This is a genomic window from Allorhizocola rhizosphaerae (assembly GCF_003426775.1).
Taxonomy (GTDB): domain Bacteria; phylum Actinomycetota; class Actinomycetes; order Mycobacteriales; family Micromonosporaceae; genus Allorhizocola; species Allorhizocola rhizosphaerae.
On sequence record NZ_QJUG01000059.1, the window covers coordinates 1 to 41,299 of the forward strand.

The 41,299-nt window shown below is 68.0% G+C and carries 33 protein-coding genes; 15 read left to right on the forward strand and 18 right to left on the reverse strand.

Features of this window, described 5'->3' with window-relative positions; genetic code table 11:
• Together DM816_RS14940 and DM816_RS14945 are read right to left on the reverse strand one after the other, a co-directional pair.
• Positions 1–450, reverse strand: a 450-nt coding sequence (locus DM816_RS14940) for a hypothetical protein (RefSeq protein WP_117210840.1), incomplete at its 3' end; no start/stop codon positions are given.
• Between the two features lie 5 nt (positions 451–455).
• Entirely contained in the window at positions 456–1,724 is a 1,269-nt protein-coding gene (locus tag DM816_RS14945) for a hypothetical protein (RefSeq protein WP_117210841.1), read from the reverse strand.
• A 67-nt stretch (positions 1,725–1,791) separates the two neighbouring features.
• Here DM816_RS14945 and DM816_RS14950 point away from each other — a divergent pair, with 67 nt between their 5' ends.
• Complete coding sequence (locus tag DM816_RS14950; protein WP_117210842.1) at positions 1,792–2,913, forward strand: epoxide hydrolase family protein; 1,122 nt, start codon at positions 1,792–1,794, stop codon at positions 2,911–2,913.
• Between the two features lie 114 nt (positions 2,914–3,027).
• On the opposite strand, the gene DM816_RS14955 is transcribed toward DM816_RS14950, so the two are convergent.
• From DM816_RS14955 to DM816_RS14975, 5 genes are read right to left on the reverse strand one after another with little or no spacing between them, the layout of a single operon-like run.
• The gene (locus DM816_RS14955) at positions 3,028–3,333 is read right to left on the reverse strand and encodes an ArsR/SmtB family transcription factor (protein WP_117210843.1); all 306 of its coding nucleotides are present in this window, start codon (positions 3,331–3,333) and stop codon (positions 3,028–3,030) included.
• Between the two features lie 9 nt (positions 3,334–3,342).
• Entirely contained in the window at positions 3,343–4,191 is an 849-nt protein-coding gene (locus DM816_RS14960) for a metal ABC transporter permease (protein WP_117210844.1), read from the reverse strand.
• Positions 4,192–4,193: 2 nt separating this feature from the next.
• The gene (locus tag DM816_RS14965) at positions 4,194–4,955 is read right to left on the reverse strand and encodes a metal ABC transporter ATP-binding protein (protein WP_117210845.1); all 762 of its coding nucleotides are present in this window, start codon (positions 4,953–4,955) and stop codon (positions 4,194–4,196) included.
• Positions 4,952–5,875, reverse strand: a complete 924-nt coding sequence (locus tag DM816_RS14970) for a metal ABC transporter substrate-binding protein (protein ID WP_117210870.1) — start codon at positions 5,873–5,875, stop codon at positions 4,952–4,954. The genes DM816_RS14965 and DM816_RS14970 overlap by 4 nt, the downstream gene beginning before the upstream one ends.
• A gap of 55 nt (positions 5,876–5,930) precedes the next feature.
• Positions 5,931–6,176, reverse strand: coding sequence for a hypothetical protein (locus DM816_RS14975; protein WP_246001949.1), 246 nt, complete (start codon positions 6,174–6,176; stop codon positions 5,931–5,933).
• Between the two features lie 36 nt (positions 6,177–6,212).
• Between DM816_RS14975 and DM816_RS14980 the strand changes: the two genes are divergently transcribed.
• The 5 genes from DM816_RS14980 to DM816_RS15000 all read left to right on the forward strand — a co-directional run bounded on the left by DM816_RS14980 (position 6,213) and on the right by DM816_RS15000 (position 9,699).
• The gene (locus tag DM816_RS14980; RefSeq protein ID WP_117210847.1) at positions 6,213–6,533 is read left to right on the forward strand and encodes an antibiotic biosynthesis monooxygenase family protein; all 321 of its coding nucleotides are present in this window, start codon (positions 6,213–6,215) and stop codon (positions 6,531–6,533) included.
• 43 nt (positions 6,534–6,576) lie between these two features.
• Positions 6,577–7,173, forward strand: a complete 597-nt coding sequence (locus tag DM816_RS14985) for a Uma2 family endonuclease (RefSeq protein WP_117210848.1) — start codon at positions 6,577–6,579, stop codon at positions 7,171–7,173.
• A 50-nt stretch (positions 7,174–7,223) separates the two neighbouring features.
• Positions 7,224–7,706 carry an Rv0361 family membrane protein gene (locus DM816_RS14990; RefSeq protein ID WP_117210849.1) on the forward strand — a complete coding sequence of 161 codons (483 nt, stop codon included), beginning with the start codon at positions 7,224–7,226 and terminating at the stop codon, positions 7,704–7,706.
• Positions 7,707–7,783: 77 nt separating this feature from the next.
• Complete coding sequence (locus DM816_RS14995) at positions 7,784–9,163, forward strand: glycine--tRNA ligase (RefSeq protein ID WP_117210850.1); 1,380 nt, start codon at positions 7,784–7,786, stop codon at positions 9,161–9,163.
• 50 nt (positions 9,164–9,213) lie between these two features.
• Complete coding sequence (locus tag DM816_RS15000) at positions 9,214–9,699, forward strand: hypothetical protein (RefSeq protein WP_117210851.1); 486 nt, start codon at positions 9,214–9,216, stop codon at positions 9,697–9,699.
• Here the strand turns inward: DM816_RS15000 and DM816_RS15005 are convergent.
• Positions 9,696–10,262 (reverse strand): Clp protease N-terminal domain-containing protein, encoded by a 567-nt coding sequence (locus DM816_RS15005; protein WP_117210852.1) that lies wholly within the window; start codon positions 10,260–10,262, stop codon positions 9,696–9,698. The two genes, DM816_RS15000 and DM816_RS15005, sit on opposite strands and share 4 nt — an antisense overlap.
• Positions 10,262–10,483 (reverse strand): helix-turn-helix domain-containing protein, encoded by a 222-nt coding sequence (locus tag DM816_RS15010; protein WP_117210853.1) that lies wholly within the window; start codon positions 10,481–10,483, stop codon positions 10,262–10,264. The genes DM816_RS15005 and DM816_RS15010 overlap by 1 nt, the downstream gene beginning before the upstream one ends.
• A 232-nt stretch (positions 10,484–10,715) precedes the next feature.
• On the opposite strand from DM816_RS15010, the gene DM816_RS15015 reads away from it, so the two are divergent.
• Together DM816_RS15015 and DM816_RS15020 are read left to right on the forward strand one after the other, a co-directional pair.
• A complete protein-coding gene (locus tag DM816_RS15015; protein ID WP_117210854.1) occupies positions 10,716–11,405 on the forward strand; it encodes a hypothetical protein in 690 nt (229 codons plus the stop codon).
• Positions 11,402–11,884: a GNAT family N-acetyltransferase gene (locus DM816_RS15020; RefSeq protein WP_117210855.1), complete on the forward strand. Its 483-nt coding sequence runs from the start codon at positions 11,402–11,404 to the stop codon at positions 11,882–11,884. Before DM816_RS15015 ends, DM816_RS15020 begins: the two co-directional genes overlap by 4 nt.
• Before the next feature lie 100 nt (positions 11,885–11,984).
• Here the strand turns inward: DM816_RS15020 and DM816_RS15025 are convergent, their stop codons facing one another.
• The 5 genes from DM816_RS15025 to DM816_RS15045 form a co-directional block, all read right to left on the reverse strand.
• The gene (locus DM816_RS15025) at positions 11,985–12,857 is read right to left on the reverse strand and encodes a siderophore-interacting protein (RefSeq protein ID WP_117210856.1); all 873 of its coding nucleotides are present in this window, start codon (positions 12,855–12,857) and stop codon (positions 11,985–11,987) included.
• Positions 12,854–14,893: an iron ABC transporter permease gene (locus tag DM816_RS15030; RefSeq protein ID WP_281274328.1), complete on the reverse strand. Its 2,040-nt coding sequence runs from the start codon at positions 14,891–14,893 to the stop codon at positions 12,854–12,856. Before DM816_RS15030 ends, DM816_RS15025 begins: the two co-directional genes overlap by 4 nt.
• Before the next feature lie 50 nt (positions 14,894–14,943).
• Positions 14,944–15,921, reverse strand: coding sequence for an ABC transporter substrate-binding protein (locus DM816_RS15035; protein WP_117210857.1), 978 nt, complete (start codon positions 15,919–15,921; stop codon positions 14,944–14,946).
• Positions 15,922–15,931: 10 nt separating this feature from the next.
• The gene (locus tag DM816_RS15040; protein ID WP_117210858.1) at positions 15,932–16,732 is read right to left on the reverse strand and encodes an ABC transporter ATP-binding protein; all 801 of its coding nucleotides are present in this window, start codon (positions 16,730–16,732) and stop codon (positions 15,932–15,934) included.
• A 72-nt stretch (positions 16,733–16,804) separates the two neighbouring features.
• Positions 16,805–17,740, reverse strand: a complete 936-nt coding sequence (locus tag DM816_RS15045) for a methionyl-tRNA formyltransferase (RefSeq protein WP_117210859.1) — start codon at positions 17,738–17,740, stop codon at positions 16,805–16,807.
• A gap of 109 nt (positions 17,741–17,849) precedes the next feature.
• Here DM816_RS15045 and DM816_RS15050 point away from each other — a divergent pair, with 109 nt between their 5' ends.
• The 5 genes from DM816_RS15050 to DM816_RS15070 all read left to right on the forward strand — a co-directional run bounded on the left by DM816_RS15050 (position 17,850) and on the right by DM816_RS15070 (position 34,572).
• On the forward strand, positions 17,850–19,118 hold the full coding sequence (locus DM816_RS15050; protein ID WP_117210860.1) for a lysine N(6)-hydroxylase/L-ornithine N(5)-oxygenase family protein: 1,269 nt from the start codon (positions 17,850–17,852) through the stop codon (positions 19,116–19,118).
• Complete coding sequence (locus tag DM816_RS15055; RefSeq protein WP_117210861.1) at positions 19,115–33,025, forward strand: non-ribosomal peptide synthetase; 13,911 nt, start codon at positions 19,115–19,117, stop codon at positions 33,023–33,025. Before DM816_RS15050 ends, DM816_RS15055 begins: the two co-directional genes overlap by 4 nt.
• A gap of 22 nt (positions 33,026–33,047) precedes the next feature.
• Positions 33,048–33,263, forward strand: coding sequence for an MbtH family protein (locus DM816_RS15060; protein WP_117210862.1), 216 nt, complete (start codon positions 33,048–33,050; stop codon positions 33,261–33,263).
• 90 nt (positions 33,264–33,353) lie between these two features.
• Positions 33,354–33,923, forward strand: coding sequence for a hypothetical protein (locus DM816_RS15065; RefSeq protein ID WP_117210863.1), 570 nt, complete (start codon positions 33,354–33,356; stop codon positions 33,921–33,923).
• A gap of 166 nt (positions 33,924–34,089) precedes the next feature.
• Positions 34,090–34,572, forward strand: a complete 483-nt coding sequence (locus DM816_RS15070) for a hypothetical protein (RefSeq protein ID WP_211588699.1) — start codon at positions 34,090–34,092, stop codon at positions 34,570–34,572.
• A 218-nt stretch (positions 34,573–34,790) separates the two neighbouring features.
• Here DM816_RS15070 and DM816_RS15075 read toward each other — a convergent pair whose 3' ends face one another.
• From DM816_RS15075 to DM816_RS15090, 4 genes are all read right to left on the reverse strand, one after another.
• Complete coding sequence (locus DM816_RS15075; RefSeq protein WP_117210865.1) at positions 34,791–35,630, reverse strand: transglutaminase family protein; 840 nt, start codon at positions 35,628–35,630, stop codon at positions 34,791–34,793.
• Between the two features lie 7 nt (positions 35,631–35,637).
• Complete coding sequence (locus DM816_RS15080) at positions 35,638–36,564, reverse strand: alpha-E domain-containing protein (RefSeq protein ID WP_211588700.1); 927 nt, start codon at positions 36,562–36,564, stop codon at positions 35,638–35,640.
• An 8-nt stretch (positions 36,565–36,572) separates the two neighbouring features.
• Positions 36,573–38,111 carry a circularly permuted type 2 ATP-grasp protein gene (locus DM816_RS15085; protein WP_117210867.1) on the reverse strand — a complete coding sequence of 513 codons (1,539 nt, stop codon included), beginning with the start codon at positions 38,109–38,111 and terminating at the stop codon, positions 36,573–36,575.
• A 95-nt stretch (positions 38,112–38,206) separates the two neighbouring features.
• The gene (locus tag DM816_RS15090) at positions 38,207–39,565 is read right to left on the reverse strand and encodes an alkaline phosphatase PhoX (RefSeq protein WP_117210868.1); all 1,359 of its coding nucleotides are present in this window, start codon (positions 39,563–39,565) and stop codon (positions 38,207–38,209) included.
• Positions 39,566–39,646: 81 nt separating this feature from the next.
• Between DM816_RS15090 and DM816_RS15095 the strand changes: the two genes are divergently transcribed.
• Positions 39,647–40,540 (forward strand): NADP-dependent oxidoreductase, encoded by an 894-nt coding sequence (locus tag DM816_RS15095; protein WP_117210869.1) that lies wholly within the window; start codon positions 39,647–39,649, stop codon positions 40,538–40,540.
• 72 nt (positions 40,541–40,612) lie between these two features.
• On the forward strand, positions 40,613–41,299 hold a 687-nt coding region (locus tag DM816_RS15100), incomplete at its 3' end, for an FAD-binding oxidoreductase (RefSeq protein ID WP_162907487.1).

The following is a 41,299-nucleotide window of genomic DNA, read 5'->3' on the forward strand; positions in this document are numbered from 1 at the left end:
CTCCTGCCCGCCGGGCCGCCTGCGCACCCGGGCCGCGGCCGACGCCGCGCGGATCCACAAGGCACGAAACGGTAACCACAGCGCGAGCGCGATCAGGATGGGCACCCCGCCGGTGAGCCACGCCAGCACGGTCGCCAGATCGCCGACCGCCTCCTGCTGAGTGCGGCCCGCGTCGGCGATCCCGCGCGCCGCCTCCGCCGCGCTGCCGAACGGCGCGGCCACGTTGCGCCCGATGAGCGGCACGGCGGCGGCCCGGTTTTGCGCGTCGGTGAGGTCGGCCGCGAGCCGGTCGCCCGAGCTTTCCAGCTTCTGGCCGGGCACGGCGAGCTTTTGCACGAAGTGATACAGCCAGACCGCCGACCAGATCCACAATAGACTCCAGCCGGCGAGCGCCAGGTCAGCAACGATCTGCCGGGTCAACCGCCACGGCCGCTCCGCATACACCTTCATGGGTATCACTGTGCCCGATTACGCACCCGCTCACACGGGATCGTGCTGTGCCACCACGTCGAGTCTCGTCCAGGTTGGACGTATTCCTGGAGCGCGGGATCGGCGCACGCGGCCTGGGCGTTGCGCACCACCTGGTCCCATGGCCAGGTCGTGGTCCGGCCGTTGTCCACGCGGAAATTGAAGATCACCGCTACGGAGAGAACAGCGATCACGCCTATCGCGGGCCATGCCGACTTATGAGGCCGCAGGACGGCCGCGAGCGCCACGTAGAACAGCAGAGCGGGAGCGATCAGGTAGCGCGGTTGCGGGAATCCCGAATTGGTGATGGCCGCGAACAGCACGAGGCTGAACCCGAGCGCGGCGGCGGCGAGTGGCCAGTGCGGCCGCGTCACCTTGGTCAGCGCGCAGGCGATCGCGGCCAGCACGATGGCCCACGCGAGCACGATCAGCGCGATGTTGGGCGCGGGCGTGGGCGTCACCGGGTTGCCGGACGGCTCGACGCCCGGACCGCCGAGCCAGCGCTCGCCCAGCAGGGCCCGCGGCACGAGCCACGTCACGTACTCGTTGAGCACCCACACCGGGTCGTATCGCTGGCAGCACACGTGCGACCGGCTCGCCTTGCCCAGGGCCAGCCCGAGGAAGTGCAGGCCCATGCCGGCGAAGTAGGCCAGGGGTACGAACCACTCGCGCATCTTCCACAGGCGCCAGATCGCGAGCGGAGCCAGCACCGCCGGGATGATGCTGCTGAACGCGATGAACGCCGTCGCGCCAACGGCGACCACCTGGCCGGTTTTGGAAGCAGGGCGCCACAGCATGAGCCAGAACAGCGCGTAGAGTCCCGGAAACTGCAGCGTGGCCACGTCGTTGTCGGCCTGCGTGCGGGCGAGCGGGAGCAGCACGACCGGCGCGGCCACGAACAGCCGCAGCCACCACTGCTCGATGAACTGCCCGCCGGCCGTGTATGCGATCGCCCCATACGACGCCGTGATCAGTGCGGCCGATGTCGACAGCAGCACGGCCGACCACGACACCGGGAAAAGCGAGACGATTTCGGCCAGGACGCGCGGGCCGATGTGGTAATAGCCGTTGAGCGACTTGAACAGATTGTGCCGCAGCGTGTCGGTGAGCGCGTCGTTCAGGAAGACCTGGGCGTCCTCGATCCACACCGAGTTCAATGAGCCGGGCCCGCGGCTGCGCAGCAGGCTCAGCGCCGCGCCGGCGCATATGGCCAGTCCACCCCAGAGGATGCGGTACCGCGTCGAGAACGCTTGCATCCTGCGCACATTAGGGCATGCGCGTTATCGGGGCGCGACGGGGTACAGCATGCTATTCATTTAGGATATGAGCGAAAAAATCCAACCATTCCGGATCAGCATCCCGCAGGCCGACCTCGACGACCTCAACGAGCGGCTGCGCCGCACCCGCTGGGCCAACGAACTGCCCTCCGACCAGCGTGGCAACGGTCAGCAGCACGGCCCAATCCCGCCCGGTTGGGAGTACGGCGTGCCCGTTGACTACGTGCGCGAGCTGCTCGACTACTGGGCGCACGGGTTCGACTGGCGCGTGCAGGAGGCCCGACTCAACGCCTATCCGCAGTTCATCACCGAGATCGACGGGCAGACCATCCACTTCGCACACCTCAAGTCCAAGAACCCCGACGCGCTGCCGCTGATCCTCACGCACGGCTGGCCCAACACGTTCGCCGAATATCTCGGGCTGGTCGACGAGCTCACCGACGACTTCCACCTCGTGATCCCGTCACTGCCCGGGTTCGGGTTCTCCGGGGCGACGCGGGAGAAGGGGTGGGACGCGCAGCGCACGGCGCGGGCATGGGCCGAACTCATGCGGCGCCTGGGATATGAGCGTTATGGCGTGACCGGCAACGACGCGGGCGCGATCGTGGCTCCGCTGCTGGGGCGCGTCGATCCGGCGGGCGTGGTCGCGGTACACGTCAATCAAATCTTCTCCTTCCCGACCGGCGACCCGGCCGAATTCGAGGGGCTGTCACCGGAAGATTTTCAGTACCTTCAATTCCTCCAGTCGTTTGTGGAGCACTCCGTGCACGACAAGCTGCAGCAGGCGCAGCCGCAGACGATCGCGCACGCGCTGGCCGACTCGCCGGCCGGGCAGTTGGCCTGGAGCGGGCAGCTGTTCGGCAACTCGCTGCACCGCGAGGACATCCTCACCAACGTGTCGATCTACTGGTTCACCAACACGGGAGCCTCGTCCGCGCGGTTCTACTACGAAAACCACCACGCGCAGCAGCCGAAGGAGCCCACGACGGTCCCGCTCGGCCTGGCCAGCTTCGCCTACGATTTTCGGCCGCTGCGCAGGTTCGCCGAGCGGGACCACCAAAACATCGTGTCTTGGAACGAGTACGACCGGGGCAGTCACTGGGCCACACACGACGCGCCAGACCTGCTGGCCGCCGACATCAAGCAGTTCTTCAGCAAGACTGTTTAGCTTGCTCCCGCCAAAGCAAGTCGCGTGGATCGCCCCGGAAGGCGCCGTCTTCCCTGGCGATCCTGGGGCCCCTACCCAAGATCGCGCAGTCCAGACGCCGCCGGGCGATCCACCCTAAGCACGCCTCTCCCCGGCGTGGGCGACCGCATCCCGGACGATGTGCGCGATGTGCTCATCGACCAGCGAATAGGCGATCTCTCGCCCACGCCGCTCGGCCCGCACCACCGCCGAGCCGCGCAGCACGCGCAGGTGCTGGGACACCAGCGGCTGCGGCACGGCTAAGGCCTCCACGAGCTCGTGCACATATCGCTCACCGTGTCGGGAAAGCTCCGTCACGATGGCAACCCGAACGGTTGCTGCCAATGCCCGCAGAAGATCGCTAGCACGTTGATACGCGTCGGAATCGGTCACGAGACTCACGGTAACTTGTCATCCCTCGAGTACCCACTCGGGCGGCTCCCCGGCTGAGCCGTTACTCACCCGCTTTCGCCTGCGCAGCAACGGGCCGGCAAGCACCATCAGCACAAAAAGAGCGATCGCGGTGAGTACGACGGTCGCGCCGGTGCCCGTGTCGAGGCGCAGCGACAGGAAGAATCCACCCGCCCCGGCGCCGACCCCGCCCAGCATGGACAGCAGCATGGTGCCCGCGAAGCCGCGCGAGAGCTGCTGGGCCGCCGCGACCGGCACGACCATGAGCGCGCTGACCAGCAGCAACCCGACCGCGCGCATCGCCACGGTCACGGTGACCGCCGCCATCACGGCGAGAAGCAGGTTGAGCAGGCGGACCGGAAGCCCCGAGACCTTGGCGTATTCCTCGTCCTGGCAGATCGCGAACAGCCACGGGCGCAGGCCGAGCGTCACGAGGAGCACTATCGCCCCGAGCACCGCCATGACGATCAGATCGTCCTCGGTCGTGGTCAGCGGGGAGCCGAACAGATATGCCATCAGGTTGGCGTTGGACTTGCCCGGGGCCAGCCCCACCAGGAATACGCCGCCCGAAATCCCGCCGTAGAACAGGATCGCCAGCGCCATGTCGCCCGAGGTGCGGCCGCGGGAGCGGACGAGCTCGACCGCGATCGATCCCAGCGTGGCCACGATGACCGCCATGAGGACCGGTTGGGTGCTGGTCAGCAGGCCCAGGCCGACGCCGGTCAGCGCGATGTGCCCGATCCCGTCGCCGATCAGCGACATGCGGCGCTGCACCAGATAGATCCCCAACGATGGAGCCACCAGCCCCGTGATCAGGACACCGAGCAGCGCCCGTTCAAAAAGATCCATTTCTATCTGGTACCCCAAAAGCCTTCGCCGTGGTCGGGAGCGTGTGGATGAACATGATCATGGTCGGGATCGGCGTGGTGCCCGGCCGGCTCGGGGACGGGCCCGTCATGGGCGATCACGCCATCGTGCACGACCACGGCGCGGGTCACGACCGGGCGCAGCGGGCCGAGCTCGTGCGCGACCAGGACCACCGTCCCGCCACCATCGACGAACACGCGCAGCGCGTGGGCGAACGCCTCCTGCGAGGCGGCGTCCACCCCCGCCGTCGGCTCGTCGAGCACGAGCAGATCGGGCTCGCCCGCGAGGGCCCGCGCGATGAGCGTGCGCTGCTGCTGCCCACCGGAAAGGGTCGCGACCGGGTCCTTGGCCCGCGAGCCCAGGCCCACCATGGCGATGGCGTCGTGCACGGCCTTGCGGTCGCGCGCGCCCGGCGGGCGCAGGAAGCCGCGCTTGCCCAGCCGGCCGGCCGCCACCACCTCGCGCACGGTCGCCGGAACCCCACTGCCCGCGCCCATCCGCTGAGGCACATAGCCGATCCGCCGCCACTGGCGGAAGCGCCGCAATGGTGTCTCGAACAGCTCCACCGAACCGTCGCTGAGCGGCACGAGCCCGAGTGCGGCACGGATCAGGGTCGACTTGCCGCTGCCGTTGGCGCCCAGGATGGCGAGCACGTCTCCGGTGTGGACGATCAGGCTCAGGTCGCGCAACACGGGGCGGCCGCTGAACGCGACCGCCCCATGCTCAATCCGAAGGACCGATGTCATGCACAACCTAACGCTTCGCGCAGGGTTTTCAGATTGGCCCGCATGACCGAAAAGTAGTCGTCGGTGCTGCCCGCCGCCAAACCCTCCAGCGGGTCGAGCACGGCGGTCTTCGCCCCGACCTCCTTGGCCAGGGCCTCGGCCACCTTCGGTGAGACCAGCGTCTCGAAGAAGATGGTCTTCGCGTCGTGCTCCTTGGCCTCCTCGGCGACCTCGGCCAGGCGCTGCGGCGTCGGTTCGGCCTCGGGGTCGAGCCCGGTGATGCCGATCTGCTCCAGGTCGTAGCGCTTGGCCAGGTAGCCGAAGGCGGCGTGGCTGGTCACGATCTCGCGGCGCTCGCACGTCTTGAGCCCGGCGGTGAACTCACCGTCCAGTTTGGTCAATTCGGCCTTGAGCGCTTGCGCGTTGGCCGTGTAGTCGGCCGCGTAGGTCGCGTCGGCCTTGCCCAGCTGGCTCGCGACCGCCTCGGCGATCGTGGCCAGGCGGGTCGGGTCGAGCCACACGTGCGGGTCGAGCTCCTCGTCCTGCTTCGCGTCGGGCGCGGGGGACGGCTCTGTCTCGTGCTCGTGCGCCTCGCCCTTCTCCAGCGGTGTCACGGTCGTCACGTCGAACGACTTCGCGGCCGCGTTTTGCTCGACGGCCTTGTCGAGCTCGGGCTGGAACCCCTTAAGGTAGATCACCAGGTCGGCCCCTGCCACCTGAGTGATCTGTGAGGGCTTGAGCTCCAGGTCGTGTGGCTCGGCGCCCGGCTGGGCAAGGTTGGTGACCTGCACATGGTCGCCGCCGACCCGCTGGGCGACGAACTGCAGCGGATAGAAGCCCGCCACCACGTCAACCTTGCCCGGCACAGCGGGCTCGGTCCCCCCGCCGCACGCGGCAAGGGTGGTCAGCGCGGCAGCGGCGATGAGAATGCGGCTCAACATGACCTCCACTCTCCCCAAAATGAGAATGATTGTCAAAACCGCATGGGTCCATGTCCTAGCCGAAGATCAAGATTAGCGCCGTGATCACCAGCAGGACCAGCACAAATACCCGCAAAATGCGGGTGGAGTTCGGCTGCACCGGCCACGTCGTGGCCATCAGCGCGCCCAGGCCCGCCGCCAGGACGAGCAGCAGAAGCCCGCCCACAACACCCTTGATGAACAGCGCGCCCAGCAGCAGCGCCAGGGTGATCAGGAACACGGCTGTACGGTTAAGCCGCGCCAGCTTTTCCAGAAAAGCCATGGCGTGCATTTAATAGCACGAAAGTGGGTTTGGACAGTGCTCGTACTCAATCGTTTCGTTGTGGCGTCAGACGATGACTTCGTGTCGCGCGCCCATGCCGCCTTGAAGGCCCTTTCGGAGGCCGATGGTTACCTTCGCGGCGAGCTCATCCGCGCCCTTGACGACCCGACCCACTGGTGCCTGCTCACCGAGTGGAAAAACGTCGGCTCCTACCGCCGCGCCCTCGGCCGCTTCGACGTCAAAGTCACCGCCACCCCGCTCTTGGCCGAGTCCCTGATGGAACCCAGCGCCTACGAGACTCTGGCCGCAGCCCCACCCGGCGGCCCCATCGAGAGCTTCACGGGCGACCTCGCCTAGCGCGGAGGATGATGAAGCGGTCCCCAGGTGACGAGGAGGGCTCATGACTATCACGATTCACCAGCCGCTGGGTTCCCGCGACTGGCGTCCGGAGGACATCGAGGCGCCGGAGCCAGTGGATTACGAGATCGTCGATGGGAACCTCGTCCTTATGGCGTTGCCGCAGAAATCCCTTTGGCATCAGACGCTCATGCATGAGTTGACGCAAGCGCTAAAGCAAGCCGCTCCATCGGGTTATAGGGCCACGCACGAGTTGACCGTAGGATATTTCAGGCCGGGGGCGGCAAAGGAGACACTGCGCGAGCCCGACGTGCTGGTGCTGCGGCCGGGTGCCAAGGCGCGGCCCGGGAATGTCTTCGATCCTCGCGATGTGGTGCTGGCGGTCGAGGTCGAGTCTCCCAGCACGAGGGCGGTCGATCGCAAGGACAAGGTCGACGAATACGCGCGGGCGGGCATTCCGTGCTACTGGCGGGTTGAGCAGATCGAAGCCGAGGCGATTGTGCACATATATGAGATCGATCAAGCGACCGGTGAATATGCGTTGATCCGATCGATCGGGCCGAAGGACAGCTTCCAGATGCAGCGGCCCTATCCGATCCTCATAGACCCCGTGGAGCTCGTCTCCGATCTGGCCGAGTGAGCAGCGGGGGGCGGCGGGCGGGTGATGCGGGGCGGGCCTAGGATCACAGCGTGACAGGTAGCGCTCCGATCCCGCAGGGCCCGGGCGTCACGGCGCCGTTTCCCGCGCCGCCGGCCGAGGGTGGCGGGGCGAGGCTGGGGTGGGCGCTGGCCGTGGCGGGGCTGTTCGTGGTGCTGTGCTGTGGCGGCGGGACCGCCGCGATGGTCGGGTTCGTGGTGACGCAGGTCGCGGCGACCGATGAGCAGTCGAAGGCGGTCGTGGGCGATTATCTCGACGCGCTGCGCGATGCCGACTACGACAAGGCATACGACCTGCTGTGCGACGAGCAGCAGCAGGGCATATCCGCAGACCGCTTCGAGGCCCGCGAGCGCTCCCGCAAGCGCCTGGAAAGTTACGAGATCGGCGAGATGGACATCACCACCGGCGGCGTGCCGGTCACCGAACGGTATCGCGACGGATCGATCGATGGGGTGACCTACTTCCTGGAGGCGGACCCCAAGAGCGGCCAGTTGGAGATATGCGGTCGAGAGTGACGAATCGCAACCTGTAACGTTGTGACATTCCGCCGACATCCGGCCGGCGGCGACCTCCATGGAAGGAGCATCAGCTCATGCCCGCGGACCGCATCGACTCCGTTGTCAGCCTGGCCAAGCGCCGGGGTTTCGTCTTCCCGTCCAGTGAGATCTACGGCGGGACGAGGTCCGCGTGGGACTACGGACCACTGGGCGTCGAGCTCAAGGAAAACGTGCGCAAGCAGTGGTGGCGCTCGATGGTGCAGTCGCGCGACGACATTGTGGGCATCGACTCGGCCGTGATCCTGGCCCGCCAGGTGTGGGAGGCCTCCGGCCACATCGCCGAGTTCGTCGACCCGCTGACCGAGTGCACCAACTGCCACAAGCGTTTCCGCGCCGACCATCTCGAAGAGGCGTTCCTGGCCAAAAAGCCCGACGGCGTGTTCAAGCTGTCCGAGCTGAACTGCCCCAACTGCGGCAACAAGGGCACGTTCACCGAGCCGCGCATGTTCAACGGGCTGATGAAGACCTATCTCGGCGCGGTCGAGAGCGAGGAGGGCCTGCACTACCTGCGGCCCGAGACCGCGCAGGGCATCTTCGTGAACTACAAGAACGTGGAGACCACGGCGCGGATGAAGCCACCGTTCGGCATCGCGCAGGTGGGCAAGAGCTTCCGCAACGAAATCACCCCGGGCAACTTCATCTTCCGCACGCGCGAGTTCGAGCAGATGGAGATGGAGTTTTTCGTGGAGCCGGGCACCGACGAGCAGTGGCACGAATACTGGCTCAGCGAGCGCTGGAAGTGGTACCTCAATCTGGGTATCAAAGAAGAAAATCTGCGCTTCTATGAGCATCCCAAAGAGAAGCTGTCCCACTATTCCAAACGCACCGTGGACATCGAGTATCGGTTCCAGTTCGGCGGGACGGAATTCTCCGAACTCGAAGGCATCGCCAACCGCACCGATTTCGACCTGTCCACGCACACCAAGCACTCCGGTGTTGATCTGTCCTATTTCGACCAGTCGAAGAACGAGCGCTGGACGCCCTACGTCATCGAGCCCGCGGCCGGCCTGACCCGAGCGGTGCTCGCGTTCCTGCTTGAGGCCTACGACGAGGACGAGGCGCCCAACACCAAGGGCGGCGTCGACAAGCGCACGGTGATGCGGTTCGACAAGCGCCTCGCGCCGGTGAAGGTCGCGGTGCTGCCACTGTCCAGAAACGAGCAGCTCTCGCCGAAGGCGCGCGAGCTGGCCGCGACCCTGCGCACCCGGTGGAACGTGGACTTCGACGACGCCCAGGCGATCGGGCGGCGCTACCGCCGGCAGGACGAGATCGGCACGCCCTACTGCGTGACGGTCGACTTCGACACGCTTGAGGACAACGCGGTGACGGTCCGGGACCGGGACACCATGGCGCAGGAGCGGGTGTCACTCGACCAGGTGGAGCACTACCTGTGGGAGCGGCTGCCAGGCTGCTAGTGACAGGTTAGAGGATCGACATGTGCCACTAGGGTCTGTACTTTGTGGACATGGCGAAGAACCGAACAGTAGCCGGTGCCGGAACCCTCGCCACCGCTGCGCTCGTCCTGCTCTTTGGCAACCAGCCAATGACCGAGTGGGTGGGCAACCATGCCACCAATCCCGACAGCGCATGGGATTGGTTTCTTCGGACACTGACGTGGCCGCGCTGGGCCGTCGGGCCGACCGACGGCGGCGGCGACGCCATGCGTCGGTTGCTCGCAGACGACCTGCGGGCGATCCTGCTGGTCGCATTCGTGGCGATCATCCTCGCGGTGGTCGCCAAGACGGTTTCGGGGGGCGTCGGCGGCTTCTTCCTGGGTTGGTCGGCAGTCGTGTTCGGGTCGGCCCTCGCGGCCTTCCTCACGGCGTTCATCGTGTCCAACCCGTCCATCCTCAACGCATTCCAGGTGGCGGCGGCGGGATCGGCCTACGGGCTGTTCGTCGGCTGGATCGTTGGTGCTGTCACGGCCGGTGCCAAGGGCACCGGATCCTAGTTCTCCTTGTGCGCCTTGGGAATCGCGGCGATCGTCTTGGCCCGCAGGTCGGCGAAGTCGAGGCCCGCATCGGCAAGCAGCTTCGCCGCGAGTCCCTTGCCCTCGCGCAGCAGGCCGAGCAGGATGTGCTCGGTGCCGATGTGTTTGTGCTTGAGCGCGAGGGCCTCGCGCAGCGACAGCTCGAGCACCACCTTTGCCCTCGGGGTGAACCGGCCACCGAGGTAGCGCTTGCGTAGCAGGCCGTGCCGCTCCTCGTGCGGGACATCCTCATCCAGCGCTCCCGGGCCGAACGTCTCCTCTATCTTGGCGCGCACCACGTTCAGGTCGATGCCGATGGACTCCAGCGCGTGAGCGTCCAATGTGGGCGGACAGGCGACCGCGGCCCGGATCTTTTGCGCGTCAAGCCCTTGCGCCCGCAGCACGTCGTGTGCGATGCCGCCGCCCAGGGCCAGGATCGCCAGCAGGAGGTGCTCGGTGCCCACGTGCTTGTGGCCCATCTCGTTGGCCAGATCCTGTGCTCCCTTGACGACGAGCCGTGACCTGTCGGTGAACCGTTCGAACATTATCTGTCCCCTCGCCCCCGGGCGTGCTTCTTGTGCACGGCCTGCTTGCTGACCTGAAGCGCGTCGGCGATCTCCTGCCACGACCAGCCGAGCTCGCGCGCGTGCCGCACCTGAAGCGCCTCAAGCTTTTCGAGCAGGTTGCGCAGGGCCACCACTGCCCGCAGCCCGATCTTGGGATCGGCGCTTCCGGCCGCGGTGGCGAGATCCTTCGCTTCGCTCATGCTTGTCAACATACGTTGACGAGACGAGTTTGTCAACTTGCGTTGACGACTTGAACTCGGTTGGACCTCCGCCGCTGCGAGGCATTCAGCACACCGAGACCCGATACTTGGCCGGGGCCTCGGTCACGCGCTGGTAGAAGGGCGCGCCGCCGGAGATATGGCAACGGTCATATCGAGCGATGCCATGCTCTGATCAGAGACAACACAACCCATCCTCGACTATCGTCGATGCGTGTTCCCTGCCCAGGCGCTGGTGTGGATCTGGACCGGCCTCGGGGTCTTCGGCGCGCTCGTGCTGGTCCTGTTCGGGATGCTGGCACGGGCGCAGCGGCGCTCCGAGGACCGGCTGCACGGCGTGCTCGGCCCGCAGAGCCAGGCCGAGCTCGCTCGGGAGGCGCAGGAGCTGGAGATCGTCGCGGCCGACACGCTGCGCGCGGCCCAGCAGGCGGCCACCGCCCTGGAGCGGGCCGAGGCCGCGCTGGCCGAGGCGGAGCAGGAGCGGGAGCTGGCGTGGCGGCTGCACTCCGAGGCCGCCATCGCGCTGGAGAAGGCCAACACCGAGCTCGACTCGATGCCGGTCGACGTGGTGCTGCGGGGACCGGAGCAGCGATTCGTCTCGCAGGCGGCGCGCGACGCCTACCGGCGCGGCGAGCTGACCCTCGAACAGCTGCACGCCGTGTGGCAGCGCCTGGACGGGTGGGACAGCACCATCGACGAGAAGACACATGAGGTGTCTCGGCTGAGGGCGGAGACTGGTGAGGCTTTTCGCCGGTACCATATGGCATCTGCGGCGGAAAGAGCGGCGCGCAAGGCGGTCGAGGTCGCCCAGATCGCGGCGCGGGCGCTGCGGCAGGAGGCGACCGACGCGGCGTGCGATGCCGTGCTGGCGCAGATGAGGGTGCAGCGGAGGGGGAAGCGATGAGCGTGCTGCGCGGGGAGCTGGTCACGTTGCGTCCCGTCACCGCAGAAGACGTGCCCGCGCTGTCGGCGATCCGCAACTCGCCGGAGGTCGTCGCGCGCTGGTCCGAGGGCCACCTTTACGACGAAGACGCCGAGGTCTACCTCATCGAGCACGCGGGCCGGGTGGCCGGCCTGATCCAGTGCAGCGAGGAGGACGACCCGATGTACCGGCACGCGGGCATCGACCTCTATGTCGATCCAGCGTTGCACGGCAAGGGAATCGGGACGGACGCCGTGCGCACGCTCGCCCGGCACCTGATCCACGATCGCGGCCACCACCGGCTGGTGATAGACCCGGCGGCCGACAACGCGGCGGCCATCCGGGCCTACGGCAAGGTGGGTTTCAAGCCGGTCGGCGTGATGCGCCAATACGAGCGCGGCGCCGACGGGCGATGGCACGACGGACTGCTGATGGACCTGCTGGCCGACGAGCTCTCGTGAGCGCATCGCCGGCGTGCTTCGCCTCGATGTGGGCGACCCGCCTGGCCGTGTCGCTCGCAGACCGCGACCGTCGCGGGCCGGTCCGCGGCACGTGGCATCGTCAGTCCATCGGTTCCGCGTGACCCAGCCGCCAGTAGCCCATCAGCGCGACGCCGCGACGGTCGAGTCCGCGCTCGCCGATCAGGTGGCGTCGCAACGTTTTCACGATGCCCGCCTCGCCTGCCAGCCACACGTAGGCGGGCCCGGCGATCTCGTCGGGCACCTCCCAGGGCAGGGGATCGGCTTCCTCAAGCGACGCCGGATCGTGTTGTGGCAGCAGGGCCTCGGCGGCATCAACGACGGCGGGGACGAGCCGTGTGCCCGGCCGCTCGTGGCCTCGCGCGTGCCATCGCAGCCGCACGCTCGGCGGCGTGTGCAGCGGCAGGAAGTCGTCCTCGTGTGGCACTTCGATAACGACGACACCGTCCATTCCGGAAGGCATGCGCTCCAAAATGGACGAGATGGCGGGCACGGCGGTCTCGTCGCCCGCGAGCAGCACGGTCTTCACCGACTCCGGTGGGCGGAACTCAAGCCCGCCGTGCGGGCCGTCGAAGCGTGAGTCCGGGCCGATGAGCCCCAGTTTATCGCTGATCTGTGCGGATTCGGCCCATCGCGCGGCCGGGCCGTTGCCGCCGGCGTGCAGCACGAAGTCGACGTCCACCTCGGACGGTCGCACCGAACGCACCGTGTAGGTCCGAATTGGATTGCGCCGCTCGTCGGGCAGCGCCCGCCATTGCGCGTGCCAGTCCTCACCGGTCGGCAGGTGCGCCACGCCCACCCCGGGCAACGGCAGCACCACCTTGATCCGCTGGTCGAACCCGTTGTCGGCGAACGTCTCCAGGTCGTCACCGCCGAACGTGACCCGCAGGAAGGTCGGGCTCAGCCGCCGCAGCCGCGTCACCTCCACCGCGAAAAGCCGCCAAGGCGCTATCAACTTCTGCCTCCTGTCGTCGTGCGGGACCGCCAAAGCAGCCAGATGAAATATGGTGTACCCAGCAGAGCCGTCACGAGTCCGGCCGGGATCTGCGCCGGGGCGATGACCGTGCGCCCGACCGTGTCGGCCAGGCTCACGAGCACCGCGCCGAGCAGCCCCGCCACCGGGAGCACGCGTGCGTGCCGCGAGCCGACCATGGCCCGCGCCGCGTGCGGCGCGACCAGCCCGACAAACCCGACCACACCCACGGCCGAAACCGCCGTCGACGTGAGCAGGGCCGCCCCGCCCAGCGCGAGCAGCCGCGCCTTCTCCAAAGGCACGCCCAGCACGCGCGGTGTGTCGTCGTCGAGCGCGAGCACGTCGAGCTCGTTCCGTCCTAAGGCGACGATCGGGATGACCACGGCCAGCGCCACCGCCACGGGCAGCACCTGCATGGGAGTGCGGCCATAGGTGGAGCCCGACAGCCAGGTGAGCGCCTTGCCCGTGTTCCACGGGTCGAACGCCACGATGATGAACGTGATGACGGCGAAGCATCCGGCCCACACGCCGACGCCCACCAGCACGAGCCTGTCCGAGTTGAGCCCGCCGCGCCATGACAGTCCATAAACGACGGCGAACGCGAGCAATGCACCGGCACCGGCCGCGCCCGATATCGCGGCGATGCCGGCCAGGGGCACGAACGTCAGCAGGGCCACCGCGCCGACGCCCGCACCGGCCGTGATGCCCAGCAAACCGGGCTCGGCCAACGGGTTGCGGCACACGGCCTGTACGACGGTGCCCGCGATCGCGAGCGCTGCGCCGGCTGTGATGGCCGCCAGCACGCGCGGGTACCGCTGGTCGAGCACGAACGTCAGCGCCCGCCCGGTCCGGCCCTGCAGCCAGTTCATGACATCGCCGGTCAGCAGCCACGTGTCCCCGGCGAGCATTCCGAGCACGAGAGCTCCACATAGGACGGACACGAGAACGATGGTGACGGCGAGGAAGGTTCCTCTGCTCCTCACGGGGGCGTGCTGGCGCCCCGGGCGGGAGTCGCGCTGCCGCCGCGCGAGCGCGATCAGCACGATGGACCCGAACAGGGTGGTCACCACGCCCGTCGGGATGTCCACGCCGCCCTGCCCGCCGAGCACCGCGCGCAGGATGATGTCGGAGCCGAGCACGATGCCCACGCCGACGATCGCCGACATGGGCAGCAGCGCGCGATGCTTGTGCACGCCCATCAGCCGGACTATCACGGGCGCGCACAGCCCCACGAACCCGACCGGTCCGACCAGCGTGACGGCGGCGGCCGAGAGCAGCACGGCCAGCAGCGTGATCTGCAGGCGCGTCCATCGCACGTTGACACCTAGTGTGGACGCTGTGTCGTCGCCGAGGGCCAGCAGGTCCAGTCGGCGTCCTAACGCGACAGTGAGCACGACTCCGGCGCCGACGACCGGTGCCATCTGGCGCACCGCCACCAAGTCGGTCTGGACCAACGATCCGTTACCCCAGGCGAACAGCCCGATGGTCGCCTGCTCGTACAACAGCAGGAGAAGGGTTGTCACCGCGGCGAGGGCGAGAGCGCTGGCCGATCCCGCGAGGATCAGCCGGGTCGGACCCTCGCGCCCGCCCGACGACAGTGCCATCACCAGCCCGGCCGCGCCGAGCCCGCCAACAAACGCGAGCCCACCGGCCGGAAGGACGGGCAGCGACAGGCCGAACGCCGCCGCCGTGACGACCGCCAAATGCGCGCCCGCGTTGACCGCCAGCGTGTCGGGCGAGGCCAACGGGTTGCGGGCCAGCGACTGGAACGCACCGCCGGCGACGCCCAGTGCCACGCCGACCACGAGCCCGGCGAGCATGCGCGGCAGCCGCGACGCGACCAGCACGCGCGCCGCCTCCTCGCTGCCCCCGCCGAACATCAGTCCAATCAGGTCGGTCGCGCCCACCGCGGACGTGCCCTGAGTAAGGTGCACGGCGGCGAGCACGACCACAGCCAGTCCCGCCAACAGGAAGGCTCTAATTCCAGCAGCGGGGGAGGTTGAACGCTTCGCGATCAACCTCCCCCGCGCAAGATCACGGCTTCGCCTGAACAGAGTGGAACCCTTTCTCAAGCCGAGAACACCTTCACGAGGTTGTCGATGAACTGCTTACCCGAGGCCGGCCCGCCAAAGGTCCAGATTCCGTTGGGATTCTTGTGCACCTGCTTGTTCTTCACGAACGTGAACGACTCCCAGATGGGGTTGCCGGCGAGCCCGTTGACGAACACGTCCTCGCCCTCGGAGGCGTTGTAGAGGAAGCGCAGATCGGTGTCCTTTATGGAGCTGAGTCCCTCGACGTCGGTCGCGCCAAGACCCCAGACCTCGTCCACCTTGCCGTTCCAGGCATTCTTCAGTCCGATTTGGATGCCCAATTGGGAGACCAGCGCGCCCTGCCCGAACATGCGAATGTTGACCGTGCTGCCCTCCTTCCAGCCGTCGGCCATCACGAACTGCTTGCCCGCCGCGCCCTTGGAAGCCAGCGTCTGCTTGGCCGTGGCGATCGCGGAGTCGAAGTCCGCCAACACGTTTTTGGCCTGCTCGGTCTTGCCGACCGCGGTGGCGATCAGGTTGAAGTCTTCCCGCATCCGCTCGATGTTGCGGCTCGCGTCGCTGCCCTTCGTGACAATGACCGGCACGAACTTCTCCAGCTGCGGGACCAGAGCCGAGTCCCGCTCGGCCTCCATCACCACCAGATCGGGCTGCAGCGCGACAATCGAGTCCACGCTGGGCTCGTTACGCGTGCCAACATCCTTCACGCTCGGGTCGAGTTTGACCGCGCCGACCCACGCCGCGAAACCCTTGGTGTCGGCCGCGCCCACAGGCATGACACCAAGCGAGACAAGCATTTCGGTCTCGCCCCACTCAAGCGAGACCACCTTGCGCGCTGGAGCGCTAAGCTTGATTTCCTTCCCGCGGCTGTCGGTCACGGTGACCGGCCCGCCGGCGTTGGCAGAGCCCTCCGGAGCCGGGGTCTCGGTCGTGCCACACGCGCCAAGCACCAACGCGGCAGCAAAAACGGGCACGGCAAAGCCAAGCCATCTCTTCATGGAAACTCCTTCAGTGGCGGCCGATCGGCCGGGTGGTAAGACGACCGGTGTCCGGATCGGCTTGCACTTCGATGCGAATGCCGTAGGTTTCGGTCAAGTGATGCTCGGTGAGCACCTCGGACGGTTTGCCGCCGGCGCGTATCCGCCCCTGCTGCAACAGCACGATATGGTCGGCCAGCGCGGCAGCCTGATTCAGGTCATGCAGCACAACCCCGACCGCCACCCCATGATCGCTGGCAAGGTCCCGTACCAGATCCAAAATCTCTATCTGGTACCGCAAATCGAGGAAGGTGGTCGGTTCGTCGAGCAGCAGCACGCCCGTGTCCTGGGCCAGACAGGTGGCAAGCCACACCCGTTGCAGCTCGCCGCCCGAGAGCTCATCGACCGGGCGATCAGACATCGCCGTGATGCCCGTGACATCCATCGCCCAGCCGATGGCCCGCGGCCCGTCGGCGTCATCGTTGCGCCACCGGCCACGGTAGGGGTGCCTGCCATAGCCGACAACATCGCGCACCGTCACCCCGGTGGGGGTGGGTCGGCTCTGCGCGAGCAGCGTGACCCGGCGGGCAAACTCCTTCGGCGACAAGGCGAGCGCATCGTTCACCGCGGCGCCTTCGCCCTCCGCGAGCTCGATCCGTCCGCTGTCCGGGCGATGCAGGCGCGCGAGCGAGCGCAGGAGCGTGGACTTGCCGCTGCCGTTGGGCCCGACCAGGGCCGTGACCTCGCCTGGGCGCAACGTAATCTCCGCACCATGCACGACGGCCCGGCCGTGGTAGCTCAGGCACAGCTGCTCGCCACGTAACGCGTCCATCACGGGCTTAGGTTAGCCTAAGCTACTCCATTGTCAACCCCACCCACCCCGCGGGGGCGGGAAGGGTTTGGGTTAGCGGAGGTAGCCGCCCATGGTGGTGAAGTAGGTGGTGGCGGGTAGTTCGCGGCCGTCTTCGGTGCGGATGCGCTTGACGAGCAGGCCGTGGTTCTGGCCACGGCGGGCGTCGGCACCCGCCACGATCACGACCCCGTCGCCCTCGCGGATGAAGATGCGACCCGGCGTGCCGCCGTAGCGGCCCGCGGAGACCGCAGCCGAGATGATGCGGAGTGTCTGTCCATTGTGGGTGGTGAAGGCGTTGGGATAGGGGTCGGATTGGGCTCGTACCAAGCGTTCCAGCTCCTCGGCCGACCACGTCCAGTCGATCCGGCTGTCCTCAATGGACCGCTTGTGGAAGAAGCTCGCCTTCGATCGGTCCTGGGGTATGAGTTCCGCGGTGCCCGACTCGAGCAGCGCTATGGCTTCGACAGTGATCGGGCCGAACAACTCGACGGTCTTGTGGAACAGGTCGGTGGTCGTGTCGGTGGGCTCCACCTGCACCGCCCACTGGAGCACGATGTCGCCCGCGTCCAGGTCGGCGTCCATCATGTGCGCGGTCACGCCAACCTCCCGCTCCCCATTGATCAGTGCCCAGAGCAGGGGTGCGAACCCAGCGTAGGTCGGCAGCAGCGAGTCGTGCACGTTCAGCGTGCCCAGGCGCGGTACCGAGAAGATCTCCGGCGGGATCCATGTGCGCCAATTGGTGGCGACGATCACGTCGGGCGCGACGGCTCGGATGCGCTCGGCGAGGTCGTCGTCCGGGCGGTTCTTGATCACCGTGGGGATACCGTTTTCCCTGGCCAGCTCGGCCACGGAATCGTTCCAGATGCGCTCATAGGCGTGATCGCTCGGCGGGTGCGTCACGACCATCACGACCTCGTGTTTGGACCCGATCAGGGAGCGCAGCGTCTCGTAGCCCCAGGTCTGGTACCCCATATGAACGATCTTCATCAATTTCTCTTCCCGAATCCGGCGGCATGACTTGACTAGTAAAGCAAGGCAATCCTAAGTTAAGCAAGGCTGCCCTAAATCACCGCTCCTGGATGGATGGAGATCGTTCGTGATCTATGACATCGTCGGCATCGGCTTCGGCCCCGCAAACCTCGCGCTTGCGATCGCCATAGCCGAACAGTCCCAAGGGTTTCCGGATCCGGCAGGGTCGTCTGTGGACGCGGTGTTCTTAGAACGGCAACCGAGCTTCGGCTGGCATCGGGGCATGCTGATCGAGGATGCGACGATGCAGGTGTCGTTCGTCAAGGATCTCGTGACGCTGCGCAACCCGAGCAGCGAATACAGCTTTCTGTGCTACCTGCACAGCAAGGACAGGCTGGTCGATTTCGTCAACCACAAGAGCCTCTATCCACTGCGGATCGAGTTCCACGACTATCTGGAGTGGGCCGCGTCCAAGGTGGACCGTCTGGTGCGCTACGGGCAGGAGGTCATCGACATCGTGCCCGTGATGGACGGCGACCGCGTCGGGCACTTCGAAGTCATCGCGCAGGGCCCGCAGAAGGCGCAGGTGTTTCTGGCGCGCAATCTCGTCTTCGGGACTGGTCTGCGACCGGCGTTGCCGGAGGGAGTCCTTGCGGGCGAACGGATCTGGCATAGTGGCGACCTGCTCACGTGTGCTGGTGCGCTCGACGACTCGTGCCGGAGCTTCGTCGTGGTGGGCGCGGGGCAGAGTGCCGCTGAGGTGACCGCCTATCTGCACGAGCGGTTCCCGCGCGCCGAGGTGCGCGCGGTGTTCTCTCGCTATGGTTACAGCCCGGCCGACGACAGTCCATTCGCGAATCGCATCTTCGATCCGAGTGCGGTTGACGACTTCTACGCGGCGCCGCAGGACGTGAAGCAACTGATGAATGGATATCACGCCAATACGAACTACTCGGTGGTGGATATCGATCTTATCAACGAGTTGTACCGGCGGGCGTACCGCGAGAAGGTCCTTGGGGTGCAACGGCTTCACCTGCACAACGTGTCCCGGCTGATCGAAGCCACGGAGCACGCGGACGGGGTCGTGGCCACCGTTGAGTCGCTGCTCAGTGGGGAGAAGCTGGTGCTGGAGGCCGATGTTCTGGTGTGCGCCACCGGATACCGGCCGGCCGACCCGTCCAATTTGCTCGGCGGGTTCGCCGACAGCCTGCGGCGGGACGAGCAAGGGCGGCTATGCGTGGACCGTGACTATCGAGTGCAGGCCCGAGCCGGGCTCGATTGCGGCATCTACCTGCAGGGCGGGACGGAGCACACCCACGGCATCACCTCGTCGCTGCTGTCCAACACCGCGATCCGGGCGGGCGAGATCCTGCAGTCGGTGCTGACGAGGCGATGATGCTGCTGCCGCTGACACCGGCGCAGTCGGGGATCTGGCTCGCGCAGCAGATCGAGCCCGACAGTCGCGCCTACAACATCGCGATATACATCGAGTTGACCGGGGATGTTGATGTTGCCGCGTTCGGCGCGGCCGTGAAGCGGGTCGTCGGTGAGGCCGGCTGCCTGCACGTTCGGTTTGTCGATGGCATGCAGGCCCCCGTGCCGGCCCCCGCCGACTGGGAGTTGCCCGTCATCGAGGTCGACGACCCCGACGCCTGGATGGCCGCTGAGCGCGAGCGCCCGTTCGACCTCGCGCACGGCCCGACGTTCGGGCACGCCCTGCTGCGCGTGGGCGCGGATCGGTACCTGTGGTTCCAGCGATACCACCACCTGGTCATCGACGGGTACTCGTGCATGTTGCTGGCCCAGCGGGTGGCCCAGCTCTACACGCATGGCGTGGCTCCGGACGTCGAATGGGCACTGTCCAAAGTGCTCGACGACAGCGCCGGTGACAGTGAGTTCTGGCAGGGTGAGCTGGCCGAACGGCCCGAACCTGCGCGCCTGGTCAAGCCGTCGGGCTCGATGTCGTCGCGCGTGGTGCGACGGTCGTTTGAGGCGCCCGCCGTGCGTGACCCGGGCCTGGCCATCGCGGGCGTCGCGGCCTACACGCATCGCATGACCGGTGCGCGGGAGGTGGTGCTGGGCCTTACCCTGGCGGCGCGCCCGAAAGAGATGAGCCACATTCCGGGGATGGCTTCCAATGTGGTACCGCTGCGCGTGCCCGTTGACCCGGCGATGACACTGCGCGACGTGGCCGCGTCGGTGGCGCAACGCCTCGCGGTGGTGAAGGCGCACGGGCGGTACCGGGGAGAAAAGATCGCCCGCGATTGCGGAATGCCGGGCGGACTGGGCGAGTTGGTGGGGCCGACCGTCAACTTTATGGCCTTCGATCGTGAGTTGGTGTTCCGCGATCACGGGGTCCGGCTGCGTAACCTGTGGGTCGGGCCGATCAGCGATCTGGCCGTGTCGGTGAACGTCCACCGGGGCACGACGCTGGTGGACGTCGACGCCGATGCGGCGATGTGCACCTCACTTGAGGTTGAGGGGCACGCGAGTCGCCTGCGAGCGGTGTTCGAGTCCGATTGGGACGGTCCTATCGGGTCGGCCGAGCTTGTGTCGCATGTGGAACGCGAGCGGGTGCTGGCTTGGGGCACGGACGAGCTGGCCGTGACGGAGCTTTCGTGGCCCGCGGCGGTTGCGGCACAGGCGCGCGCGCGACCGGACTCGGTCGCGGTGGTGTGCGAGAAGCAGAGCCTGTCCTATTCGGAGCTTGAGGACCGGGCGCGCCGCGTCGCGGGTGCATTGCACGCGCGTGGTGTGCGGCGCGGCGACGTGGTTGCGGTGTCGATGCCGCGCTCGGTGGACCTGGTCGTGGCGGTGCTGGGCGTGATGAAGGCGGGTGCGGCGTACCTTCCGATCGATCCGGACCAGCCGCAGGAACGCATTGACTACATGCTCAGCGATGCTTCAGCCTCGCACGTGCTGTCTGCGGTGGGATACGGCGAGCCGTTCGAAGTCGAGGTGGGACTCGACGATGCGGCGTATGTCATTTACACGTCGGGCTCGACGGGGCGGCCCAAGGGAGTCGTTGTCACGCACGAGGGCATCGGAAGCCTTGTCGCCACGGCGGTCGAGCGGATGAGCGTGTCCGCGTCGAGCCGCGTCATTCAGTTTGCGTCGGTCGGCTTCGACGTTTTCGTTTTCGATGTGTGCATGGCACTGTGCGTCGGTGGGCGCGTGGTCATCGTGCCGTCTTCGCGACGCGTGGCGGGCGCCGCGCTGACCGACTACATCGCCGAGCATGGCGGCACACACATGATCTTGCCGCCCTCGCTGGTGGCGTCGCTGCCACCCGACTGCGAGCTGCCGGCCGGCTCGACCATGCTCGTCGGCACGGAGGCCGTGCCGGCGGCGGTCATCGATCGCTGGGCCGACCGGCTCAATCTGCACGTCGCTTATGGACTGACCGAGGCGACCGTGAATTCGACGCTGTGGCGGGCGGTTCCGGGCGAGGCGGCGCCGCCGATCGGCGTGCCCGATCCCAACACCCGGGCGTACGTTTTGGACAGTGCGCTGCGGCCGGTCGGCGTCGGTGTGGCGGGCGAGCTCTACATCGGAGGGCGCGGGCTGGCGCGCGGCTATCTCGGCCGACCGTGGCTGACCGCCGGGCGCTTCGTCGCCGACCCGTTCGGCCCGCCCGGCAGCCGGATGTATCGCACCGGCGATCGGGCGCGGTGGCGGCCCGATGGCAACCTGGACTTCCTTGGCCGGATTGATAAGCAGATCAAGATCAGAGGGTACCGAATAGAGCCCGCGGAAATCGAAGCGGCGCTGACGGTCCATCCTGGATGCTCGCAGGCCGCGGTGATGGCGTTGAAAGACCATCGCGGGGTGACGCGGCTGGTGGCATATGTCGTTGCCACGGTGGAGCCCGAGGTGTTGCGAGCGCATGTGGCGGAGCTGCTGCCCGAATACATGGTGCCGTCTGTCATCATCGTGATGGATGGTGCGCTGCCCATGAACGCCAATGGGAAGTTGGACACCGCTGCGCTTCCCGCTCCACATTGGACCTCGCTTGGCGGTGACGCGCAGCCCACGACGGAGACGGAGCGCACGCTCGCGGCGTTGTTCGCGGCCGTGCTGCAGCTGGAAAGCGTTGGTGTGCATGACAGTTTCTTCGAGCTCGGCGGTGACAGCATCGTCGCCATCCAGTTGGTGGGGGCTGCGCGTGCGGCGGGGTTGAGCATCACGCCAGCAGAGGTGTTCCGGCTTCGGACCGTTGCCGAGTTGGCTCGGGTTGCGACACCCGTAGGCGCCTCGGTCGGTGTGGAGCCGTTTTCGCTGGTCGAATATGACGGGCCAACGGACCGGCTGTGGGATGTGCTGCCGGCCACGCCGTTGCAGGAGGGGTTCTACTTCCACGCGACATTTGGCGACGACGATGCATACGTGGTGCGGCAGGAAATCCAGCTGCCCGAGGGCTTTGATGCGCGCACGGCGCTTCAGAAACTCCTCGATCGGCATCCGTTGCTGCGGGCCGGTTTCCAGCTGCGCGACGACGGCCGGGTCATCCAGGTGATCCCTGAGCGCGTGGAGTTGCCGTGGGGCGAGTCCACCGCGCCGTTCGACCTCGCAGTGCCGCCGCTGCTGCGGGCACACGCGGCGGGCGACAGGCTGGTGCTGCACGTGCACCACATCATCGCCGACGGGTGGTCGGTCGGGGTCATGCTGGGCGAGATCTTCGGCACGGGCGGCGTGGCGACGGCGGGCGTTGAGCGTGAGTATTTCGCTTGGCTCGCCGCGCAGAATCGCGACGCGGCCCGGGAGGCGTGGCGGGAAGCGCTGTCAGATGTGGACCCGGTGGCTCGCCTTGCTGCGGTGGGCGAACCCGAGACAGCGGTGGTCGAGTTTGAGTCGGCCGGGTTGGCGGCGCGGGCGCGGGCGCTCGGCGTGACTCTGGGCAACACGGTGCTGGGTGCGTGGGGTGTGCTGCTCGGGCGCGAGGCGGGGCGGCGCGACGTGGTGTTCGGGACGACCGTGTCGGGGCGGCAGGCACCCATCGACGGGATCGAGCAGCTGGTGGGGTTGCTCATCAATACGGTGCCGGCACGGGTGCGGTGGTCGGCCGGGCAATCGTGGGCGCAGGTGCTCACGGAGTTTCAGGAGGCGCAGACGCGCCTGCTGCCGCACCAGCATCTCGGGCTCGCAGACATTCAGCGTGCGGTGGGGCGCGCCGAACTGTTCGACACTCTCGCGGTGTTCGAAAACCAGCCGACCGTTGCGGAAGAGGGGTCGGAGATCAGCGACGCGACCCACTATCCGTTGGCGCTGACGGTGATTCCAGGAGATCGGATGGTGTTCAAAGTGGAGGGTGCGGGCGCGAAGCGGCTGGGGGAGCGGTTCGTGCGACTGCTGGAGGAGGTCGCGACCGACCCCCATGGGCCGGTCGAGCGGACGGTCGTGGAGGCGTTCGGGACTCAGGCTGCCAAACGGCCGAATGCGGTTGCGGTGATTTTTGAGGGTACGCAGCTGTCGTACGCGGAGTTGGACAAGCACTCTGATCGGTTGGCGCGCTACCTGGCGGCGCGCGGAGCCGGGCCGCAAGCAGTGGTCGCGGTGGCTGTGCCGCGCTCAGCCGAGCTGGTGGTGGCGCTGCTCGCGGTGCTCAAGACGGGCGCGACATACTTGGCCATCGACCCGGACCTGCCCGAGGAACGGGTCAAGTACATGCTCGACGACTCGGGTGCGTGTCTGGTCGTGACGCCTGACATGGTGGACTGCGCGGGCGAGGGCCCGCTTGGCGGGTTCGGGCCGGACAACGGGGCCTATCTCATCTACACGTCCGGGTCCACCGGGCGGCCCAAGGGCGTACTGGTCACACATAGGGCAATGCTGCAGGCGATAGGACACTTTGCACTGTCCGAAGACGACCGCGTGCTGCACCAGTACTCGGTGAGTTTCGATCCGCACGTGCAGGAGATCTTCGCGCCGCTGACGGCCGGGGCCACGGTGGTGGTGGCGCGGGCGGGCGGGCACCGGGATCCCGGATATCTGACCGGGCTCATCCGGCGGGAGCGGGTGACGACCGTCGACTTCGTGCCGTCGATGTATCGGGCGCTGCTGCAGGAGTCGGGTTGGTGGGCCGGTCTGAGGCGTGCGTACAGCGGGGGCGAGGCGCTGCCGGTGGACCTCGCGCGGGAGTGGCTTTCGCGCACGGGTGTGCCGCTGGTCAACGTGTACGGCCCGACGGAGACCGCGATCCAGGTGACGTCGTGGGAGTGCGACGGCGGTGCGACTGTCCCGATTGGACATCCGGCGGCAGGGACGCGGCTGTATGTGCTGGACGAGCGGTTGCAACCCGCGGCGGTGGGCGAGCTCTACCTCGCGGGCGTGCAGCTGGCGCGCGGCTACCACGGCCGGCCGGGCATGACCGCCGAACGCTTTGTCGCCGACCCGTTCGGGGCGCCCGGTGACCGGATGTACCGCACGGGCGACCTCGTCGAGCGGCGGGAGGAGGACGGCGCGCTGGTCTATCGGGGGCGCGCCGACCTTCAGGTCAAGCTGCGCGGGAACCGGATCGAGCTCGGCGAAATCGAAGCCGTGCTGGCGGCACAGCCGGGCGTGGTGGAGGCCGCAGCCGCGGTGCGCGGCAATCGGCTCGTGGCATATGTGGTGGGCACGCGGCCCGATGTGAGCCGAGTGCTGCCTGAGGCTATGGTGCCGCAGGACTTCGTGATGCTGGAGTCGCTTCCGCGCACGCCGGGCGGCAAACTGGACCGGGCCGCACTGCCCGACGCGGGAGTGTCGCGGGTGGACAATCCGGCTGCCGATGGCCTGCAGGCGACGCTCTGCGGCATCTTCGCGGCGGTGTTGGGACTGGAAAGCGTTGGCCCGCACGAGGACTTCTTCGCCCTGGGTGGCGACAGCATCCTTTCGATGGCGGTGTCGAGCCGAGCGCGGGCGGCAGGCCTGAGCATCAGCCCGCGCGAGGTGTTCGAGCACAGGACGCCTGCCGCATTGGCCGCAACGGCGGATCCGGCCTCGGGTGGCACGGACGCGGCGGCGGCTACCGGCGAAGGGTTGCGGCAAGGCTCCGCAAAGGACGCCGGCGCCGGGTCGAGCGGCGCGTCCGATCCGGACGGTGTCGGCGATGTGCCGTTGTTGCCGATCGTGCATCAGCTCCGTGAGGAGGGCGGCTCGATCGGGCGGTTCAACCTCTCGATGGTCGTGCCGACACCGGCCGGGGCCGATCTGCCGGCGGTCGAGTCCGTGCTGCGGGCCGTCGTCGACCGGCACGATGGCCTGCGGCAGAAGCTGACCCGGGTCGCGGGCGTGCTCTGGTCGATGGAGGTCCGGCCCGCGGCCACGGTTGACGTGAAGCACGTCGACCCGCGTGCTGAGATACAGGCCGAGGCGGATGCGGCGGCCGGGCGGCTCGACCCCGATGCGGGGGTGATGCTGCAGGCGGTGTGGTTCGATTCGGGTCCGGCCGAGGCCGGGCGGTTGCTGATCGTGGCGCACCATCTGGTGGTGGACGGCGTGTCGCTGCGGATTCTCGCCGACGACATCGCGGCCGCGTTCGCCGGTGCGCCACTGGAGCCGGTGCCGACATCGTTGCGGGCGTTCGCGCGATCGTTGCACGAGCAGGCCCAGTCGGCGGGGCGGCTGGCCGAGCTGCCGATGTGGCTGGAAACGCTGGCACCCGGCGCTGACCTGGTGGAGGGCGGTAGCGCCAAGGGCACGTTCGGCGAGGCGAGCCGGCGGGTGGTGAGCGTGCCCGCCGAACTCGGATCCACGCCGACCGAAACCCTGCTCGCCGCGCTGCACACGGCGGTGACCCGCTGGCGCGGGCCGGGGGACCTGCTGGTGGACCTGGAGCGGCACGGGCGCGAGTCCAATTTGGACCTCTCGCGCACGGTGGGCTGGCTGACGAGCATTCACCCGCTGCGGCTGACCGGTGAGGCACCGAGACCGTCGCCCGACAACGGGATCGGCTACGGGTTGCTGCGCTACCTCAACCCGCAGACCGCGCCCCTGCTGTCCGGTGCGGCAAAGGCGCAGGTGCAATTCAACTACCTCGGACGGTTCGCGTCGCTGGAAGCCGTCGAGCTGGAGCCAGAGCCCGACCTCGGCATGCCGCACGTGCTGACGATCGATGCGGCAATGGTCGGATCGGAGCTTTCCGCGGTATGGCGTTGGCGAGCCCCACTGTCCGAGGCAGACATCGACCAGCTGGTGCGCCTGTGGGCCGAGGCGTTGGGCGACAACCGGGAGATCTGGCCGCTGTCGCCCCTGCAGGAGGGGATCTACTTCCACTCGGCGTACGACGACGGCGGGATAGACGTCTATACAGCGCAAGACACGTTCGAGTTCGATGCCCCGCTCGACCTCGCACGCCTCCAGGCGGCCGGTGATGCCCTGCTGGCCAGGCACGCCAGCCTGCGGGCGGCGTTCACGAGTGAACCGGCACAGGTCATCGCGCCCAGTGTGCGGATGCCGATCGTAGTGACCGACGCACCCCTTGAGGAGGTGATGGCGGCCGATCGCGTGCGCAGGTTCGACCTGGCGAAGGCTCCGTTGTGCCGGTTGACGGTGATCCGGTCGGAAGGGCGCGACCGGCTGATGCTGAGCCACCATCTGATCCTGTGGGACGGGTGGTCGCAGGGTGTGCTGCTCGAAGAGCTGCTCTCGCTTTATGCGGGCCGGCCGTTGCCGGGGACTCCCGGCCGGTACCGCGACTATCTGGACTGGCTTGACCGCCAGGACCAGGCCGCCTCGGTGGGCGCGTGGCGGGACGCGCTCGCCGGGCTGGCCGAGCCGACGCTGGTCGGGCCGCCCGGACTGGTGCCCGCGATCCCGCAGCGCGCTCATGTCGAGCTTTCGGCCGAACTGGGCGACCGGCTCCGGGCGATGGGGCGCGACTATGGGCTCACGCTCAACACCATGCTCAACGCGGCGTGGGGGATCGTGCTCGCCGGTATGGTCGGGCGGCAGGACGTGGTGTTTGGGAGCACCGTGGCAGGGCGGCCCGCAGAGGTGCCCAATGTGGACTCTGCCATCGGGATGTTCCTCAACACGGTGCCGATCCGGGTCGCCGCCAATCCATATGAGACGGTCCTGGAGATGCTGCGGCGCTTGCAGACTGAGCGCATGACGCTCATGGACCACGACTATCTCGGGCTGTCGACGATCCAGCGCGAGTCCGGCCATGCCCGCCTGTTCGACACACTCTATGTGTTGCAGAACTTCGCCGACGTCGACTCGTTCGAGCAGTTCATGCGCGAGCATGGGATCGTGTCGGTTACGAGCGTCGATGCCACGCACTATCCGCTGACGCTGATAGTCACGCCCGCGACGCAAATCCGTGTGGCGCTCGACTATCGGGCTGATGTCGTGCCTCCCGCGCAGGCGGTCGAGCTGCTTGCGCGGTTCGTGACCGTGCTGGAGCGACTCGATCCGCGGGCCAAGGTGGGCACGCTCGACTCGCTGACATCCGCGCCTGAAGTCGAGGCGCACGACGTCCCCATCCCTGTCGAAACGGTCGCGGAACTGCTTGCTGCACAAGCGATCCGCACCCCGCACGATACGGCGCTCGTCTTCGGGGACGAGCGGGTGACCTTCGCCGAGCTGGACGAGCGCGTCAACCGTCTGGCCCGGCGGCTCATGGCACGGGGCGCCGGGCCGGAGCGGGTGGTGGCGCTGGCGTTGCCGCGCTCCATCGAGATGGTCGTGGCGCTGTTCGCGGTGCTGCGCACCGGTGCCGCCTATCTGCCGCTCGAACTGGACCACCCGGCGCAGCGGCGGCAAATGATGCTCGACGACGTGTCGCCGGTGTGCGTGCTCACGCCGGACCTCGAACTCTTCGAGGAGTTCGCGGGCGAGTTTCCGCGATTCTCGCTGGACCATCCGGCATACGTGATTTACACGTCAGGGTCGACCGGGCGGCCCAAGGGTGTGGTGACGCCGTATCGCGGGCTGACGAACATGCTGCTCAACCATCGTGAGGCGATCTTCGCCCCGTTCAGTGGCCGGCGGCTGCGCATCGCGCACACCGTGTCTTTCGCGTTCGACATGTCGTGGGAGGAGCTGCTCTGGCTGGTCGAGGGGCACGAGGTGCACATCTGCGACGAGGAGCTGCGCCGTGACGCGACGGCACTGGTGAAGTACTGCCACGCCAACCGGATTGACGTCATCAATGTGACGCCGACCTATGCTCACCTGCTGTTTGAGGAAGGGTTGCTGGACGGGCACGTGCCGGAGCTGGTTTTGCTTGGCGGCGAGGCGGTTTCGGACGCGGTGTGGTCGCGGCTGCGCGAGACGACCGTAGGCTACAACCTCTACGGGCCGACGGAATACACCATCAACACGCTCGGCGCGTCGACAGTGGACAGCGCAACCCCGACGGTCGGCAAGCCCATCTTCAACACGCGCGCCTACATTCTCGACGCGCACCTGCGGCCGGTCCCGGTCGGCTCGCCCGGCGAGCTCTACATCTGCGGGGTCGGGCTGGCGCGCGGCTATCACCGCCGGCCCGGCCTGACCGCCGAACGCTTCGTGGCCAACCCGTTCGGCGCGCCCGGAGAGCGGATGTATCGCACCGGCGACCTCGTCGTGCTGCGGCCGGACGGACACCTCGACTTCCTCGGCAGAACCGACGATCAAATCAAGATCAGGGGGTACCGGGTCGAGCCCGCGGAAATCGCGTCGTGTCTGGAGACGCATCCCGCGGTCGCGCAGGCGGCGGTCATCGCCTCATCTGGACGGCTCGTCGGCTACGCCGTGTCCGACGCGGATCCGCTGGTGCTACGTGACTATGTGAAGGACCGGCTACCCGAATACATGGTTCCGGCGGCCGTGATGTGCGTGGAGCGCCTGCCGCTGACCGTCAACGGCAAGCTCGACGTGCGGGCGCTTCCCGCGCCGGCCATCGCGGTGGCGCAGCGGCGCGAGCCCGCCACCGAGCAGGAGAAGATCCTGTGTGAGCTGTTCGCGGGCCTGTTGGGGCTCGAAATCGTTGGGCCGGACGACAACTTCTTCGAGCTGGGTGGGCACTCGCTCCTGGCGACCCGGCTCATCAGCCGGGCCCGTGCGAGGCTCGGCGTGGACTTGGCGATCCGCGATCTGTTCGAGGCGCCGACCGCCGCTTTGCTTGCGGCGCGGGCCATGGCGGGCGACCCGGCTCGGCCCGCGCTTGTGCCGGGCCCACGGCCGGCCCAGATCCCGCTGTCGGCGGCGCAGCGGCGGCTGTGGGTCATCCAGCAGATGGAGGAGGCGTCCGCCGCTTACAACTTCCCGTTGGTGATGCGGCTGCGCGGGCCGTTGGACGTGCCGGCATTGCGCGCGGCGTTGGACGATGTTGTGGCCCGGCACGAGGCGCTTCGCACCGTGTTCGTGGTCCGCGACGGCGTACCATATCAAAGGGTTTTGGAAGAGGTGTCCGTTCCCTTCGAGTTCGGTCCGGCCAATGTGGACCGGCCGTTCGACCTCGCGGCCGAGCCGCCGATTCGCGCGTGGCTCGATGGTGACGTGCTGACGCTGCTGCTGCACCACATCACGACCGACGAGTGGTCGGATCGGCCGTTCCTGCGGGACCTCTCGGTTGCCTATGCCGCTCGGCTGCAAGGGACAGTGCCCGACTGGAAGCCGTTGCGCGTGCAATATGCGGACTACGCGCTGTGGCACGAGCGTTTGCTCGACAGCGTGGGCGAGGCGCAACTGTCCTATTGGGAGCGCGTGCTCGACGCAGCGCCCGAGGAGCTTGTGCTGCCGACGGATCGGCCACGTCCGGCCCGGCCGACATTCCGTGGCGCGTCCGTGGATGTCGAGTTCCCGCGGGAGTGGTTGCCGGAATTGGCGCGCAGCACGGAGGCGAGTCCGTTCATGCTCGTGCACGCGGTGACGGCGGCACTGCTGAACCGGCTCGGCGCGGGCGACGACCTGCCGATCGGCGCACCGATCGCGGGCCGCACGGACGAGGCGCTGGACGACTTGGTGGGCTTCTTCGTCAACACTTTGGTATTGCGGACGGATGTTTCGGGCGATCCGTCGTTTGTCGACCTGCTGCGACGAGTGAAGGATGTTGACCTGGCGGCCTTTTCGCATGCGGACGTGCCGTTCGAGGCGGTGGTGGAGCGGTTGAACCCACCGCGTTCGCTGGCGCGCAATCCGTTGTTCCAGGTTATGGTCGGCTATCATCCGTCAACCGATGGCGCATTCGGACTGTCGGGAGTGGAAGCCGAGTTTCTGCCGTGGGAGTCGACGACGGCGAAGTTCGACTTGGTGTTCAGCTATCACGATTCGGGATGCCGCATCGAGTACTCGATGGATCTCTTTGACGCGGTGACGGTTCGAGCGTTGGGGGAGCGGTTGCGGCGCGTCATGTCGGCGGTTGTGGAGGATCCTAGCGTTCGCGTACGCGACATCGACGTGTTGCTGGAGGGCGAAGGGCAGGTCGAGGACACCTGTCGTCCTGTGGAGGAGGTGTCGTTGCCGGTCTTGTTCGCGAGGCAGGTCGCCGTGCGGCCCTCGGCGCCGGCGGTGGGCTCCATGAGCTATCGGGAGCTGGATCTGCTGTCCAACCGGGTGGCCAGATGGCTTGCGGCACAGGGCATCGGGGCCGGCTCGGTGGTGGGGATCGCGCTCGAACGGTCCGCGGAGATGGTCGCGGCGGTGTTGGGCGTGCTCAAGCTCGGTGCGGCATACATGCCACTGGATTTGTCGTACCCGTCGGACAGAATCGAATACATGGTGAGCGATTCGTGGGCGTCGCTGGTGGTGACGTCGCTTGACGGGGTTTCGGGGTTCGGCGATGAGCCGGTCGAGATCGACGTGCCGCTTGACGCGCCGGCCTATGTGATTTACACGTCCGGCTCCACCGGACGGCCCAAGGGCGTTGTCGTGCCGCACGAGGGCATCGCGAGCCTCGCCGCGACCGCGATCGACCGGATGGGCGTGACGGCGTCGAGCCGGGTGCTGCAGTTCGCGTCGGTCGGGTTCGATGTGGCGGTTTTCGAGCTCGTGATGGCGCTGTGCGTGGGTGGGTGCCTGGTGTTCGCGCCGCCGCAGGTGCGTGTGCCGGGGCGTGCGCTCACCGATTTCCTCGCCCAGCAACGCATCACACACATGATCCTGCCGCCGTCGCTGGTGGCCGCGCTGCCGCCAGAGTGCGAGCTGCCGGCCGGGTCCACGATTCTGGTCGGGACGGAGGTCGTGCCGCCCGCGGTGATCGAGCGCTGGGCCGGCAAACTCAACCTGATGGCGGCCTATGGGCTCACCGAGGCGACCGTCAACTCCACGCTGTGGCGGGCCCTGCCGGGCCATCACGGCGCCGTCCCGATTGGACGGCCCGACCCCAACACGGTGTGCTATGTGCTCGACGAGCGGCTGCGGCCGGTCCCGCCCGGGGTGGCAGGCGAGCTCTATGTCGCGGGGCGCGGGCTCGCGCTGGGCTATCTCGGGCGGCATGGGCTCACCGCGGAGCGGTTCGTCGCCGACCCGTTCGGCCCGCCGGGCTCGCGGATGTATCGCACCGGCGATCGGGCGCGGTGGCGCGCCGACGGCAACCTCGACTTCCTGGGGCGGACGGACAATCAGATAAAGATCAGGGGACACCGAGTCGAGCTCGGCGAGATCGAATCCGCGCTCGTGACCCATCCCGGTGTGCGCCAGGCGGTGGTCGTGGCCGACCGCGATGGCGACATCACGCGCCTGGTGGCCTACGCGGTGGGCTCGTTCGACCCGGGTGCGGCGCGGGCTCACGTGGCGCGGTCGCTGCCCGACCACATGGTGCCGGCGATGGTGCTGCCGCTGGAGGGGCCGCTGCCGGTGACGCCCAACGGCAAGGTCGATCGCAAGGCGCTGCCCCGGCTCGACTGGTCGGCGCTGGCGGGCACGCAACGTCCGGCCACGCCGCAGGAGGAGGCGATGGCCGCCGGGTTCGCCGAGATCCTCGGGCTGCCCGAGGTCGGGGTGCACGATAATTTCTTCGCGCTGGGCGGGCACTCGATGGCGGCGATGCGGTTGCTCGGGCGCATCGCGTCGGTGTTCGGCGCGGAGCTGTCCATTCGCGACGTGTTCGACGCCCCGACCGTTGCGGGGCTCACCCAGCGGCTGACCACTGTCGACCGGGCCGAGCGCGTGCCCTTGCGCAAGGGCGTGCGCGGCGCGGGAGGTGAGGTGCCCGCGGCACCGGCGCAGCGACCGCAGTGGTTGGCATACTTGGAAAATCCGGCGTTCCAGCACGCGTTCGTGTGGCGGGGCTCGTTCGATGAGGCGGCGCTGGAGGCGGCGCTGTGGGATGTGGCGCGGCGGCACGAGCCGTTGCGGACGTCGTTTGTGGAGCGTGACGGGCGGCTGTGGCAGGTTCCGGCCGAGTTCGCTGGGTTGGAGCGGGTCGCGGGCGACGTGGATGTGGCGGAGCTGGCGCACGGGCCGGTGGCCCTGTCGGGGGCGGCGCGGCCGCCGTGGCGGGCGAGGCTTGTGAATGGTCGGGTGCTCCTGCTGACCGCGCACTACCTGGCGGTCGACGAGTGGTCGGTGGTGCCGCTTTGGCGCGACCTGACGACCGCCTATGCGGCGCGGGTGGCCGGGCGCACGCCTGACTGGGCGCAGCTGCCGGTGGATTACGCCGATTACGCGGTGTGGGCAAACCAGTTGAGCGGTGACGCGGACTACTGGCGCCGCACGCTGGCCGGCATGCCGCGTGAGCTGAAGCTGCCGACCGACCGGCCACACCCGGCCGCGGCCGGAAGCGGTGTGCGGGGCGGCTCCTATGTGGAGGGCGTGCTCGACGCCGACCTGCATCGGGCCATCGACGAGCTCGCGCGAAGCAGCGGGGCCAGCATGTTCATGGTCTTCCAGGCGGCGCTGGCCACCCTGCTGGCCGGGCACGGCGCCGGGGGCGACCTGCCGATCGGCACGATGGTCGCCGGGCGCACCCACGAGGCGCTGGCCGACCTGGTCGGGTGCTTCTTCCACCCGATTGTGCTGCGCACGGACGCGGGCGGCGACCCGACCTTCGCCGAGTTGCTGGCGCGGGTGCGCGAGACCGACCTGTCGGCGTTCGAGCACGCGGCTGTGCCGTTCGATGAGGCCGCGCGGCCGCAGGTGATGCTCATCCACCACGAGCAGGCCCGGCTGGGCGGCGACTTCGAGGCGGTCCCGGTGCGCAGCGCCTGGGCCGACCTGACCGTGAGCTTCTACGAGCCCCGTGATGACGGGCCCGTGGAGTGGCACTTGGTGTATGCCACCGACCTGTTCGACGATTCGACCGCGTGCGGGCTCGCGGCCGGGCTGGAGCGCGTGCTGCGTGCCGCCACCGCCGATCCCGAGCGCGCCATCTCGACCATCTTTGAAGCAGACCGCTGATGTCGTTTGGAGGAAATAGCTGATGTCCACCAATCCGTTCGACAACCCCGAGGGCCACTTCCTGGTGCTCGTCAACCACGAGGGGCAGCACTCGCTGTGGCCGTCGTTCGCCCAGGTGCCGGCCGGGTGGACGGCGGTGTTCGGCGAGGACACGCGGGACGCCTGCCTGTCCTATGTGGAGAGCCACTGGACCGACCTGCGCCCGGCGAGCCTGCAGGAGGCGATGCGGCAGGCATAGGTGAGGATGCCCCGGTGTAGGTGAGGATGCGGCAGGCCCAACGCGACTGTCCGGCGGGCCGAGGCGGGCCTGGGTGGCTATGCTGCCCTGGTGGAGTTGACCGTGTGGCACGAGGCCTCCCGCATCACGCACGAGGAGGCCGCGGCCAAGACGTCCTTCGAGCCGCATCCGTATGTCAGGGATTTCTGCGCGGAGGTCGGCGACTTCATCGTGGGCGGTGACGGGTGGTCGCACGTGCGCCTGTCGGTCAAGGACAGCGCGGTGGCGCGGGTGCGTTATGCGGCCAGCAAGCACCGGCTGGTGTGCTACGACCCGCGGTGGCAGGCGGTGCTCAACCCGCCGCTGCTGCGCCGGCCGGGAGCGTGGGAGCTGTGCTTTTGCGTCGGCCACTCCATCGACGACCCGGCGCCCGGCCACCTGGAGCGGGCCGTGCGCGGGCTCGCGCCGGACAATTGGTTCGTGGCGCTGGAGGACGGCGACGACCACTACGTGCAGGCGGCGCTCACCGAGGCGGGCTACCTGCTGGAGATCCGCGAGGGGTCGGCCGAGAAGCATTGGCAGACCCGGGTTTCCGACACCGACCGGTTGATCCATGCTTTCACCGCCCAGGCCGCCGGCGACCCCACCTGGCGCGACGGCTTCGATTGGAAGGGGCTGTAGCCGGGCCTTAACTGCCCAGGCCGCCGGCGACCCCACCTGGCGTAACGCCTTCGACTGGACAGGGCTGTAGCCGGACCCTAACTGCCCAGGCGACCCGAGATCGCATCTGGTCGACGATCTGTATTTTCTGGCTCTGCATGAGCCATATCAAGACCCTGAGCACCCCGTGCCGTTCGACGCGACGGTCGTGCATTGCCGCACGCTGCTGCACCCGCTTGTTCCGCAGCCCGATGGCGGGCGGATCTACCGCTGCCTGACCGAGTTTCCGGGTCGCCGGCCGGGGATGATTGTGCCAGTCTCGACACTGACATATGAGCTGGCCGGTGGCGCGCTGTGGCCGATGGTCGGCGACTGGGAAGAGGTCGTCGACGCCTTGGTGTTTCTGGCCCGCGAGGGCGGGTGTGACGCGTTGCGGCTGGGTCTTCCGCAGGCAACCGCCGCCATGGTGGCCAACGGGCCAAATACGAGAGTGAGGCATTACCATGCCAATGGCACGGTGCGTCAGACCGGCCCGGCGGAGCGGGAACACGAGTTGTCGCAGCTGGAGGCCCGCGTCCGCGCCATGCTCATGCAGGGACCGTTCTGGCCGGGAGGCAGACTCACGACCCCACCCAGCGAACCGGCCGTCATGCCATACCAGCCCGTGTAGCGGCTGAGGTCACGCCGGTGACGCGGCCGAGGCCCGGCTGCCGTCGAACTGACACCGATCTGAAGGGCGGGCGGGTTTAGGCTGCGTCACCTGACGGCTTCGACCCCAGGGCAGATGATTGCATGCGTCCCTGATGATCTGGCCCCATGGTCGGGATGCCGGCTCCCGCGAGCCCATCACGAGTCAATGATTGACGTAACACTCTCTCAGCGCGACTCTCAGGCGAGACGGGTGATTTCGACGGTCACGCCGAGATGCGAGCTGAGCGCTCCATTGTAGACACCCTTGAGCGGCGTCACATCGGCGTAGTCGCGCCCGCGCGCCACCTGGACGTGCCGATGGTCGGCCGGGCAGCCGTTGGTCGGGTCGTAGCCCACCCAGTCGCCAACCCACCACTGCACCCAGGCATGCGACTGCCCCTCGCACACCTCGCCGACCACCCCATCCGCGAGCGGATAGAGATATCCCGAGATGTACCGCGCCGGAATGCCCACCGCGCGCAGCAGCCCCACGGTGAGATGGGCGATGTCCTGGCACACGCCCTTGCGCAGCGCCCACGCCTCCTGCGCGTTGGTCCGCACACCCGTCGACCCGGGCACATAGGCAACGTGCTCCCGCACCCAGTCGGCAAGCGCGACCGCCGCCGCAGCGGGGCTCTTGCCGGCCACCACGTGCGCCGCCTCGCCCACGATGTCGCTGCTGACGGCCGTCAACGGCGTGGGCGCCACCAGCTCCGAAAACTCGTCCCGCTTGGTGCGCAAGGCGTCCCAGTCGCATTCGGGCAGCTCGCCGTATGTCACGAGCCCGGTCTCCACCAGCGAGGTCGCTGTGACCCGCAGCTGGTCGTGCCCGCGCTGCAGGTCGAACACCGTGACCTGGGTGCCCCAGTAATCCGTGTAGCGCCACGTCGTCGCCGCCGGGAACACATCCACAAAGCTGTGCAACGTCACCTGCCCCGGCATCGACTGTGGCGTCATGCGCGCCTCGTTGTATGAAGTGTGCGCCATGCCGTCGTAGGTGAAACCCGTGACGTGCCGGATTCGCAGTCGCCAACTCATGTCAAAATCACGCGTCCTCAAGCGCCCACGCCACCGCGGCCGCCTGCACGAAGAACCGGGCCGTCACCGCGGCGCTCGCCGCCGCGCACGCCCGCTGCAGTGCCGCCAGATGCTCGGGCAGGTCGTCCAGAAGCGTTGACATGTCGGCGTATTCGAGCCTCGTGCGGGCCTGCCCGATGGGCCGGCGCGCCGGATCGGTGACGCCCGCCCGCTCCACGCCAGGCGTCAACGCCCGTAGGCAATCCTCCGCCGTGGTGAGCGCGTGCAGCGCGGAACGCGGGAACAGCCGGTCCAGCAACAGGAATTCGACCACGCGCTGCGGCTTGACCTCTCCACCGTGCGTGCGCAGGAACGACTCGTCAGCGCCGCAGGCCTTCAAGACGGTGCGCCACTGCGGCGTCCCCGCCTGAATGGAAAGCTGACGCGCGGTCATGTCGACCCGCTCAAGGCTGCGCCCCAGCACCAGGAATCGCCAGGTGTCGTCGCGGCTCATCGTGGACTCGGCCAGGCCCGCCAGCACCGCAGCCCGCTCCCGCACGAAGCCCAAAAACAGGTGCGGCCCAAGGCGTTCGGCCGCCTTGCGGCGCGCCGCCAGCGAGTGCCATGTCACGTTGAGGCACTCCCACATCTCGCTGGAAATGGTTTCCCTTGCGCCACGGGCATTTTCGCGCGCCGACGCGAGCGCGCCCGTGATGGAACTCGCATTGTGCCGGTCGAAGGCGAGTATCTCCAACGCATCGCCGGTCGTCAGCCGCCCATCCGTGTGCGGCGCGAACCCGAGGATCGCCAGCATCGAACGGCACGCGGCGTTTTCATCCGCCCACGGATCCTCAAGCATGCGCGCCAGAAAGGCGTCGAGGATGCGCGCGGTATCGTCGGCTCGCTCTACGTACCGTCCAATCCAGAACAAGGACTCGGCGATCCGGCTCAGCATCCCCGATCTCATTGCTGGCCCGCCATCTGCGCGCTGACCGGTCCACTGTCGCGTGTGGACACCGGCGGTGGCTCGGCCGGTGGTAACGCCTGCGTCGGCACGGAAACCTCGACCTCCTCCGCGGCAATCACCCACGTATCCTTCGAGCCGCCGCCCTGGCTCGAATTGACGACGAGCGCGCCCTGCGGCAGCGCGACCCTGGTCAACCCGCCTGGCAGCACCCAGACGTCGCTGCCGTCGTTGACCGCGAACGGGCGCAGATCGATGTGGCGCGGCGCGAGCTGGTCGCCGATGAGGGTGGGGGAGGTGGACAGCGCCACCGGCCGCTGCGCCATCCATTGGCGCGGATCGGCCGCCACCGTGGAACGCAGCTGCGCCAGCTCCTCGGCGGTCGCCTTCGGCCCGATGACGATGCCCTTGCCGCCTGCCCCGTCGACCGGCTTGAGCACCAGCTCGTCCAGGTGATTCAGGACGTGCGCAAGGACATCGGGATCGTCCAGCCGATAGCTGTCCACATTGGAAAAGATGGGATCCTCGTTCAAATAGTACCGGATGAGGTCCGGCACATAGGTGTAGAGCAGCTTGTCGTCGGCGACGCCGTTGCCAATCGCGTTGGCCAGAGTCACATGTCCGGCGCGGGCCGCGTTGACCACCCCCGGGCAGCCGATCGCCGAATCGGGCCGGAAGTGAAGCGGGTCAAGGAAATCGTCGTCGATCCGGCGATAGATGACGTGCACCGGGCGCTCGCCTTGCGTAGTGCGCATGCTGACCCGGTTTCCGGAACAGACCAGGTCTCTGCCCTCGACCAGTTCCACGCCCATCAACCGGGCCAGCAGCGCGTGCTCGAAATAGGCCGCGTTATAGACTCCCGGCGTCAGCACGACCACGCACGGATCGGCCACACCCTCCGGCGCTGCCGAGCGCAACGCGGCCAGCAATCGAGCGGGATAGTCGTCGACCGGCAGCACACGCGCCTCGGCGAAAATGCCGGGCAGCGTCTGCGTCATGGCGCGACGATTCTCCATCACATACGACACCCCTGACGGGATGCGCAGATTGTCCTCCAAGACCCTGAATTCGCCCGCCTCGTCGCGGACCAGATCCACCCCGCTGACGTGCACGCGCACCCCGTTGGCCGGGTTGATGCCCCACGCTTCCCGGTGAAAGTTGGCGCTCGTGGTGATGAGATGACGCGGCACCACACCCTCGCGCAACACCTCGCCCGGCCCGTAGATGTCGGCCAGAAACCGCTCCAGCGCAAGCACTCTCTGCTTCACGCCGCGGGAAATCTGGTCCCACTCGGCGGCGTCGAGGATGCGCGGAATCAGGTCGAGCGGGAACGGCCGCTCCTCTCCCGCGTAGGCGAACGTCACGCCGCGATCGGTGAAAACGCGGGCCAGCTGATCGGCCCGCACCCGCAAATCGGCCCCGGACAGGGGTTGCAGCACAGCGAACAGGGCCCGATATGGCGTGCGAGGTCGGCCCGGCGCCTCGAACATCTCGTCCCACGCCGCGGCCATCGCGTACGAATCGAACACGTCCGCCATGAACGGAGCCTAGTTTGACCCCGTTTCGAACGTGTTAACAGCCCCGCTCGTTGTCCGATTCGCACCAGTAGGTACGAATCGGACAACAGTACGTGCTACAGCGAGCCCTGCTTCCACGGCCCGGTGATGGCGAACGTGATGCCGGGCGACTGAATGTTGGCGAACAACCAGTTGCCGTTCTTAGGCTCGAACGTCGCGCCGCACCACTCCGACCCACGGTAGTCGCCGGGCGCGATGTTCGCACGGCCCGGCACGCCACCGTCCGGAATCACCACGTTGTTGGCGGCGAACGGGAAAATGTCGCCATCGGTGGTGAGACCGTGCATGTACTCGATGCCGGAACCGTCCTCGCACAGCACCATGCCGCCGCGCGGGCTCACACAGATGTTGTCCGGGTTGTTCAGCACCGCCGGGCTGGGCGAGGCGAACAGCACCTTCAACGCGCCGGTCGCCGGCTCGTACTCGAAAATTTGACCCTGACCGGCCGGTCCGCCGCTGGTGGACACGATGTACACCTTGCCTCCGGCATACCACGCGCCTTCGAGCCTCGCGAAGACCGCGCCACCCTTGGCGAAGCCCTCCGTGAACGGCACGCCCGTCGCCGGGTCCGGTTCGTCGATCGTCACCCAGCTGGTCGAGGCGTAGGTCGTGCCGGTGCCGTCCTTGCGGGTGTCGTAGCGAGGGCCGTTGATGACCAGCATCTCCAGCACGCCGCCCCCGTGCAGGTTACCCGGTGTGTTGGGCCGGAACCGGTAGAAGCCCGCCGATCCCGCGTCCTCGGTTTCGTACACCCAACCGGTGGCCGGGTCGATGGCGACCGCCTCGTGCGAGAAGCGGCCCATTTCCTTGATGGGATTCGGATTTCCGGTACCGGCGCTGGGCACCTCAAACACATAGCCGTGCCGCATGCCGTTGCCCGCGTTGATAAGCGTGGTCTCCTCGCAGGTCAGCCAGGTGTCCCACGGCGTCGGCCCGCCCGCGCAGTTGCGGATGGTGCCCGACAGGCTGGCCCGCGCCTCGACAAGCTCCCCCTTGTCAGGGTTGAAGATGAGATTTGTGGTACCGCCTCCGGCCTGCGGATCATAGGCGGGGTCGGCGAACTTGCCCGACAGCGAGCCCACCTCGTGGTTGCGCACCAGGTGCACGCGGTCGCCGCGGCGGTAGGCGGCCATGCCGTCGTGCACGCCGGGAGTGGCGATGCCGTCGGCCATGCGGTCGCCGGTCCAGCCGAACGTCAGATATTCGAATCCGCGGGGGAGCAGCAGGAGCTCAAGGCCCGTCGTCTGGTCCTTCACCGGGGCCAGCGGCCCGTAGTCGGGGCTGAACTGCTTCTTCACATCGGTTTGGGCGCTGGCGGTGCGCGCGGCCAGCGCCTCCATCGGGGCGATCGCAGCTATCCCTGCCGCCACGGCGGCGCCGCGCAGCACATCACGCCGGTCTAACGAGATTTCCATCCGCTCAGGCTGGCAAGCCCAGGTAAAGGGAAGGTGTCCTGCTCCCGAAGTCTCCCTAGCCACGGCTGCTTAAATGGGGTCGTGCGAGCAGTGGTCTTCACCGAGTACGGTCCGCCGGACGTGCTGCGTGTGGTCGAGATGGATACTCCGGTGCCTGGGCCGGGCAAGGTGCTGGTGCGCGTGCGGGCGGCGGGTCTGCAGCCGTTCGATGCCAAGCTGCGCTCGGGCGTCATGGCCCCGCATGTGCAGGCGAAGTTCCCGCAGCAGCTCGGGGCGGAGGTCGCCGGGGTGGTCGAGGCCGATGCCGGCTCGTTCAAGGCCGGTGATGAAGTTCTCGGTCCGGCGCCCATGACAGCCCACGCGACGCATACGCTCACCGATGTCGACTCCGTGGTGGTCAAGCCGGCGCGCATGTCGTGGGCGGAGGCCGGTGCGCTGACGGCCTCAGGGCAGACCGCTGCCACGGCGATCCACGATCTCGGCGTCAAGCCCGGCGACACCATTCTGATCCACGCCGCGGCGGGCGGTGTTGGCAGCTTCGCGGTGCAGCTGGCGCGAGCGGCCGGGGCCACGGTCATCGGCACGGCAAGCCCGCGCAACCACGATTATCTGCGCGACCTCGGCGCGGTCCCCGTCGCGTATGGCGACGGGCTGGCCGAACGGATCCGGGCCGTAGCCGATGGTGGTGCGGTCGACGCGGTGCTCGACTGTGTCGGTACCCCCGAGGCAATCAATGTTTCCTTTGAAGTGATAAGGGATCCGGCCCGATTCGGCTCGCTCGTGTCGCCTGCTCCGGGTGTACGACGGCTGTCCACTCGCGGCAGTGTGACCCAACTGGCCGAGCTTGTCGCGCTCTATGAGAAGGGTGCGCTGCGTGTGGAGGTGGCCGCGACGTTTCCATTGGAGGAGGCGGCTGCCGCGCATCGGCTGCTCGAAAGCGGGCACGTTCGCGGCAAGGTAGTCCTTATGCCATAACGGTTTTTGTGTGACCTTCGTCGCGGCGTATTCCGTGGGTGTGCCCGTGGCTGGCGGCGTAGCGTAAGGCCGATGAGCGAGCTTTCGAAAGTCGTGCGGGGCCGGGTGACACTTCCGGGAGACGCGGAGTTCGCCGAGGCCAGCCAGCCCTGGAATCTCGCGGTTGACCAGCGCGGCGTGCTCGCGGTCGTGGAGGCGGCCGATCGCGACGATGTGGCCGCGCTGGTGCGTTATGCGCGCACGGCCGGGGTCCCGATAGCGCCGCAGGCCACCGGGCACGGCGCGAGCGGCAGTGCGATCGGCGCGATCCTGTTGCGCACCAACCAACTCGGCGGCGTCGAGATCGACGCGGCCGCCCGCACGGCCCGGGTCGGCGCCGGCGTGAAGTGGGGCGAGGTGCTCGCGGCCGCGAGCCCGCACGGTCTGACCGGCCTGGCCGGCAGCTCGCCCGTCGTCGGCGTCGTGGGCTTCACGCTCGGTGGCGGGCTGAGCTGGTTCAGCCGCAAGTTCGGGCTGGCCGCCGACAGCGTGCGCGCGTTCGAGGTCGTCGATGCCGAGGGCGCGTTCGCCCGGGTCACGGCCGAGTCCGATCAGGAGCTGTTCTGGGCACTGCGCGGGGGCGGGGGTGACTACGCCATCGTGACCGCGCTCGAGTTCGACCTGCACCCGGCGCCCTCGCTTTACGGCGGGCGCGTGTTGTGGCCGGTCGACCGGGCGGCGGCCGTGCTCGACGTCTATCGCGAGGTGACCGCGTCCGCG

Coding starts and splice junctions, on each gene's coding strand:
- DM816_RS14945 (WP_117210841.1), bottom strand. CDS start 1,724: ATGCAAGCGTTCTCGACGCGGTACCGCATCCTCTGGGGTGGACTGGCC.
- DM816_RS14950 (WP_117210842.1), top strand. CDS start 1,792: ATGAGCGAAAAAATCCAACCATTCCGGATCAGCATCCCGCAGGCCGAC.
- DM816_RS14960 (WP_117210844.1), bottom strand. CDS start 4,191: ATGGATCTTTTTGAACGGGCGCTGCTCGGTGTCCTGATCACGGGGCTG.
- DM816_RS14965 (WP_117210845.1), bottom strand. CDS start 4,955: ATGACATCGGTCCTTCGGATTGAGCATGGGGCGGTCGCGTTCAGCGGC.
- DM816_RS14970 (WP_117210870.1), bottom strand. CDS start 5,875: ATGTTGAGCCGCATTCTCATCGCCGCTGCCGCGCTGACCACCCTTGCC.
- DM816_RS14975 (WP_246001949.1), bottom strand. CDS start 6,176: ATGGCTTTTCTGGAAAAGCTGGCGCGGCTTAACCGTACAGCCGTGTTC.
- DM816_RS14985 (WP_117210848.1), top strand. CDS start 6,577: ATGACTATCACGATTCACCAGCCGCTGGGTTCCCGCGACTGGCGTCCG.
- DM816_RS14995 (WP_117210850.1), top strand. CDS start 7,784: ATGCCCGCGGACCGCATCGACTCCGTTGTCAGCCTGGCCAAGCGCCGG.
- DM816_RS15000 (WP_117210851.1), top strand. CDS start 9,214: ATGGCGAAGAACCGAACAGTAGCCGGTGCCGGAACCCTCGCCACCGCT.
- DM816_RS15005 (WP_117210852.1), bottom strand. CDS start 10,262: ATGTTCGAACGGTTCACCGACAGGTCACGGCTCGTCGTCAAGGGAGCA.
- DM816_RS15010 (WP_117210853.1), bottom strand. CDS start 10,483: ATGAGCGAAGCGAAGGATCTCGCCACCGCGGCCGGAAGCGCCGATCCC.
- DM816_RS15020 (WP_117210855.1), top strand. CDS start 11,402: ATGAGCGTGCTGCGCGGGGAGCTGGTCACGTTGCGTCCCGTCACCGCA.
- DM816_RS15035 (WP_117210857.1), bottom strand. CDS start 15,921: ATGAAGAGATGGCTTGGCTTTGCCGTGCCCGTTTTTGCTGCCGCGTTG.
- DM816_RS15040 (WP_117210858.1), bottom strand. CDS start 16,732: ATGGACGCGTTACGTGGCGAGCAGCTGTGCCTGAGCTACCACGGCCGG.
- DM816_RS15045 (WP_117210859.1), bottom strand. CDS start 17,740: ATGAAGATCGTTCATATGGGGTACCAGACCTGGGGCTACGAGACGCTG.
- DM816_RS15055 (WP_117210861.1), top strand. CDS start 19,115: ATGATGCTGCTGCCGCTGACACCGGCGCAGTCGGGGATCTGGCTCGCG.
- DM816_RS15060 (WP_117210862.1), top strand. CDS start 33,048: ATGTCCACCAATCCGTTCGACAACCCCGAGGGCCACTTCCTGGTGCTC.
- DM816_RS15075 (WP_117210865.1), bottom strand. CDS start 35,630: ATGAGTTGGCGACTGCGAATCCGGCACGTCACGGGTTTCACCTACGAC.
- DM816_RS15080 (WP_211588700.1), bottom strand. CDS start 36,564: ATGCTGAGCCGGATCGCCGAGTCCTTGTTCTGGATTGGACGGTACGTA.
- DM816_RS15085 (WP_117210867.1), bottom strand. CDS start 38,111: ATGGCGGACGTGTTCGATTCGTACGCGATGGCCGCGGCGTGGGACGAG.
- DM816_RS15090 (WP_117210868.1), bottom strand. CDS start 39,565: ATGGAAATCTCGTTAGACCGGCGTGATGTGCTGCGCGGCGCCGCCGTG.